Origin of the sequence: Shewanella sp. SP1S2-4, from assembly GCF_031932075.1 — a bacterium.
Lineage (GTDB): Bacteria > Pseudomonadota > Gammaproteobacteria > Enterobacterales > Shewanellaceae > Shewanella > Shewanella baltica.
In genome coordinates, this window is record NZ_JAUOET010000028.1 from 1 (window position 1) to 56,847 (window position 56,847).

General features: G+C 47.0%; 58 protein-coding genes and 1 riboswitch. Of the genes, 25 read left to right on the top strand and 33 right to left on the bottom strand.

Going from position 1 to position 56,847, the window contains the following annotated elements; genetic code table 11:
- Positions 1-55: 55 nt before the first annotated feature.
- Positions 56-223: a YqaE/Pmp3 family membrane protein gene (locus Q4Q52_RS18670; protein ID WP_006079767.1), complete on the bottom strand. Its 168-nt coding sequence runs from the start codon at positions 221-223 to the stop codon at positions 56-58.
- 263 nt (positions 224-486) lie between these two features.
- Between Q4Q52_RS18670 and Q4Q52_RS18675 the strand changes: the two genes are divergently transcribed.
- Positions 487-1,656: a GGDEF domain-containing protein gene (locus Q4Q52_RS18675; protein WP_311991324.1), complete on the top strand. Its 1,170-nt coding sequence runs from the start codon at positions 487-489 to the stop codon at positions 1,654-1,656.
- Positions 1,657-1,704: 48 nt separating this feature from the next.
- Here Q4Q52_RS18675 and Q4Q52_RS18680 read toward each other — a convergent pair whose 3' ends face one another.
- The 11 genes from Q4Q52_RS18680 to moaA all read right to left on the bottom strand — a co-directional run bounded on the left by Q4Q52_RS18680 (position 1,705) and on the right by moaA (position 10,340).
- Positions 1,705-2,397, bottom strand: coding sequence for a TIGR01621 family pseudouridine synthase (locus Q4Q52_RS18680; RefSeq protein WP_311906664.1), 693 nt, complete (start codon positions 2,395-2,397; stop codon positions 1,705-1,707).
- A 33-nt stretch (positions 2,398-2,430) separates the two neighbouring features.
- Complete coding sequence (locus Q4Q52_RS18685) at positions 2,431-3,687, bottom strand: HAMP domain-containing histidine kinase (RefSeq protein WP_006079764.1); 1,257 nt, start codon at positions 3,685-3,687, stop codon at positions 2,431-2,433.
- 49 nt (positions 3,688-3,736) lie between these two features.
- Positions 3,737-4,414, bottom strand: a complete 678-nt coding sequence (locus Q4Q52_RS18690; RefSeq protein ID WP_006079763.1) for a response regulator transcription factor — start codon at positions 4,412-4,414, stop codon at positions 3,737-3,739.
- A 60-nt stretch (positions 4,415-4,474) separates the two neighbouring features.
- Complete coding sequence (locus tag Q4Q52_RS18695; protein ID WP_311991325.1) at positions 4,475-4,996, bottom strand: hypothetical protein; 522 nt, start codon at positions 4,994-4,996, stop codon at positions 4,475-4,477.
- 293 nt (positions 4,997-5,289) lie between these two features.
- On the bottom strand, positions 5,290-6,402 hold the full coding sequence (locus tag Q4Q52_RS18700) for an ABC transporter ATP-binding protein (protein ID WP_311991326.1): 1,113 nt from the start codon (positions 6,400-6,402) through the stop codon (positions 5,290-5,292).
- Positions 6,383-7,063 carry a molybdate ABC transporter permease subunit gene (gene modB, locus Q4Q52_RS18705; RefSeq protein ID WP_300481702.1) on the bottom strand — a complete coding sequence of 227 codons (681 nt, stop codon included), beginning with the start codon at positions 7,061-7,063 and terminating at the stop codon, positions 6,383-6,385. The genes Q4Q52_RS18700 and modB overlap by 20 nt, the downstream gene beginning before the upstream one ends.
- Before the next feature lie 8 nt (positions 7,064-7,071).
- A complete protein-coding gene (gene modA / locus Q4Q52_RS18710; RefSeq protein WP_311991327.1) occupies positions 7,072-7,872 on the bottom strand; it encodes a molybdate ABC transporter substrate-binding protein in 801 nt (266 codons plus the stop codon).
- A gap of 77 nt (positions 7,873-7,949) precedes the next feature.
- The gene (moaE, locus tag Q4Q52_RS18715) at positions 7,950-8,417 is read right to left on the bottom strand and encodes a molybdopterin synthase catalytic subunit MoaE (RefSeq protein WP_259506250.1); all 468 of its coding nucleotides are present in this window, start codon (positions 8,415-8,417) and stop codon (positions 7,950-7,952) included.
- Between the two features lies 1 nt (position 8,418).
- The gene (gene moaD / locus Q4Q52_RS18720; RefSeq protein WP_006079756.1) at positions 8,419-8,670 is read right to left on the bottom strand and encodes a molybdopterin synthase sulfur carrier subunit; all 252 of its coding nucleotides are present in this window, start codon (positions 8,668-8,670) and stop codon (positions 8,419-8,421) included.
- Positions 8,671-8,786: 116 nt separating this feature from the next.
- Positions 8,787-9,263, bottom strand: a complete 477-nt coding sequence (gene moaC, locus Q4Q52_RS18725; RefSeq protein ID WP_006079755.1) for a cyclic pyranopterin monophosphate synthase MoaC — start codon at positions 9,261-9,263, stop codon at positions 8,787-8,789.
- A gap of 96 nt (positions 9,264-9,359) precedes the next feature.
- On the bottom strand, positions 9,360-10,340 hold the full coding sequence (gene moaA, locus Q4Q52_RS18730) for a GTP 3',8-cyclase MoaA (RefSeq protein WP_037392248.1): 981 nt from the start codon (positions 10,338-10,340) through the stop codon (positions 9,360-9,362).
- Positions 10,328-10,461, bottom strand: a riboswitch (molybdenum cofactor riboswitch). It overlaps the preceding gene by 13 nt.
- 247 nt (positions 10,462-10,708) lie before the next feature.
- On the opposite strand from moaA, the gene Q4Q52_RS18735 reads away from it, so the two are divergent.
- Both Q4Q52_RS18735 and Q4Q52_RS18740 read left to right on the top strand, forming a co-directional pair.
- The gene (locus Q4Q52_RS18735) at positions 10,709-12,358 is read left to right on the top strand and encodes an electron transfer flavoprotein-ubiquinone oxidoreductase (RefSeq protein ID WP_311991328.1); all 1,650 of its coding nucleotides are present in this window, start codon (positions 10,709-10,711) and stop codon (positions 12,356-12,358) included.
- 348 nt (positions 12,359-12,706) lie between these two features.
- Positions 12,707-14,623, top strand: a complete 1,917-nt coding sequence (locus Q4Q52_RS18740) for a methyl-accepting chemotaxis protein (RefSeq protein WP_261271728.1) — start codon at positions 12,707-12,709, stop codon at positions 14,621-14,623.
- Between the two features lie 75 nt (positions 14,624-14,698).
- Here Q4Q52_RS18740 and Q4Q52_RS18745 read toward each other — a convergent pair whose 3' ends face one another.
- From Q4Q52_RS18745 to Q4Q52_RS18760, 4 genes are all read right to left on the bottom strand, one after another.
- The gene (locus Q4Q52_RS18745) at positions 14,699-15,055 is read right to left on the bottom strand and encodes a DUF4870 domain-containing protein (protein ID WP_006079751.1); all 357 of its coding nucleotides are present in this window, start codon (positions 15,053-15,055) and stop codon (positions 14,699-14,701) included.
- A 37-nt stretch (positions 15,056-15,092) separates the two neighbouring features.
- Positions 15,093-15,788: an MOSC domain-containing protein gene (locus Q4Q52_RS18750; RefSeq protein ID WP_311900631.1), complete on the bottom strand. Its 696-nt coding sequence runs from the start codon at positions 15,786-15,788 to the stop codon at positions 15,093-15,095.
- Between the two features lie 135 nt (positions 15,789-15,923).
- The gene (locus Q4Q52_RS18755; RefSeq protein WP_311900632.1) at positions 15,924-17,384 is read right to left on the bottom strand and encodes a sensor domain-containing diguanylate cyclase; all 1,461 of its coding nucleotides are present in this window, start codon (positions 17,382-17,384) and stop codon (positions 15,924-15,926) included.
- A 317-nt stretch (positions 17,385-17,701) separates the two neighbouring features.
- Complete coding sequence (locus tag Q4Q52_RS18760) at positions 17,702-18,553, bottom strand: PfkB family carbohydrate kinase (RefSeq protein ID WP_311991329.1); 852 nt, start codon at positions 18,551-18,553, stop codon at positions 17,702-17,704.
- Between the two features lie 360 nt (positions 18,554-18,913).
- Between Q4Q52_RS18760 and Q4Q52_RS18765 the strand changes: the two genes are divergently transcribed.
- The gene (locus Q4Q52_RS18765) at positions 18,914-19,096 is read left to right on the top strand and encodes a hypothetical protein (protein WP_311991354.1); all 183 of its coding nucleotides are present in this window, start codon (positions 18,914-18,916) and stop codon (positions 19,094-19,096) included.
- Between the two features lie 40 nt (positions 19,097-19,136).
- On the opposite strand, the gene Q4Q52_RS18770 is transcribed toward Q4Q52_RS18765, so the two are convergent.
- Positions 19,137-19,532 (bottom strand): hypothetical protein, encoded by a 396-nt coding sequence (locus Q4Q52_RS18770; protein ID WP_311991330.1) that lies wholly within the window; start codon positions 19,530-19,532, stop codon positions 19,137-19,139.
- Between the two features lie 353 nt (positions 19,533-19,885).
- Here Q4Q52_RS18770 and ovoA point away from each other — a divergent pair, with 353 nt between their 5' ends.
- Positions 19,886-22,000 (top strand): 5-histidylcysteine sulfoxide synthase, encoded by a 2,115-nt coding sequence (ovoA, locus tag Q4Q52_RS18775; RefSeq protein WP_311991331.1) that lies wholly within the window; start codon positions 19,886-19,888, stop codon positions 21,998-22,000.
- Between the two features lie 139 nt (positions 22,001-22,139).
- Here the strand turns inward: ovoA and Q4Q52_RS18780 are convergent, their stop codons facing one another.
- The gene (locus tag Q4Q52_RS18780) at positions 22,140-24,095 is read right to left on the bottom strand and encodes a methyl-accepting chemotaxis protein (RefSeq protein ID WP_311991332.1); all 1,956 of its coding nucleotides are present in this window, start codon (positions 24,093-24,095) and stop codon (positions 22,140-22,142) included.
- Between the two features lie 358 nt (positions 24,096-24,453).
- Between Q4Q52_RS18780 and Q4Q52_RS18785 the strand changes: the two genes are divergently transcribed.
- The 8 genes from Q4Q52_RS18785 (at position 24,454) to glnG (ending at position 31,824) form a co-directional block, all read left to right on the top strand.
- Positions 24,454-24,765 carry a pyrimidine/purine nucleoside phosphorylase gene (locus tag Q4Q52_RS18785; protein WP_311991333.1) on the top strand — a complete coding sequence of 104 codons (312 nt, stop codon included), beginning with the start codon at positions 24,454-24,456 and terminating at the stop codon, positions 24,763-24,765.
- Positions 24,766-25,052: 287 nt separating this feature from the next.
- A complete protein-coding gene (locus Q4Q52_RS18790; protein ID WP_311991334.1) occupies positions 25,053-25,649 on the top strand; it encodes a TetR/AcrR family transcriptional regulator in 597 nt (198 codons plus the stop codon).
- A 140-nt stretch (positions 25,650-25,789) separates the two neighbouring features.
- Positions 25,790-26,947 carry an iron-containing alcohol dehydrogenase gene (locus tag Q4Q52_RS18795; protein WP_311991335.1) on the top strand — a complete coding sequence of 386 codons (1,158 nt, stop codon included), beginning with the start codon at positions 25,790-25,792 and terminating at the stop codon, positions 26,945-26,947.
- Positions 26,948-27,018: 71 nt separating this feature from the next.
- Positions 27,019-27,711 (top strand): type 1 glutamine amidotransferase domain-containing protein, encoded by a 693-nt coding sequence (locus Q4Q52_RS18800; protein ID WP_011982143.1) that lies wholly within the window; start codon positions 27,019-27,021, stop codon positions 27,709-27,711.
- 135 nt (positions 27,712-27,846) lie between these two features.
- Entirely contained in the window at positions 27,847-28,473 is a 627-nt protein-coding gene (locus Q4Q52_RS18805) for a glutathione S-transferase family protein (RefSeq protein ID WP_011845526.1), read from the top strand.
- Between the two features lie 193 nt (positions 28,474-28,666).
- On the top strand, positions 28,667-29,173 hold the full coding sequence (locus Q4Q52_RS18810) for a DUF4124 domain-containing protein (RefSeq protein ID WP_011845525.1): 507 nt from the start codon (positions 28,667-28,669) through the stop codon (positions 29,171-29,173).
- A gap of 153 nt (positions 29,174-29,326) precedes the next feature.
- A complete protein-coding gene (gene glnL / locus Q4Q52_RS18815; RefSeq protein WP_011845524.1) occupies positions 29,327-30,373 on the top strand; it encodes a nitrogen regulation protein NR(II) in 1,047 nt (348 codons plus the stop codon).
- Between the two features lie 38 nt (positions 30,374-30,411).
- Positions 30,412-31,824, top strand: coding sequence for a nitrogen regulation protein NR(I) (glnG, locus tag Q4Q52_RS18820; RefSeq protein ID WP_006079736.1), 1,413 nt, complete (start codon positions 30,412-30,414; stop codon positions 31,822-31,824).
- A gap of 137 nt (positions 31,825-31,961) precedes the next feature.
- Here glnG and Q4Q52_RS18825 read toward each other — a convergent pair whose 3' ends face one another.
- From Q4Q52_RS18825 to Q4Q52_RS18840, 4 genes are all read right to left on the bottom strand, one after another.
- Complete coding sequence (locus Q4Q52_RS18825) at positions 31,962-32,519, bottom strand: porin family protein (protein WP_071940491.1); 558 nt, start codon at positions 32,517-32,519, stop codon at positions 31,962-31,964.
- Positions 32,520-32,726: 207 nt separating this feature from the next.
- Complete coding sequence (locus Q4Q52_RS18830; protein ID WP_011845523.1) at positions 32,727-33,179, bottom strand: hypothetical protein; 453 nt, start codon at positions 33,177-33,179, stop codon at positions 32,727-32,729.
- 14 nt (positions 33,180-33,193) lie between these two features.
- Positions 33,194-34,084 (bottom strand): cation diffusion facilitator family transporter, encoded by an 891-nt coding sequence (locus Q4Q52_RS18835; protein ID WP_011845522.1) that lies wholly within the window; start codon positions 34,082-34,084, stop codon positions 33,194-33,196.
- A 51-nt stretch (positions 34,085-34,135) separates the two neighbouring features.
- Positions 34,136-34,660, bottom strand: coding sequence for a Spy/CpxP family protein refolding chaperone (locus Q4Q52_RS18840; RefSeq protein ID WP_311991336.1), 525 nt, complete (start codon positions 34,658-34,660; stop codon positions 34,136-34,138).
- 294 nt (positions 34,661-34,954) lie between these two features.
- Between Q4Q52_RS18840 and Q4Q52_RS18845 the strand changes: the two genes are divergently transcribed.
- A complete protein-coding gene (locus Q4Q52_RS18845; protein ID WP_106648428.1) occupies positions 34,955-35,641 on the top strand; it encodes a response regulator in 687 nt (228 codons plus the stop codon).
- Positions 35,641-37,005, top strand: coding sequence for an ATP-binding protein (locus tag Q4Q52_RS18850; RefSeq protein WP_311991337.1), 1,365 nt, complete (start codon positions 35,641-35,643; stop codon positions 37,003-37,005). The genes Q4Q52_RS18845 and Q4Q52_RS18850 overlap by 1 nt, the downstream gene beginning before the upstream one ends.
- Here the strand turns inward: Q4Q52_RS18850 and Q4Q52_RS18855 are convergent.
- Positions 36,989-37,642, bottom strand: coding sequence for a TetR/AcrR family transcriptional regulator (locus Q4Q52_RS18855; protein ID WP_107949715.1), 654 nt, complete (start codon positions 37,640-37,642; stop codon positions 36,989-36,991). The two genes, Q4Q52_RS18850 and Q4Q52_RS18855, sit on opposite strands and share 17 nt — an antisense overlap.
- Positions 37,643-37,763: 121 nt before the next feature.
- Between Q4Q52_RS18855 and Q4Q52_RS18860 the strand changes: the two genes are divergently transcribed.
- Positions 37,764-38,633 carry a LysR family transcriptional regulator gene (locus Q4Q52_RS18860; RefSeq protein ID WP_107949717.1) on the top strand — a complete coding sequence of 290 codons (870 nt, stop codon included), beginning with the start codon at positions 37,764-37,766 and terminating at the stop codon, positions 38,631-38,633.
- 156 nt (positions 38,634-38,789) lie between these two features.
- Here the strand turns inward: Q4Q52_RS18860 and Q4Q52_RS18865 are convergent, their stop codons facing one another.
- The 6 genes from Q4Q52_RS18865 to Q4Q52_RS18890 all read right to left on the bottom strand — a co-directional run bounded on the left by Q4Q52_RS18865 (position 38,790) and on the right by Q4Q52_RS18890 (position 46,528).
- Positions 38,790-39,143: a cytochrome c3 family protein gene (locus Q4Q52_RS18865; RefSeq protein ID WP_107949719.1), complete on the bottom strand. Its 354-nt coding sequence runs from the start codon at positions 39,141-39,143 to the stop codon at positions 38,790-38,792.
- A 27-nt stretch (positions 39,144-39,170) separates the two neighbouring features.
- On the bottom strand, positions 39,171-40,691 hold the full coding sequence (locus tag Q4Q52_RS18870; protein WP_311991338.1) for a flavocytochrome c: 1,521 nt from the start codon (positions 40,689-40,691) through the stop codon (positions 39,171-39,173).
- A gap of 319 nt (positions 40,692-41,010) precedes the next feature.
- On the bottom strand, positions 41,011-41,991 hold the full coding sequence (locus Q4Q52_RS18875; RefSeq protein WP_311991339.1) for an MDR family oxidoreductase: 981 nt from the start codon (positions 41,989-41,991) through the stop codon (positions 41,011-41,013).
- Between the two features lie 177 nt (positions 41,992-42,168).
- The gene (locus tag Q4Q52_RS18880; RefSeq protein ID WP_311991340.1) at positions 42,169-42,675 is read right to left on the bottom strand and encodes an ankyrin repeat domain-containing protein; all 507 of its coding nucleotides are present in this window, start codon (positions 42,673-42,675) and stop codon (positions 42,169-42,171) included.
- A 169-nt stretch (positions 42,676-42,844) separates the two neighbouring features.
- Positions 42,845-44,365, bottom strand: coding sequence for a catalase (locus Q4Q52_RS18885; protein ID WP_311991341.1), 1,521 nt, complete (start codon positions 44,363-44,365; stop codon positions 42,845-42,847).
- 282 nt (positions 44,366-44,647) lie between these two features.
- On the bottom strand, positions 44,648-46,528 hold the full coding sequence (locus Q4Q52_RS18890; protein WP_311991342.1) for a sigma-54-dependent Fis family transcriptional regulator: 1,881 nt from the start codon (positions 46,526-46,528) through the stop codon (positions 44,648-44,650).
- Positions 46,529-46,788: 260 nt separating this feature from the next.
- On the opposite strand from Q4Q52_RS18890, the gene Q4Q52_RS18895 reads away from it, so the two are divergent.
- Complete coding sequence (locus tag Q4Q52_RS18895) at positions 46,789-48,309, top strand: aldehyde dehydrogenase family protein (protein WP_311991343.1); 1,521 nt, start codon at positions 46,789-46,791, stop codon at positions 48,307-48,309.
- Positions 48,310-48,528: 219 nt separating this feature from the next.
- Here the strand turns inward: Q4Q52_RS18895 and Q4Q52_RS18900 are convergent, their stop codons facing one another.
- The gene (locus Q4Q52_RS18900) at positions 48,529-49,290 is read right to left on the bottom strand and encodes an SDR family oxidoreductase (protein WP_311991344.1); all 762 of its coding nucleotides are present in this window, start codon (positions 49,288-49,290) and stop codon (positions 48,529-48,531) included.
- A 129-nt stretch (positions 49,291-49,419) separates the two neighbouring features.
- Here Q4Q52_RS18900 and Q4Q52_RS18905 point away from each other — a divergent pair, with 129 nt between their 5' ends.
- Positions 49,420-50,343 carry a LysR family transcriptional regulator gene (locus tag Q4Q52_RS18905; protein ID WP_311991345.1) on the top strand — a complete coding sequence of 308 codons (924 nt, stop codon included), beginning with the start codon at positions 49,420-49,422 and terminating at the stop codon, positions 50,341-50,343.
- Here the strand turns inward: Q4Q52_RS18905 and Q4Q52_RS18910 are convergent.
- Both Q4Q52_RS18910 and Q4Q52_RS18915 read right to left on the bottom strand, forming a co-directional pair.
- Positions 50,340-50,843 carry a hypothetical protein gene (locus Q4Q52_RS18910; RefSeq protein WP_311991346.1) on the bottom strand — a complete coding sequence of 168 codons (504 nt, stop codon included), beginning with the start codon at positions 50,841-50,843 and terminating at the stop codon, positions 50,340-50,342. The two genes, Q4Q52_RS18905 and Q4Q52_RS18910, sit on opposite strands and share 4 nt — an antisense overlap.
- 67 nt (positions 50,844-50,910) lie before the next feature.
- The gene (locus tag Q4Q52_RS18915; protein ID WP_006086501.1) at positions 50,911-51,375 is read right to left on the bottom strand and encodes a DUF2809 domain-containing protein; all 465 of its coding nucleotides are present in this window, start codon (positions 51,373-51,375) and stop codon (positions 50,911-50,913) included.
- A 220-nt stretch (positions 51,376-51,595) separates the two neighbouring features.
- Here Q4Q52_RS18915 and Q4Q52_RS18920 point away from each other — a divergent pair, with 220 nt between their 5' ends.
- The 7 genes from Q4Q52_RS18920 (at position 51,596) to Q4Q52_RS18950 (ending at position 56,170) form a co-directional block, all read left to right on the top strand.
- Positions 51,596-52,198 (top strand): cytochrome b/b6 domain-containing protein, encoded by a 603-nt coding sequence (locus Q4Q52_RS18920; protein ID WP_311991347.1) that lies wholly within the window; start codon positions 51,596-51,598, stop codon positions 52,196-52,198.
- A gap of 32 nt (positions 52,199-52,230) precedes the next feature.
- The gene (locus Q4Q52_RS18925) at positions 52,231-52,677 is read left to right on the top strand and encodes a DUF1924 domain-containing protein (RefSeq protein WP_311991348.1); all 447 of its coding nucleotides are present in this window, start codon (positions 52,231-52,233) and stop codon (positions 52,675-52,677) included.
- A gap of 90 nt (positions 52,678-52,767) precedes the next feature.
- Positions 52,768-53,331, top strand: coding sequence for a diheme cytochrome c (locus Q4Q52_RS18930; RefSeq protein ID WP_311991349.1), 564 nt, complete (start codon positions 52,768-52,770; stop codon positions 53,329-53,331).
- Positions 53,324-53,590, top strand: coding sequence for a PepSY domain-containing protein (locus Q4Q52_RS18935; protein WP_311991350.1), 267 nt, complete (start codon positions 53,324-53,326; stop codon positions 53,588-53,590). The genes Q4Q52_RS18930 and Q4Q52_RS18935 overlap by 8 nt, the downstream gene beginning before the upstream one ends.
- Positions 53,590-54,249, top strand: coding sequence for a response regulator transcription factor (locus tag Q4Q52_RS18940; protein ID WP_311991351.1), 660 nt, complete (start codon positions 53,590-53,592; stop codon positions 54,247-54,249). Before Q4Q52_RS18935 ends, Q4Q52_RS18940 begins: the two co-directional genes overlap by 1 nt.
- A gap of 5 nt (positions 54,250-54,254) precedes the next feature.
- Positions 54,255-55,571 (top strand): sensor histidine kinase, encoded by a 1,317-nt coding sequence (locus tag Q4Q52_RS18945; RefSeq protein ID WP_311991352.1) that lies wholly within the window; start codon positions 54,255-54,257, stop codon positions 55,569-55,571.
- A gap of 131 nt (positions 55,572-55,702) precedes the next feature.
- Complete coding sequence (locus Q4Q52_RS18950; RefSeq protein ID WP_311991353.1) at positions 55,703-56,170, top strand: GNAT family N-acetyltransferase; 468 nt, start codon at positions 55,703-55,705, stop codon at positions 56,168-56,170.
- 105 nt (positions 56,171-56,275) lie between these two features.
- Here Q4Q52_RS18950 and Q4Q52_RS18955 read toward each other — a convergent pair whose 3' ends face one another.
- A complete protein-coding gene (locus Q4Q52_RS18955) occupies positions 56,276-56,473 on the bottom strand; it encodes a hypothetical protein (protein WP_006079715.1) in 198 nt (65 codons plus the stop codon).
- Positions 56,474-56,847: the final 374 nt, after the last annotated feature.

Here is a 56,847-nt window from a genome sequence, read left to right on the forward strand (position 1 = left end):
AAGCATAAAAAAAGCGCAATTAAATTGCGCTTTTTATTGTGTGGAAGAAAGCAAATTATGCCTTGGTCACGACCCAGAGTGCATGTAATAAACCGGGGAACCAGAACAGTAAACACAACACTATGTTTATCAGCAGATCTTTACCCGCTCCTGCCTTCAAAAATACGGCAACAGGAGGCAATAGAATCGCAATAATGACTAAGAGTAATTTATTTGTATCCATAACAGGGCATCCTTAAAACGGAGATTGTAGGCGAATCAACAGGGTCTAACTTCGCAGGAAGACTCAGAATTTGCAAACATTTTAGCTTACAAGACAGCAAATAACCCAAGTTATTCTCTAAATAAAGGCACTTAATATCGCCATGAATTCAAAAGAGGATACAGCCCACCTCCTGCCGATAAATACAGATTAAGATATCCTATAAACTTCAACCGAAAATGCCTAAAAGCATCTATAGTTAAAGAAAAATATGAAGTAAAAGAATGATATTTGATCCCCAAGCCCTATTACTCATCAAATTTATTTGCCTACTGGCCAGCACCGCAGCCGTGGCATGGGGACTCATTGCTAAACCCTTACAGATTGCCACTCAGGCCAGTATGCGATTTTCTCTGGCGAACTTGTTCGTCCTCCTTGGCATCATACTCAACAGCCAACGCTCAGAAGCCTCAAGTTACCTTTTTTGGTTCTGCTCCGATATGGCGATTTTGTTTGGATTTATCCTATTACGCTGGGGTACTAAGGCACTTTTCAGGCTGAGTCCCAGCGTTAAATCCGATCTTATTCTCTTGGCAATCACGGCCAGTGTGATGATCTCGGTTCCCCCCAACTTCAGCTCCGAACGCACCTTAGCCGTTGCTTTCTCCGCCTGCGCCGCGCTGATTTTTACCATGCTAACGCGGGATAACTATCAGGCCATTAAACGCGATACGGGGAATCGAGTCGCCATCGCTATGGTCATGCCTTTAGTCGCTATGGTGGGTATTTTTACCATTCGGATCTTTATTGCCCTGCTTTCCCCAGAAGAAAGTCCGATGTTTATCGCCATGCACACGCACGAAGCGATACCTGTGCTGTGGTTTTATGTATTTCTAACCCTATTGATCAATATCGTGATGATAGGTAATGCCATGACACGACTCGTCAGCAAAATCCGTATGTTAGCGGAACGGGATCAACTCACAGGCCTGTGGAATCGGCGGGCTATGCATAAGTTTCTCAACAATATCCATCAACGCTGGCTAAGGGATAGTGTGCCTTACAGTATGATTTTATTGGATCTTGACCATTTTAAAGAGATTAACGATCAATACGGTCACGATGCGGGTGATCTCGCCCTGCTGACGGCGGCGAGACTGTTTGGATCGGTATTACGAGAAAATGATGCCCTATGTCGTCACGGTGGTGAGGAGTTTCTGGTGATTTTGCCCGCGACCGATGCACCCGCCGCCAGAGCCGTTGCCGAGAAATTGCATCAAGTACTTAAGGACAATTCATTTATCTGGCAAGGTGTTACGATAAAAATCCATGCCAGTTTAGGTTACGCCACTATCTATCAAGGATGCCAGCCCGACAAGCTACTCATTCAAGCGGACCAAGCCATGTACCGCGCCAAATCCGAAGGCCGAGACCGTATTTGCCAAGCTTGCTAGGCTTTCGCAAAATCTTGCTAGCCTTACGCAAAAATAACGCGACTAGTATTAATCCCCTTTCGCCGGCCAAGCCAAAGTGTCGGGTTCACGCCATTCAACCAGCGCCTCAATCACACCTTCAGCGGCAAAATGTTCACCTTGAGTCGGCACATCCCTATACGCGTAATCACGCCAGCCAGTCGCTTCATCGCCATAGCGAAAATGCAGACAGTAGGCATGCAGATAACAACGATCCGCCGCCATGCCACCGTATAAATCATCGCCTAAAATCGGCACACCTAAGCTTGCTAAGGCGACTCTTAATTGATGGGTTTTACCCGAATGGGGTTTCAGTAAATATAAACGTAATCCCTCGCTGACACTTAATGAAAAAAACTGCGTAATCGCTGGATTCTCTTTAGTGCGCAGCAGTTTAAACATGCTACGCCGCGACTTTGCCATGTCACCAATCACCCAGCCTTGCTTCTTCTTCGGCTTGCCTTTAGCGAGGGCGAGATAATATTTCTGCACTTTATGGGCGGTAAATAGCTCAGTAAATTGCTTAGCGGCGACGGCGCTCTTGGCCAGAATCAACAGACCGGACGTGGGTGTGTCTAATCTATGCACGGCAAAAAGCTTAATCCCTAAATCTTGCTCAGCCTGCGCCACCACGCCCGCTGTTCCGTCCTGACTGTGGAAATGCACTTTGGCTGATTTGGAGATAACAAGGAAGTCAGCCTCATCGGCTATGATTCGATACATGGAGTTCTCGACGCTGTAATGCGGATCATCGACTTAAAACTTAATAGTGACCACTAAGCCGGGATGATTATCCGTGAGATTAATTTTGGCATTGTGCCGTGAGAGAATCGCTTTGACCATAGATAATCCTAAACCTGTACCCTGTAAATGCCGACTAGGGTCGAGGCGCACTAAGCGTTCGAACACTCTTTCTTTACTGTCGTCGGGAATACCGGGGCCATTATCGCGGATCTGAATTTGAGGGCCTGATTGGATAATTTCAATCCGCGCACCTTGGCCAGAATACTTCATCGCGTTATCGACGAGATTATATAAAGCTTGGAATAATAAGTATTTATCACCAAATACCTTATGGTCAGCCAACAGCGACAAACTCAAGGTTTGCTCATTGGATTCTGCCACGGCATCGGCCATGTCCAACAAATCGGTACACAGTTGCGCTAGGCTTAACTCCTGTAAATCGAGCGTCTGCTGACCTTCTTCGATACGCGTGAGTGACAACATGGCATCAAATGTCGCTAAACAATGGTCGAGCTCCTCGGTCAAAATCGCGCAACCTTCGCTAATCTCATCGCTGGGTTTACTCGCCAGCTCTTCGAGACCAATGCGGATATGTGACAGTGGAGTACGTAAATCATGGGCGATATTATCGGTCGCGCCGCGCACTGCCATCAGATTATTTTCGAGGATATCCAGCACATTATTAAACTGCAGCGCCAACATATCAAACTCATCCTGACGCCAACTCAAGGGCAAGCGGGTGTCATAGTGGCCGCGTTCAATCTGTTCACTCAAGCGGTTGTATTGCACTAATCGACGTAAAATCGCCTTAGAAAACAGATAGCCGAGCGCTAAGGTCAACACTATCGTAAGCATCACGGCAGTCGCCGCAGCGCTGATAAACTTATCGATTAACGTCGCTAAGTTATCGGTACGGGTCGCAATCAACACTGGGCCGTAGCGTGTCATCACCAGACCACCGGTAAGAATATGCAGCTTATCTGGGCCACCGGTTAAGATGGGGAAATCCCGCGTTTGCGGCAGCATGGGCATGCCTTCGGGCATAAAGCTCAAGGCACCGACCATATCGTAGCTATTACGCCAAGCAATCAGGGCGGTTTGTGGATCGGCGGCGCGGATTTGAGCGGCAAAACTACGGCGGTCAACTGTTAGGGCAAGTTGCTGATAACGCTGGGTCTCTGACTCTAAATATTGAGTCACTTGATACTGTTGCTCGATGATCAACTGTCGATAGAGGGCAAATAGCAGCGCCCCAATGATCACCGTCACTAAGGTCGAAAAGACGATTGTGATGCGCCAGGCGCTGCTTTGGTAAGGCTTAATGCCTTTGTCGTAAGCGATAACCCGCTCCCCTCACGGTTTCGATAAGCTCGCCATGGCCTAACTCTTCAAACTTACGGCGTAATTTTGCGATATGCACATCGATAACGTTCGTGCGTGGGTCGAAGTGATAATCCCACACTGCTTCGAACAACAAGGTGCGGCTAATCACTTGATTCGCATGTTCCATTAGATACTTAAGTAACTGGAACTCTTTCGGCTGCAGCATCAACTCTTGCCCGTCTAAGGTCACATTACGGGTCAGTAACTCCATCTTCAAGCCACCGACAACGAGATCTGTGGTGACAGGCACAGATTGGCCACGGTGCATGAGTTTTTCGGCGCGTACTAATAACTCAGAGAAGGCAAACGGCTTAGTCATATAGTCGTCGCCGCCCGCGCGCAAGCCTTTCACTCGCTCATCAACGTGCGCTAAGGCAGATAAAATCAGCACTGGGGTTTGATTGCCCGTTGCCCTTAAGGCGGCCAATAATTTCAAGCCATCGAGCTGGGGTAACATGCGGTCGAGGATCACGAGATCGTACTGACTACTTGTGGCGAGTGACAGTCCTTGGTGGCCATCGCTCGCCGTTTCGATATTGTGGCCCTGCTCAAGAAATCCTTTGACGATGTAATCAATCGTCGTCGCATCATCTTCAACTAAAAGTATTTTCATCTGTATGTTGCGCTCCTCAATCCTAAATACTCGTTTGAGCACTCGATTGACTTAGATGTTTCAATCCCACTTGAGTAAAGGTAACGGGCGTAAATTTTCGACATCAAAAGCCAATTTAAACTTACCCGTATCGTCTAGCAGCTTAAGCTCTAAATAACTGATACCTAAGTCGTGATCTAACTTTGCCTCGGTTAAGAAGGCTTTATGATCTTTAGTGGCCTTAGCGATTAAGCCTGAAAAGGTTTGATCTTTTGCCGCAATCAAACGTGTCGCCTCAACCTCACCGAGATCATCCGAGCTCACTTTGCTCGCCTTTTGTTTCAGCAACTTACCATCACGGGCACGATATTCAAACCGCGTTATAGAATTGGCCAAGGGATTAATCAACTCAAATTGGTAGACTAATTCACCCTCTTGCTCTTCCATATTAAATTCGGCAATCACGCCGGAGAACCCTTTTTCGATCTGCTGCATAACGCTCAGCGGCGGTACATAGTCTCCACCCGCAAACATCGAATACATGCTCTGAGCCGCAGTTGCGACGCCAGATACCAACATGAATCCTAGCAACCATAGTCTCATGGCTCCTCCATATAAATCAGCTAAGTTTGTATCTTATGAGACAATCAGTTAGAAGTCGATGGGACCAATTGTCCCTGGGCACGATTCCAAGCTAATCCCCCATAATCTACCACTGGATACAGCACCACATTGCATTAGCCTTCACTCAGGTTGGGTCATAAATGGATCAAAAAACCTTTGAACATCACCTAAGTTATTAGCTTTTAAGCCAAACACTCAATCATCTTGTGGCTAATCTGTTAAGTCTACCTAATACCAGCTGAAACACCGATGGAAACAAGATTAAGCTTTGATCATCTGGGGGATTCCAAAATATGAATTTGTTCGGATTTGAGTGCCACTGTGGTTTGCATTCCTTTCGTGAGTGCAAGCTTTTGGGCAAAATGCAGCGAGACTTCGGTGTTAAGTTGTAACTGAGTACCTGTGACATAGCAGATAAGCCGGACCGATTCCCCCATCACCAACATAGCGTCGATAGTGACATCTAACTTATTAAAACTGCGGCATAAACGTCCGTTAGATATCGAGTTAAAGCGAATGCCTTGGTTGGGGATCACCCAACGCACTTTGCTGCCAACGGTGCGGTCTTTGCCATAGTCGCAGGCAATTAACTGTTCGCCAAACTTAAGCCAAGTGAGGTCTTTTGTGCTGTCTTGAAACACCACTTCACCGTCGAAAATATTCCTTAGCCCCATCTGCCGCGCCACCGCTTCATTGCGGGGCCGCGACAACACTTCAAAAGGTGCGCCCTGCTGTAGCATCTTCCCTTGGCTGATCAAAATCATCGAATCAGCCAGCAACAAAGCTTCATTTAAGTCGTGAGTAACCATAATTACTGGGCAGAGTAACTGCTCTTTGAGGCGCGCCAGTTCGAGATATAAACGCTCGCGGGTTTCCCGATCAACTGCCGAGAAAGGCTCATCGAGTAATAACACTGAAGGTTCGCGGGCAAGTGCACGGGCAAGCGCAACACGCTGACGCTGACCGCCAGATAAATGCGCCGGCAATCTATCAGGTAAACCTTGTAGGTTGACTCGCTCAAGCCAATCTTTAGCGCGCACAATACGCTCAGATTTGGGGATATGATCAAGCCCAGCGACTACATTCTCTAAGGCAGTGAGATTCGGAAATAAGCCAAAATGCTGCGGCATATAACCGATATGGCGTTGCTGCGGGCTTAAGGCGATGCGCGCTTTATCATCAAACCAAGGCTGATCGCCAAAATAAATTTGGCCCGCATCGGGGTGATTTAACCCTGCGATCATCCGTAGCAAGGTCGTTTTGCCACCGCCAGATGGCCCTACCACAGCAAGCACTTCACCCGCCTTGCAGCGAAAATCAGCATTGAGTTTAATGTGTTTGTGGTTTTGGATCTGACACTGCAGATCAGCGATGATTTGCGCCACGCTGACCTCCTAAACGCCGTGATAAACTGGTGGTGAGTGCTAACGCAGTCACGGCAAACAGCAATAAGACTAATGACATAGTGCCAGCGGCATTAAAATCAAAGGCTTGCACGCTATCGTAGATAGAAATCGAAATTGTTTTAGTCTCACCAGCGATATTGCCGCCCATCATCAGCACGACACCAAACTCGCCGAGCACATGGGAGAAACACAACACCAGCGCGGTTAGCACACCCGGCCACACCATAGGTAATTCAATCTTAAGCAGAATTTTAAGTCGACTCATGCCGCAACACGCCGCGGCGTCGCGGACATCATTCGGTATAGCTTCAAAGGCCCGCTGGATAGGCTGCACCGCAAAGGGAATATTCACTAACACAGAAGCGATAACCAGACCTGAAAAATGAAACACCAGTTGCTGGCCCGTCAGTTGTTCTATCCATTGCCCGAGCCAACTCTGACTACCCAGCCCCACCAGCAAGTAATAACCAATCACAGTCGGTGGTAACACTAAGGGCACCATAATCAATGCCTCGACCCAAGATTTACCAACAAATTGGCGGTATGCCAAAGCTCTCCCCGCGAGTATTGCAAGGGGGATAAGCACCAAGACTGTAATGCTACTGAGTTTGACCGATAACCAAAGCGCCTGCCAATCCATTGAAATCCTTAATTTACTGGCAAACCAAAACCGTATTGAGTAAATACGGCACGGGCAGCATCTGACTGTAAATATTGGTAGAAACGCTCTGCGGTTGGACTCGCCTTAGGCATTAACGCCATACGTTGATTCAGCGGACCGTGGAGATCTGAGGGCAGAGCTAAATAATGACCTAGGGCTTGAAACTGCGGCGCAATTGCCAGTGATAAAGGAATAATCCCGCCTTGAGTCGAGCCGCTGATCGCAAACTGTGCCGCTTGGGAGGCGTTTTCACCTAAAATCAGCTTAGTTTGTAGCTCATCCCATAAACCGAGTTCTTTCAATAACTCACGGGCACGTTCGCCGTAGGGCGCATGGTCAGGATTGGCAATCGCAAAACGTTCTAATTGGCCCGCAGCCAGTAATGCTTTTAGGCCATTGAGTTCGATATCTAGTGCGAGCGGTGAATTTTTAGGGGCGACTAAGGCTAAACGGCCAACGGCATACTGCACACCCTCACCTTGGGTAAAACCGACTTTGTTCAGCTCGGTAATATAACGCTCATCGGCGCTCAGCAGCATTTCAAACGGCGCACCATGTTGAATTTGCGCGACAAAATTCCCCGATGAACCATAGGAAACCCGTACTTTGAGACCAGTTTCTGCGGTGAAATTTTTAACAATGCCATCTAAGGCAAACTTGATATTAGCCGCCGCGGCGATGGCAGGAATCGGCGCATTATCCGCTGCGCGACTGGTCGATGGTACGACGGCTAAGCAAAACAGTAATGCAAAACCTAGGGAGTGGAAGAAACGGGTCAAACTCTGCATTGGGTCACCTCAGTGCCGTGTTCGCGTTTATCTTGAGCTAGCAAGCTGCGTTGCCACTGCGCGTATTTTTGCTGCAACTAGTCTTTGTGTTGCCACAATTTGGCAGCTTGTTCATCGGCATCTTTCGCCTCAACCCAGCTTTTACCTTGCTCACCCGCTTCTAATTTCCAGAATGGCGCCTTGGTTTTTAAAAAGTCGATTAAGAATTCACAGGCAGCGAAGGCGGCTTTGCGATGGGCGCTGGTTACCCCGATAAACACAATTTGCTCACCTAAGGCCATAGTGCCCACGCGGTGAATCACAGTGACCTTGTTCAGTGGCCAGCGACTGCGCGCCTCGACAACGATTTGTTCTAGCACGGCTTCTGTCATGCCCGGATAGTGCTCTAAGGTTAAGTCAGTCACCGCGGCGCCATCATTAAAATCACGCACTTTACCGACGAAAGTGACTACGGCACCATCGCTATCATCTTGAGCTAACTGCCGATATTCGTCGGCCACACTAAAATCGACTTCTTGCACTCGAACTGCGGGTAATAAGCGCATATTAACCTCCGGTAACGGGTGGGAAAAAGGCGACTTCATCACCATCGTTTACAGGCGTATCCCATTGACTGATGGTCTGATTTACCGCTACCAGCAATTTGTCTGAGGTTAATACTTTGGCCCATTTATCATCGGTGGCGGCCAGCGTCGCACGTAACGCTTCGGCGGTTTGTGTCTGCTCGCTCGCCTCTAGGCTTAATTTAGCAGTGCCCAATAATTCTCGAACTTGAGCAAAAAACAACACGTTAATCATAATCTTCTCTCGTTTTTGATCCGCTTAACTGACTCACCAATAGCGCGTCAGACTTAAGCTTGGACAGCTTCGCTCACTTGCTAATCTGCCGAGTGGCTAAAGCCTATTCTGTCAGGCTAAACCTTAAAATGTCCCGACTTGCCGCCGCGTTTTTCTAGCAAACGAACTTGGGAGATCACCATATCTTTTTGCACGGCTTTGCACATATCGTAGATAGTTAATGCTGCCACTGAGGCCGCAGTTAAGGCTTCCATCTCTACGCCTGTTTTGCCGGACAATTTGCACAGGCTAGTGATACGCACGCGGTTATGTTCGGGCTGCGCCTCTAAATCGACTTCAACCTTAGTCAACATCAGTGGATGGCATAAAGGGATAAGATCTGAGGTTTTTTTCGCGGCTTGAATGCCCGCAATACGTGCAGTGGCAAACACATCACCCTTGTGGTGGCTGCCGCTCATGATCATCTCAAGTGTCGTGCTCGCCATCTCGATAAACGCTTCGGCACGAGCTTCGCGCTCGGTAACGGCTTTTTCGGTGACATCGACCATATGGGCGTTGCCATCGGCATTAATATGGGTAAATACATTGCTCATTGGAGCGATCCTTTCGTTTGAGGACAAAACAAAGTGCAAGGGAAATTGGGCTTATACTCGCGCTAAAGCGGCGGCGGTGAAGAACCTAAATACGGGCTAGCCACCAATAGAAGCGAGATGCTGAGTGACACCAGTAATGCCTTGATGCAAGTAATGGGTGGCTTTCTTCTGGGCTAGTTGACCGTGCAAACGCTCAATTAATTCCGCTTGTTGGCTAGAATGCTGCAGCAGATCACGCAAATCGACACCGGATTCGGTGAAGAGGCACAAGTGCAACTTACCCTTCGCCGATACGCGCAAGCGATTACAGCTGGCACAGAAGTTAGTCGCATAGGGCATGATCAAACCAATACGACCTTGATAATCACTGCGGCTAAAGTTTTGCGCTGGACCATCATCGGCGCTCGGCGTATCTAATTGCCAACCATCCGCCAGTAACTGCGCTTTAATGTCAGCGCCCGCTAAATGATGTGCTTCAAAATACTCACGGCCTAAACCCGTTTCCATTAACTCGATGAAACGTAAATCGATTGGCGTGTTTTTAATCCAATGCAAAAAGCGCGGTAAATCTTTATCGTTTAAGCCTTTAAGCAGGACGGCATTGATTTTTACGCGCTCAAAACCCGCCGACAAGGCAGCATCGATCCCCCGCATCACTTCGTCGAATTTATTCTCGCCGGTGATTTGGTAAAACATTTTGGGATCTAAACTATCCACAGACACATTGATACGGCGCAAGCCCGCATCGAACCATTCTTTGGCATGCTTTTCGAGTCTATAGCCATTAGTGGTTGTCGCTATGGTGTGAATGCGCGGGTTATCGGCGACGACACGGATGATGTCGGTAAAGTCTTTACGCAGGGTGGGTTCGCCGCCTGTTATGCGGATTTTTTGGGTGCCGACCTGGCTAAATGCAGAGACTAAGTTTTCTATCTCATTGAGAGATAAAAATTTTGGCTTGCCGTCAGGATGATAACCGTCGGGGAGGCAATAACTGCATTTGAAGTTACAAACGTCAGTGACTGACATCCGCAAATAGTGAAATTTTCGACCAAAGCTGTCTTGTAATTGAGACATGATCACCTTTCCAAGTGTGGGAGGTGAGAGCATTTCTTATCCCACCCCGGTGGCATTATTACCACGGCTACACCTCCATATCTTTCGACTTAGGTAGGCAAGCTCGGAGAACCGTCACCGGTGATTATAGGCCGAAAGTACTCACTAGCTATACCCCTAAACAGGTATTTATTAACCTAGATCACGCTAGCGTGAATAATCTGTGACAGTCCTCACCTAAAGATTTGTACTGAATTAGACTAAACAGCCGCTTAATCCACTGTGACCTTATCTTATTTTCAGGTAAGGTGGTACAAGCAATAAAACGCCCGTTTACAAACTACAACACTCGATAAAAATCGGGGAAACGTGAAGGAAGAGGTGAACTGATGGAACGCGAATCAATGGAATTCGATGTTGTTATCGTCGGCGCAGGTCCAGCAGGCTTGGCCACCGCGTGTCGATTAATGCAAATATCACAGGATTCAGGTAAAGAAATTACCGTCTGTGTGGTCGAAAAAGGCTCAGAAGTGGGCGCGCATATTCTGTCAGGCGCAGTGTTCGAGCCAAAAGTGCTAGACGAACTGTTCAGCGACTGGCGTGAAAAAGACGCCCCAGTGAAAACCGCTGTCACCCACGACGAAATCTACCTGCTCAGCTCCGCCACCGACGGCCGAGTGATGCCTAATGCCTTTGTGCCAAAAACCATGCACAACGACGGCAATTTTATTATCAGTGTCGGTAATCTATCCCGCTGGCTTGCCAATCGCGCCGAAGAACTGGGTGTCGAAATATTCCCCGGCTTTGCCGCCAGTGAATTGCTATTTAACGTCGATAACAGCGTTAAAGGTATTTTGATTGGCGATATGGGAGTAGGCGCCGATGGTGAGCCTAAAGACAGCTTTATGCCCGGCATGGAACTGCACGCTAAATATACTGTTTTCTCCGAGGGTTGCCGCGGCCACTTAGGCAAGCAACTGATCGAAAAATACCATTTAGATAATGGTAAAACACCCCAGCATTACGGCTTAGGTTTCAAAGAAATTTGGAAAGTCCCCGCCGAGCAACACGAGCAAGGCAAAGTGGTGCACACAGGTGGCTGGCCATTAACTGAGGGCGCATCGGGCGGCGGCTTCCTTTATCACATGGAAGACAACCAGATTGCTGTCGGCCTCATTATCGATTTGAACTACAAGAATCCGCATCTGAGTCCATTTGACGAATTCCAGCGCTATAAAACTCATCCTGTGATTGCAAAGTATTTAACCGGTGGCGAACGCCTCAGTTACGGCGCCCGTGCGATTACTAAAGGCGGCTTGAACTCGCTTCCTAAGATGAGCTTCCCCGGCGGCCTGATCATAGGCTGTAACGCTGGGACTCTGAATTTCGCGAAAATCAAAGGCACTCACACTGCGATGAAGAGCGGTATCGTTGCGGCAGAAACCTTAGGCAAAGCCATGATGGCGGGTGTTGAAGGCGGTAAAGATCTCGACTGTTACCAGACTCATATCGAAGAAAGTTGGCTGCATGAAGAACTGCATAAATCGCGCAACTTTGGCCCAGCGATGCATAAATTTGGCACCTATTTAGGCGGCGCATTTAATTACATAGATCAAAACTGGTTTGGTGGAAAGTTCCCGATCACGCTACGTGATGAATACCCAGACTATGCACAAATGGCCTCAGTGAGCGCTTACAGCAAGATTGATTACCCAAAACCCGATGGCAAGCTTAGCTTCGATAAACTGTCCTCAGTGTATCTGTCGAGCACTTATCATGAAGAAGACCAGCCTTGCCATTTACGTCTTAAAGACAGCAGCATTCCACTGGGCATCAACCTGACTCAGTTTAATGAGCCAGCACAACGTTACTGTCCAGCTGGTGTGTATGAAATTGTCGAAGAGGCGGGTCAGCCTAAATTTGTAATCAATGCGCAAAACTGCATTCACTGCAAAACCTGCGATATTAAAGATCCTAGCCAAAACATCACTTGGGTTACGCCGGAAGGCGGTGGTGGTCCTAACTATCCCAACATGTAATTAGTTGCCAACAAATGTTAATAACGGCGCTCAATAGAGCGCCTTTTTTTCATCTTTGACACAAATATCTCACTTTTTTTGCTTGCCCTTAGCTACGACATTGGCCACAATTGCCACACATAAAAGCGTTCGTTTTCAATCACCATCTCATTTCCATCTATACTCTACATAATTAGATCTACTGCAAGACCAACGGGTTAAGCCAAATAAGTTTTTTATACGCTGTTTTATTCGGCATTCGGCCTAGACTAAGGTTAATTTTTCACATTCCTGTCCGATAATCTTTTACCGTACAAGAGTGCGTTGACCGATAACGCAAAACAGTCCAACACAGGCATATTGATATTTATGATATTTAATAACCTCACCATTAAGCAGAAAATTCTGCTAACAGTGACATTTGCAGTACTGCTGTCGACCATACTCGTCGGCGTATTAAGCCAACGTAGCGCTAAAAATGTCGTACAACAACGGATGTTAGGTTCGGAACTGCCGAGTTTGATGATGCAGATCCGCAATAAGATCGATCTCGACATCTCCACTTTAATGAATGCTGCAGAGCAATTGGCCAGCAGCCGCATGTTACTGCAATGGCTCGAAGATGGCAGACCGCAGGCCCAAGAAACCCAAGTGGTTGCTCAACTGAAAGACATCACGCGTCAATATAAGCTAGCGCAAGCCTCCTACGCCGACAGACAAACTGCCGCCTATTACACTCAGGATGGATTTTTGCGCGTGCTCACCCCCGCGCAGGATGGCTGGTTTTTTGGTTACCGCGACAGTGGCCAAGAACGTATGTTGAACGTATTCACTGAGGCCAACGGCGAAGTCAAACTCTTCATCAACTACCAACAACCCAATGGTCGTGGCTTAGTTGGGCTCGCTAAATCACTCGATGATATGGTGCGCTTACTAAGCTCGTTTAAGATTGAGGAAACGGGATTTGTTTACTTAGTTGATGCTAAAGGTGAAGTGAAACTCCACCCAGATACGGGTCAAATTGGTAAGAGCAACTTAGGTAACTTATATCAAGATGCAAACTCAAGCGCCTTACTCAACCGTGGCGATTTCAATCTTATCGAAACCAAGATCAATGGCGAAAACATGCTGGTTGCCAGTAGCTATATCGCATCTATGGATTGGTATTTAGTGGCACAAGTGCCAGAAGCCGAAGTGTTTGCGCTATTAACCGAAGCCGCTTATCAGATCTTAATCTGGACGCTGATTATTGCTGCGGGCTTTATCGTCCTCGCTATCGCTGTTGCGGGCTCTGTGAGCCGCCCCATAGCCCAAGTTGCCGCTATGTTCCGCGACATAGGCGAAGGTGAAGGTGACTTACGCCAACGCTTACCCGTCAATGGTGAAGATGAAATTGCGCAGCTCGCTAAAGGATTTAACAGCTTTATCAGCAAGATCCAAGATTCGGTCATCGAAGTGGCGCAAACCAGCGAACAGCTCGGTTTCTCCGCTAAGGATGTGTCGAATCAGGCACAGCAAACCTTAGAAGACAGCCACGAGCAGAAAGATCGCACTATGATGGTGGTAACAGCCATTAATGAAATGGGCGCGACGGTTAACGAAATTGCCAGTAATGCCGCCCAAGCTGCGGTTGCTGCAAGAGATGCTGATACTGAAGCCAGCAGCGGCCAAGTTGTGGTAACCCGTGCCCGCGATACCATTAACCAATTGTCGAAGGACGTTGGCCAAGTAGGTGAAGTGATTGAGTCCCTCGCGACTCACACTAAATCCATTGGTGGGATTTTAGATGTGATCCGCGCTATCTCTGAACAGACAAACTTGTTAGCCCTCAACGCGGCAATTGAAGCGGCACGTGCCGGTGAAGCTGGACGCGGTTTTGCTGTCGTCGCCGATGAAGTACGTAACTTAGCATCACGCACCGCAGCATCGACCAATGAAGTGCAAGGCATGATCGACAAGTTGCAATCGGAAGCCAGCCGCGCGGTTAATGCGATGGCCCAGAGTCGTACCCGCTCCCACGAGGGTGTTGTGGCCGTCGATGAAGCCAGCAAATCGTTGATTGGTATTAGCGATCGCATTGGTCTTATCAGCGACATGAACATCCAAGTTGCTGCGGCAACGGAAGAACAATCCACAGTTGTGGAGGACATCAACCGTAACGTCACAGAAATCAACGATATTACTCAGCGTACAGCCAATACTGCACAAGCGGCAGCACAGGCGAGTTTAGCCTTGAATCAACTGTCACACCGCTTAGATACCTTAGTGGCCAAGTTTAAGGTGTAAAACCTTAAACTTACACCATAAAAAACGCCTTAGATGGAAACATCTAAGGCGTTTTTCTTTAATTCAAAGAGGCGATTAATCCATAGCAATAAATTTAATCGTTAATGGATATTTATATACCTTACCCTCACTGGCCTTAATAATCGCCAGCACAGTGCACACCAAATCGAATATGCCGAGTATGGCTAAAAAGATAAAACCTATCCCGACCAAAGCGAGTACGCCGCTGATGATTACATAAATCAGCAGGCTCAATTTAAAGTTCAAACAACTGCGGCCACATTGATCGACAAATGCGGACTCTTCACGCTTCATTAGCCAGATAATCAAAGGACCAAGAATCGAGCCCAGCGGCACTAGGTATCCAACAAAGCTTGAGGCGTATACCAGTAAGCCAAAATCTTTATCACTTTTTGTAACGGGTTCAATCATAAGGTCATCCCTGTTTTATCATTATGAATATAAATACTTATTTACCGCTCGGCCCATATAAACGCATTTGCCAATCTTCTACTGTCTGTAATGCTAAACGGCGTTGTAGGCTATTAACCCAACTCAGCGCTAATCCCTCGCAGGAAGCTAAACGATCATAGGCACTGGCATTAAACGTTGGCGAGAAATAGAGTGACATGGCCTCAGCAACACTGATGTCCGTGCGGCGCTCAACCAACTCAATCTTATCGTTTAACTGAATAATCCCTGGGGTTAAGATTCTATAAAACCAACCACATAATTGGCTCTGCTGCATGGCGAGGGCAAATTCTTTGTGCCCAAATTGCAGATTCAACTTAAAGCAAGGTGAACGTGGCTGAGTAATCTGCACTGTTACGGCGCCAATTTGTAAGATATCACCAATATTAACTTGGGTTTCGTTCAGCCCAACGGTACTGATGTTCTCTCCCATACTGGGCGCATCTTCGAGTTGAGTGATTAAATCCCAACGACGATATTGGCCGTAATGCTCGCGGGGAAAATGATGTAACACGCGATCGAGTCCGCCATGGTGTTTAGGATCGGCCTGTGCGTCCCCGTCTACATGGCTAACATGTACTAGCAGTTGTTGAGCCGCTTGCTTGCCATCAATCCCAGTAGCAACACCGGACATGTCTTGAAGATGGGTTCCTAAGTACAATCCTGATAACTTATTGATCAACAACTTTGACATCTGCAACTCCCAATCCATAACCCATCTCGCATTACCGCCAGAGTGTAAACTGCGATACGCCAGTAACACAATCAACTCGCTCAATAACTCATAAAAGTAGGCGCAATCTTGCCGCCAGTAAGCACGAGGCTAAATCTATGAATGATTTAACACCACTTGATTTCGACCGGCTTCTTTAGCCTGATACAAGGCCAGATCGGCACGCTTGATCAGATCTTCCGCAGGCTCTTGCGCCTGATGCTCAGCAACGCCAATACTAACGGTAATAGAAATGTGTAAGCCATTCACTTTAATTTCCCGCTGAAAAATAAGCTCACGGATCTGTTCAGCCAGTTCTGCCGCTCGGGTTAAATCCATCCCCGGAAGTAAAATCAAGAACTCCTCACCGCCCCAACGACATAAGATATCCTGTTGCTGCAGCGCGCCACGCAGCATATTCGTCATGGTTTTTAATACTAAATCACCAATCCCATGCCCATAGCTGTCGTTCACTTTTTTAAAATGGTCGATGTCCAGCAAGAGTATTGAAATCGGCGATTGTGTCAGCTTAGCTTTATCTAATGCCTGCCTAAAGTACCCATCAAACACCTGACGGTTAGCGGCGCCAGTGAGCTTATCGGTAGACGCCATCACTTCTAATTTGCGTTGATAACGACCTAAGGTCATGTTAGAGATGAATAAAATCCCAAGAGTCACCATTAGGCTTAACGCCAAGTTGCCCCAAAAAGTATTCAGTAACTCGCGTTCCTGTGGCGCATCTTCCTGCTCAACAATCAAATACCACTTAAATTCGGGGACTAGACGGCTATTGAGATAAACGGTTTTGCCATTTCTCTGGTAGCTAAAAGCCGCACTTGGACTCGTTAAAATACGCGTCGATAAATTTTCAAGCCCTAAGCTGGTTTGCAGCGAATCTGCTCCATCATATTCATCGCCATGCAAGGTGACATTGCCCTGCCTATCGGTAAAGAACACTCGGCGGTTATAACGTTTTTGATAAAGTTCGATGAGGGACTTAACCTTTTCAACCGCCAAACCCACACCGGTAACGCCTATAAATTTGCCTTCAAAATCAAAAACTTTATAGTTCACGAAAACGGTTGTTTTACTGCGGTCCGCCGTATCGGCATCGATATTAACCTCATAATGCTCAGATTCGGGTAAAGATCGCACTCGAAAGTACCAAGCATCATCAGGCTCAACATCTTGGATTTGTTTTAAAATCCCCGTGGAGTGGTAATAATTTCGGCTCTTTTCTGACACAAAAAAACTGGTGACAGTATCGTATTTTTCTTGGATTTCCTTAAGGTAACGGATCAGCTTTTCTGGCTCTTGCTCGTGACTTAATGTCCAATCGCGAACAAAGGTATCCTGCGCCATCAAGGATGAAATAAAGATAGGTCGCAGCAGATCCTGCTGAATTTCAGAGTAAATATTGTCACTTGTGAGTGGTAGGGTATTACTCTCGATTTGTTGACTCAGTGAGTCATGGGCCACCTTGTAACTGATACCACTGGTCACTAAAAAGGCGACCAAAAGCAGAACAGAGAGCAACCAAATAAATTTATTCTTATCATTCCAAGCGTTATTGCCCATTCTCAACTCCAAAGACTACAGAACACCTTGAGTGGCTTATTATTTTAATGTCACGATAACTATTTTAGTTGAATAAATGTTAACGCAATTGCGCCATGGCCGCACAACATTTCAACCTGATGAATGTTCTGCGATGGAATAACTTTATTTTGAGCAAAAAAATGCCTCGTTGGGGAAACGAGGCAAAAAACATACTAACCAATAAATGGGAGAAAAGCACAAGAAAACGTTAAGGGACAAGAGCTATGCGCCACAAGACATACTCTAGCAAGGGCGTATGACAGAAAGATGACTCAAACGGCTCGCCCACAGATTTTTCATGCGATTTGCTTCGCCTCTAAATACTGTTTTAGTGCCTCACCAGGAATAGAACTATCGGTTGCCACTGCAAACGCCGCCCACACTGCGCCTTCTGCCATTGCCTCAGTAATCGACTGGCCTGTGCATAGACTATGAATAAGCCCTGCGGCATAGGCATCGCCAGCGCCTGTAGTATCAACTACAGTGGCAGGGATAGCCGCAACATGCTGCACTTGATCGTGCGTGTAAACCTTAGCCCCATTGATGCCATCGGTGACAATAAAATAACCTAATGAATTGCCAGCAATACTCACACCATACTCCCAGAATGCCGCTTCACACCTCCCCTGCATATCGCTCATAGAGGCCAGCAAAATATGACAAGGTCTCTGCCTATCATCCTTGGCTAATTGCGCGACCACAAGGCAATGCTCCAAGGCTGTCTTTGCCCAACTGACCGAACCCTCAGCGGAAGTATTAAAATATAGCGCGTCCCATGGCTGCCATTTCGGCGGCACTGATAACTCAAATATGGGTCTTTGTGGCCGAATAATCGTCCGTTCACCGTCTGGCGTCATCACGAGTAGCATTTCGCAAGTGTTGCCGGCTCGGCGCTGCACTAAACGGCAATCGAGTCCTTGAGTGCTGGCTTCTGCAATGAGCCAATCTCCCATGTCATCACGGCCAACTTGACTCACCAATGCGACGCTATGCCCTGCCCAAACTAAACCTAATCCGGTATTTGCCCCGCCACCACCGAGCCTTTGTCCACCATCTTGATAATGGAAACGCCCACCTGTTTTTAAAGGTTTATCAAGCAGTAAAATCCGATCACAGTTGAGATTGGCAACTAACAGAATATTCGCCATTACGCGGCTCCAAAGGGCAAAAAAGACTCAAGGCCAGAAGATGAAAACAAAGAAATATCAATCTAGAGCAAAATGCTCACTGGTACAATCCAATCATCAAGATAGCAGCACCATCAGGCTATGACTGACGCCTGTGTAAGCATTTGTCCCGAATAAGATAAGGAGAAAAGTCCATCACCATACGGTAAAACTGACTGTTTCAGCTCAACCCTCTGTTTAAAATAGATTTCTATATTGCATGACGCCCAACGGCATAAATGCATACAACAAACTTCAAACCAGCTCAGTTAAATAGCAATAACTGTCGTTAAAATATGTGAAGTGAATAAGGAATTAAATTTATGAATGGAATCAAACGCTATGCTAATGGAAAGATGGGATACCGCTGAAGAAAAAACAGAGCAGCTACGCCGTTATCAGCTCTGCCTAGATGAGTTTAATGAGTTAGATTTTCACGATGTGTATGTGGCAGAAATAAAACAAGAATACCAACAACTTGCAGAGCTAGTAAAAGTGCAGTCAACGTCAGCTCCCGAACGTTAACTGCACTTACCTATTTAGTCACTTAACGATAAATCTTCAATTACTTTATTGGCGTCAATGGTGATAAAGACGCAAATTGTACTGCCAACGTCCAATCTGTGATGACCATATCTGACGGCTGCCAACTGTCATCAACCCACTCATAAATCAATCCTGGATTTTCCTCAGCATTGACTAATAAACGCCGTCCATCTTGCAATACCAGCGTATAATCTAGCCCCTGTGCATCGACACTTTCAATGTCCCCCAAGACATTATGTTTAATGGTCGAAATGGTTCCCGTAGCCTTGACGGCATCACTCCCCTTTGCACCGCTGTAAAATGTTAACGCCTCGTTTGCGACAGTCTTATGAAAGACAAACTCCTCAGTCACACCCACTACGATCGATTGATCAAGTTCGTACCAGGCGGGTATCCATAATGCGTTAATTGTCATCCCGTTATATCCTGCATAATAATTTTACGGACGGGATCATTCTGCCTTAACCCCGACAGAGAAAATACTCTTCAGGGATAAAATAATTTTAATCCTAAAAAGGCTGGCATCACAAAACGCAGTGCTCACTTCCTTTGTAAGATAATCTTAACTCTAAAGGTCATATCCGAGATGTTTTAGCGCCAGTGGCTGATGTTGGACTCAATTCGTGTTTCTGTTAGTTTGTAAATCAAATCGACACATTAAGCTGACAAAGTGATCCTGAGCCCAGTAATCGCGTATAGAGTCACACACGATAGATTCATATTCCCATGCTTGCACCGCAGGCCGATAAATACGGAGTTTACTTGCCTATGGATAAGCCCATAACGCAACCCCCTCAAACCCTTAAGCTAATTGGTGAAACTGAGGCAGGAAAGCGTCTAGAGCTTAAGCAGTACTTTAACAAGACATGGGCTCTGTACGAGTCACTGTTTGATTTGATCCAAGAAGATAGCGCCTATTACCTCAAAGCCGAGCCACTGCGCCATCCGTTGATCTTTTATTTTGGCCATACGGCCACTTTCTATATCAACAAACTCAAACTCGGCAAATTTCTCGACGAACGGGTAAACGATAACTTCGAATCCATGTTTGCCATTGGTGTCGATGAGATGTCTTGGGACGATCTGAACGAGCAACATTATCCATGGCCGAACGTGACAGAAGTGCGCAGCTATCGCCAACAAGTTAACGCTGTCGTCAATCGCGTGATTGATGAAATGCCGCTGGCGCTGCCGATCACTCAAGACAGCCCAGCTTGGATCATTTTAATGGGCATTGAACATGAGCGTATTCACTTAGAAACCTCATCGGTGATCATCCGCCAACTGCCGCTGGAACTTGTCGCACCTAACAGCCTCTGGGCTGCGTGCCAAGACACCGCCCCTGCCGAGGCCAACAGTTTACTAGCTGTAAAAGGGCAAAAAGTGACCTTAGGTAAAACTGAACAAGATCAAACCTACGGCTGGGACAACGAATACGGCCATAAAATCTTTAATGTTGCCGACTTTAATGCCTCTAAATTCTTAGTCTCGAATCAAGAGTATCTCGCATTCGTCGAGGCTGGCGGTTATCGCTCACCCCAATTTTGGAATGAAGAAGGCCAAGCTTGGCTCGCTTATACCCAAGCTCAAATGCCGCGTTTTTGGCGCTTAAAACAAGACAAATGGTGGCAACGTAACTTAACCGAAGAAATCCCGCTGCCATTAAACTGGCCGGTAGAAGTGAATCAACTCGAAGCTAAAGCCTTCTGCAATTGGAAAGCCGAGCAAAAGCAAAGCAATATTCGCCTACTGACGGAAGCCGAATGGTACATATTACGTGAGAGTGTACCTGCCGATGCGCCAGACTGGCATGAAGTGCCGGGCAATATTAGTTTGGCTTATTACGCCTCTTCCTGCCCAGTCAATCGCTTCGAACATAATGGCTTTTTCGATATTGTCGGTAATGTTTGGCAATGGACAGAAACCGCAATCGACGGCTTTAACGGTTTTGCCGTACATCCACTCTACGATGATTTTTCGACCCCAACCTTCGATGGTAAACATAATCTCATCAAAGGTGGCTCGTGGATCTCCACGGGTAATGAAGCTATTGCTTCGTCTCGCTATGCGTTTCGTCGACATTTTTATCAACACGCTGGCTTCCGCTATGTGGAATCCACGCAAAATCCTGCCCAAATGGCCGAGGTCAATGTGTACGAAACCGATGAACTGATTTCCCAATACCTTGAGTTTCACTATGGTGCCGAATATTTCGGGGTGGCCAACTTCTGCGTCAATGGCGTGCAACAAGCGCTCAGTGAAATTCAGCTTAGCCATACCGCCAAAGCCCTCGACATCGGCTGCTCCGTAGGTCGCGCGAGTTTTGAACTGGCAAAAGTGTTTGATCATGTTGATGGTATCGACTTTTCGGCACGCTTTATTCAACAGGCCTATGCGCTGACCGAACAAGGTGAAAAACGTTACACCATACGTACCGAAGGCGACTTACAAGAATTTAAGAGTGCGAGTCTCGCGAAACTGGGATATGAGCTTGAGGCGAAAAAGGTCAACTTTATGCAGGGTGATGCCTGTAATTTAAAGCCAATGTACACAGGTTATGACTTGGTTTATGCCTCTAATCTTATCGACAGACTGAACGATCCTAAGCACTTTTTAACCAGTATTGCCCAGCGGATTAATCAAGGTGGATACCTTGTGATTGCTTCGCCGTATACTTGGCTGGAGGATTATACGCCGAAGGATAAATGGCTCGGTGGCGTTAAAGTCAAAGGGGAGAACTTCACCACCTTAGATGGCCTGACCGAAACCTTGATCGGCCAGTTTGAGCTAGTCGCAGTGAAGGAGATTCCCTTCGTGATCCGCGAGACTAAACGTAAATTCCAACATTCCATCTCAGAAATGACAATTTGGCGTAAGCGTTAATGCTCACTCATTGGATAAACAACTGAAGTCTCAATAAAAATATCCGCCAGAAATCCATTTCTGGCGGATGTGTAACATCCAGCTCAGTCATCTTTGCAGCATCAACTAAAGTTGAACACGGCAAATACAGCGCAAATACCTACACCTTAAACTGTGCCGTTGTTAAACCAAGCTGATTAGCTAACCCTAGCAAACTACGCGTACTCGCTGCCACTTGGCTGATCGCCGCGCTATTTTCTTCCGCCGCCACGCTCAAGCCCGCAATCCCCTGCGCAATCGTTGCCGAAACCGTTGTTTGCTCCTCCGCGGCGGTGGCGGTTTGGATCATTAATGCCTTTAAGGTTTCCAAACGTAAAGCGATGTCATCCACTGCGGCTTGCATGCCATCGGCATCTTCTGCTGTTTTAGAGGCTTCAGTAGTACAAGTCACACTATGCAGCGCCAACACGCCAGATTGCTGTTGAATGCCTTTTAACACTTGGCCAATATCCTGAGTCGCCAACTGAACCTTAACCGCTAACTGGCGCACCTCATCGGCAACTACGGCAAAGCCGCGGCCATGCTCACCAGCTCTTGCCGCTTCAATCGCCGCATTAAGTGACAGCAAATTCGTTTGTTCGGCAATCGCATTAATCACAGCCAATACCGAGCCGATTTTCTGACTGTCGGCCTCAAGACTGCCGACTTGTTGATGAATGGTCGCAAAACTGCTCAGGGTCACCTTCAAGCTTTTACGTGTACTGGCCAAATTTTGCGACAGAATTTCACTCGAATGGGTACAAGCAGACACTTCATCGGAGGATTTCATTGTATTAGTGCTGATTTCCGCGGCGGCATAACTCATTTCTTCAACCGCAGTAGCCAGCATATCAGTCTCTTTCGCCTGCATCTGAATACTGCAATCGGCTTGGGTCATGGCGGCGGAATTTTGTTCGGCGGCAGATTCAAGTTCATGTCCAACACCCACCAGCTGACTGATGATTTCTTTGAGCTTTGTTTGCATCCGCGCCAACCAGCTCATCAGATGATTATCCGTTTGAACATGGGGCAGATTATGGGTGAGATCGCCAGAGGCGATCATGCTGGTCAAATTGCACATGTCCTCAGGCTCACCGCCGAGTGGCTTCAATACAAAGCCTGTCACTAACTTGGCGGCAGCGAATGCCAGCACTAAGGCCGCCACACAAACAAATAAGCCAATAAACAACATTCGATAAGCCGGCGCCGCGATTTCGCTCACATCAATTTCAGCCATCAAACCCCAACGTAAACCGAGCTCAACGACAGGAGAATAAGCGGATAAAACGGGATTATTTTTATAGTCATTCACTTGCATCACACCTGTCTTACCCGCCAACGCCTCTTTCACCGCAAGTGTGTCGACGCCATTCTGGGCAACCGTTCCAGCGAAGGAAGCGGTCACAGTGCGATTGTTCGGATCAAGAAAAGAATCGGAACGCATGCGATTATTGGGGCCAATTAAATAGGTCTCGCCACTTTGTCCCATCCCTTCGCGGATCTGCATAACTCGGTTGATGCGGTCAATTGATACTTGGGCCGCCACCACCAATCTTTGCTGATTGAATTGAATCGACTGACCAATAAATGCTGCCGGTTGACCATTAGAAGGTGCGTATGCGGAGAAGTCTTGCAGTAATACAGTACCAGTAGACCCCAAAGCCTTATTGAATAATTGCGCTAATCCCGAATCATGGTAGGGCCCAGTGCGAAGATTTGTGCCGAAATCCGACTCCTTCGCGGCGGTGTAAAACACAGTGCCGTCATCCCGAATGATGAACAGATCATAGAAACCTAAAGACTTATTTAACGACTTTAAGGTCTCATCAAGATCGGAGATAGTATCGAGGCTTTTTTGGCTGGCGATCACCGCACTGACGGCCTGCAGGTTATCTGAAAAGTCCTGAAACATACCGACAATCTGTCGCTGCTTGATCTCGCGCACCGCCACTAAACGAGACTGAGCCTCGGCAAATAACTCATCCCGAGCAATGTAAGTCACTATCGCGGTAGCAAATATGAGGGGTAATAGGACAATCAATAAACTGATCAGCTGAATTTTACGAGTAAAACCCATGGTGAGACTCCTTGTCGCGCTTCTAATTCCATTCATTCACTTTTTGCAAAATTAAATCTGCCCTAAAACTATAGGAGAAGAATCTCAGCTAAACAAAGCGACGCAGACTATTTTCATCAAAAGTTCACCGAAATGCTGCCAACCAATTATTTTTAAATAGAAAAATGATTAATAACTTTAAATGACAGCCAAGCCATACCGACCATTTCAAACAAAATGATATAGTGGAAAACACGTTATAAACCGAACGTTAGCATCAACTTATATTGAATGCGCACATCCACACGACAAACAATGCATTGAAAATTATTAAATATGCATATAAATTCACCTCAAGCCAATTTAAAGAGGATTAATAATGAGTTTACTCGAGCAAGTGTCAGTATCTAAAAAAGCCAATATTTACTTTGATGGTAAAGTTGCCAGTCATAGCGTATTTTTTGCCGATGGTAGTAAGCAAACCTTAGGCGTTGTATTACCAGGGGAATATGAGTTCTCAACTTCTCAAGGCGAAATCATGGAAGTGACTAGCGGCCGTTTTGAGGTGTTACTGCCAGAAACAACAACTTGGCAAGAATTTAGCGAAGGAACTCAGTTTGAATTGGCTGCAAATGTCAGCTTTAAAATTCGTAATACAGCCATTGCAGAGTACTGTTGCAGCTACCTGTAATCATCTTGATTGAGTAAAAGTTTCAATATCAATTATGAATCTAATGCTCACAGTGACGGTTTATCTCAGCACTGTGGGTATTTTGTCCTACCGAACCATTTTTCCTTGCCACAATTTCACCCTCTGCATGCTTTATCCGTCCGGTTTTTTATCAATCTGGCCGTTTTGTTAAGCAGACTCAGGACAGCTTAAACCTCGCGACTTAAAGAAGACTAAATCGGGCGTGTAGATATCGCCGATAGAAACAACACTAGACGACCGGTCTATTTTGATTTATCCTAGACCACATGAAAATTGAAACTCAATCCACTCGCCAGCACATTCTCGACATCGGCTATAAGCTGATCGTACGAAAAGGCTTCTCCAGCGTCGGCTTATCGCTACTGCTGCAGGCCGCCGAAGTGCCTAAAGGCTCGTTTTATCATTACTTCAAATCCAAAGAACAATTTGGCGAAGCGCTCATAACTGATTATTTCGAAAAATATCAGTTAGATTTAGACGCATTATTCAATAACTCAACACTGACGGGCTATCAACGCTTGATGCAGTACTGGCAACAATGGTTGCACGTACAAGCTGATGGCTGCGTAGATCAAAAATGCCTCGTCGTGAAACTCAGTGCCGAAGTGGCCGATTTATCCGAAGCCATGCGAGTTGCCTTACTTAAAGGTTCCGCCGGCATCATAGACAGGTTAACCACCTGTGTTCAAGTTGGTATAAACGACAGTTCAATCGCCGAGCAAGATCCGCAATCGACCGCAGAAATGTTGTATCACATGTGGTTAGGCGCCAGCTTAATGAATAAATTAGGCCACAGCCCTGCGGCACTCGAACGCGCTCTCGTGACGACTAAAGCCATTTTAACGCCTAAAACGGCCCCTTAATCTAAACCGACTCAAAACTAATATTGGCTGATATCAGTCAGCCCAGATTTTTAAAGAATACATTTTTACGCCCTCAAATTAGACGACTGGTCTACTAATTTAAGAGCCACTTATTAATGAAATCGTAGGATAAATTGTCCATGCTAAATTTTAACTATTACAACCCAACCCGTATCCGTTTTGGTAAAGACACTATCGCCGAAATTGATGCTTTAGTACCGAGCGATGCTAAAGTCATGATCCTATTTGGCGGCAGCAGCGCCAGAAAAACAGGCACGCTAGATGAAGTTAAACAATCATTGGGCAATCGTTTCGTTGTCGAGTTCGATGGTATTGAGCCAAACCCAACCTATGAAACCTTAATGAAAGCCGTCGCCCAAGTGCGCGAACAGAAGATCGACTTCCTCCTTGCAGTGGGTGGTGGTTCGGTTATCGATGGCACTAAATTTGTTGCCGCGGCTGCGGTATTCGAAGGCGAACCTTGGGACATTCTCACTAGTTGGGGCGCAAAAGTGACTCAAGCTATGCCTTTTGGCTCAGTATTAACCTTGCCTGCGACGGGTTCAGAAATGAACAACGCCAGCGTAGTGACCAGAAAATCACTGCAAGCTAAGCTGCCATTCCGTAATGACTTGGTTTATCCACAATTCTCAATACTCGACCCGACGAAAACCTTCACCCTGCCAGAACGCCAAGTGGCCAACGGTGTAGTCGATGCTTTTGTACATATCACAGAGCAATACCTCACTTACCCAGTCAACGCCGCCGTACAGGACAGATTTGCCGAAGGTCTGTTACAAACCTTGATTGAGCTTGGTCCACAGGTGCTAGTTCAACCCGAAGACTACGACATTCGCGCTAACTTAATGTGGGTCGCCACTATGGCACTCAACGGCACGATTGGCGTAGGCGTTCCGCACGACTGGGCAACCCACATGATAGGCCATGAACTCACTGCACTTTACGACATAGACCATGCGCGTACATTGGCAATCGTACTGCCTGCTCTGCTGCAATGTACCAAAGAGGCTAAGCGCGAAAAGTTACTCCAGTACGCCGACCGTGTGTGGCACATCAACACAGGTACAGATGACGAGCGCATCGATGCCGCTATTGCAAAAACCAAGGATTTCTTCGAAGCCATGGGCATAGCGACACATTTATCTGCCTATGATCTCGATGCCAGCCACGTTGATATCCTAGTAAAACAGCTTGAACTGCACGGCATGGTGGCACTCGGCGAACATGGCAACATTAACCCAGCAATGAGCCGTGACATTTTGACCTTAGCCCTATAACGTCAAATGGTATCCTGATTGAACTAAACCCAAAGCTCACACGTATTGATGTGAGCAACTTAGGTAAAGGTATGAAAATGAATATATTAATGGTACTAACTTCACACGATAAACTCGGCGACACAGGTTTAAAAACCGGCTTTTGGCTCGAAGAATTCGCCTCACCTTTTTATGAGTTTAAAGATAAAGGTTTTGACATTACCTTAGCCTCGCCATTGGGCGGTCAACCACCGCTCGATCCAAAAAGTGATGAGCCAGACTTTCAAACCGAAGCCACTGCGCGCTTTAGCAAAGATCCAGAGGCACAAGCACTGCTAGCAAATACCACTCGCTTAAGTGAAATTAACGCAGCTGATTATGATGCGGTTTTCTATCCAGGCGGCCACGGCCCACTATGGGATCTTGCCGAAGATAAACATTCTATTGCCTTGATTGAACAGTTCTATCAAGCGAATAAACCCCTAGGGCTAGTATGTCATGCGCCTGCAGCACTGCTGCACCCTAAAGCCAGTGATGGTAAGCCATTGGTCAGCGGCAAGCGCGTTACCGGTTTCAGTAATTCTGAAGAAGAAGCCGTGCAACTTACTCATATCGTGCCATTTTTAGTCGAAGACATGCTACAGAAAAACGGCGGCACTTATGTCAAAGGTGATGATTGGACAAGCTTTGTTGTCGCAGATGGCCATTTGATCACAGGTCAAAACCCAGGATCATCCGAAGCCGTTGCGCAGGCCATCGTCGCGCAACTGAACGCCAGAGGCTAAGCGATAAATGACGCGACACACTCAGCTTGAAGTGAACAATGACAAGCGCGAGTGTGCTAAATGCGCTAGAAATAGCTATCGCACCATAATGGTGCGATGGCTAAAAATGTACTCTCACAGTCGAAAGGGAAGCCAATGATCACCTTGCACCATCTCAATAAATCACGCTCTAAACGTATCATCTGGTTGCTAGAAGAACTCGGTCAACCTTATCAAATTAAGAGTTATCAGCGTGATAGTCAGACTTTTCTCGCGCCACCCGAACTCAAGCAAATTCATCCGTTAGGCAAATCACCCGTTATCGAAATGGACGGTCAAGTGATTGCCGAGTCAGGCGCGATCACTGAGTATCTGATTGAAAAATATGCGGCAGACACCTTAGCGCCAGCAAGAGACAGCGCTGACTACGTCGATTATCTGCAATGGTTACACTTTGCCGAAAGCTCAGCCATGCTACCTTTGTTACTGCGCATGTTCGTGCAAAAGGATGGCTGTAAAACCAACTTCCTTGAAGGTTATGCCGCGATAGAAGTCAGTAAGATAAGCCACTACTTCAATGATATGTTGGCTGGTAAAACCTACTTGGTTACAGACAAGCTCACAGGTGCGGATATCATGATGTCCTTCGTGGTGGAGCTACTGGCTAATAGTGGCGACCTCGAAAAATTTGAACACATTCAACGCTATGCTACTCAATTATCCCAGCATGCCGCTTGGGTTAAAGCGAGTGAGATCGAGAAACAACTCGACGCAAGCGTGTAATTTACAACTCGAGTTCGGGTACATGAGTGTGCCCGAACTTCAGTTCGTTCAACCCAGTCCGATTTCTAGCTCCCCCTTTCCTGTCGCGTTTTACGCCTTCCATGTAGCGACGCCGCATAACAAACACCATGATTTTTGATGTAAAAGAGACTAATCTTGATTAACTCTCTCTCAAGGCTACAGGGACTTTAGCATGCGTTCACTCACACTCATCGGCTTAGTGCTATTTAGCATGTTAGCGCAAGCGACGGTTTATAAATGGGTCGATAAAGATGGTAAAGTCCATTACTCAGATGAGCCGCAGCCAAATGCCCAAGTCGTTGAGCTAAAAGAGAAGACCTTAAATCAAATTGCCCTTCCCCTACCTAAAACAGACTCAAATAACGCAAACCAAGCAATTGAATCTATTCAATATCAAGTTAATATCACCTCCCCAGCAGAAGAAGAAACCGTCAGAGATAACAATGGCGATTTCGACGTCGTTGCGACTATCACCCCTGAGCTAAAAAGCCAGTATTTAATGGCCCTCAAACTCGATGGCAACCCCGTCGGGCAGCCGCAAATTGGCGGTACGTTCAAACTCAAAAACATCGACCGAGGTGAACATACCTTAGTTGTTGACGCTTTGACTCAAAACGGCAAAGTCTTTGCATCAAGTTCACCAAGAAAGATATTTCTTCATCAAGCAGCTAAGCGTTAATGCCACTCATTGCATAGATAAAGTTAGTATAAAAACTTTAAATACATAGAGTTAGATTAAACGCCCCAGACTAAACCGTTTGATGAAGACAAGTTGCAGCTTGCACCAGATTGGTGCACCATAGTGGTGCAACCCTATTTCTAGGAACGGTCGATGGATAAAGAGACACTGCTCAATCATTTAGTTACCGCGGTACTTGTCATAGATAAGGATCTTAAGCCTTGTTATGCCAACGCAGCAGCAGAGCAATTATTAGGTGTTGGCAGCCATAGACTCGTAGAACAAGCTTTGCCTGAGCATTATCAAATCCTCGGTGTCGAAGCCCAGTTATTGAGGGATGCGGTAGCAGCTGGCCAAGGTTTAACGGTCAATACGGCGGCCCTAGTTACGCTCGATGGTCAGCACCATACCGTTGATTTAACCCTTATTCCCCTCGATGACGAGGCTGAACTCAGCCTGCTCGAACTGCGCCAAGTCGATCAACAAAGACGCATTCATCAGCAGCTGAGTCAAGATGCCCAGCAGCAAGCGGCGCAGTTTCTGGTGCGCAACTTAGCCCATGAAATCAAAAATCCTTTAGGCGGCCTGCGCGGTGCGGCACAATTGTTATCGCGGGAGCTGGATGATCCGGCGCTGAAGGAATTCACTACCCTCATCATAGAGCAAGCCGATCGGCTGCGTAATTTAGTGGATCGCCTGCTCGGCCCCCAAAGGCCAACACAGCACAGTCTGCACAACATCCATCAAGTGGTGCAAAAGGTCTATAAATTAGTTGAAATGGCACTGCCCGCTAACATCCAGCTCAAACGAGATTACGATCCATCCATTCCCGATATCGAGATGGACCCAGACCAAATGCAGCAAGCCGTGCTAAACATTTTACAAAATGCGGTGCAGGCGCTTGAGCATACGGGCGGCGAGATTTTGCTCCGCACTCGCACTCAACACCAAGTCACCATAGGTTCACAGCGTCACAAGCTAGTGTTAACCCTATCGATTATCGACAACGGCCCCGGCATACCGCCTGAGCTGATGGACACATTATTTTATCCAATGGTGACAGGCCGTGAGCAAGGTTCAGGTTTAGGCCTCTCAATTGCCCATAATATTGCCCGTTTACACTCGGGCAGAATCGATTGCCTCTCAAGCGCTGGGCACACCGAATTCATCATTTCATTACCGATTTTAGGTGCTAAATAATTTCGACAGTACCTACCCATACCGTATGAGGAAGCAAGATGCGAATTAGTGAACAAGTGTGGATCCTCGACGATGACAGCTCGATACGTTGGGTACTCGAAAAGGCACTACAAGGTGCCAAGCTCAGTACCGCCAGCTTTGCCGCCGCCGAATCCCTGTGGCAGGCCTTAGAAATATCGCAACCGCACGTGATAGTGTCGGACATCCGTATGCCAGGCACAGACGGGTTAAGCCTGCTCGAACGATTGCAAGTACATTACCCCCATATTCCTGTGATCATTATGACGGCGCACTCGGACTTAGACAGCGCAGTCAGTGCCTATCAAGCGGGCGCATTTGAGTATCTGCCTAAACCCTTCGACATCGATGAGGCGATCTCTCTGGTCGAGCGCGCACTCACCCATGCCACTGAACAGAGCCCCGCACCCGCGCAGGAAGCCCAAGTCAAAACACCCGAAATAATAGGTGAAGCGCCAGCGATGCAGGAAGTGTTTCGCGCCATAGGCAGGCTTTCACGCTCGTCGATCAGCGTGCTGATTAATGGTCAATCGGGGACAGGTAAAGAATTAGTGGCGGGTGCATTACACAAACACAGCCCACGTAAAGATAAGCCATTTATCGCGCTGAACATGGCTGCGATCCCTAAGGATTTGATCGAATCTGAGCTATTCGGCCACGAAAAAGGTGCCTTCACTGGCGCAGCCAATGTCCGCCAAGGTCGGTTCGAACAAGCAAACGGTGGCACGCTCTTTTTAGATGAAATCGGCGACATGCCGCTAGATGTACAAACACGATTACTCAGAGTGCTTGCCGATGGTCAGTTCTACCGTGTCGGTGGTCATAATGCAGTGCAAGTGGATGTGCGTATCATAGCGGCGACCCACCAAGATCTTGAATTATTAGTGCAAAAAGGCGGCTTTAGAGAAGACTTATTCCATCGCCTCAACGTGATCCGCGTGCATTTGCCGCCACTGTCACAAAGACGGGAAGACATTCCCCAACTCGCCACCCATTTCCTCGCCTCGGCAGCGAAGGAAATTGGTGTAGAAACTAAAATCATGACCAAGGAAACCGCGGTAAAACTCTCCCAATTACCTTGGCCCGGTAATGTCAGACAACTCGAAAACACCTGCCGCTGGTTAACCGTTATGGCATCGGGGCAAGAAATTTTACCCCAAGATTTACCGCCAGAATTACTGAAAGATCCTGTGAGTGTCACCCACACGGCGAAAGGCAGCCAAGATTGGCAATCGGCACTGACTGAGTGGATAGATCAAAAACTCTCGGAAGGAAACAGCGATCTATTAACTGAGGTACAACCCGCTTTCGAACGCATACTACTAGAAACTGCGCTGCGCCATACTCAAGGCCATAAACAGGAAGCGGCGAAACGTTTGGGCTGGGGACGAAATACCTTAACGCGAAAACTCAAAGAGCTGTCGATGGATTGAGTAAATAAAATAACGTTATTACTCGCTATAGCGATACAAGCTTATTAATCATCAAAAAGTAAAAGGGATATATTCATATCCCTTTTTATTTGAAATTCATTTTCATTGGCATTAATTAAATATGCCAAATCAAAAAATTAGAATTGATAATGCACACCTACAGCGAATTGCTTAATATCGGTGTCTATATCTTTTAATCCTAAATAGCTACGGTCTGCATCTAAATCACCCGTAGTGACATCATAGCTTACACGGATATTTAAGTGTTCTGTTACGGCGGCATTCACACCTACACCGTAAGTCCAACCAAAACCAGTAAAGTCTTCATCGTAACCATAGCCATCAACATTCACAGCCATAGATGCGATACCCACTTTGGCATAGGCAGAAAAAATATCATTGATTTGTGCAGTAAATTTAGGCGTGAAGCTTAATGCGCCAGCACTAATATCAACATCCTTATCGCCTAAGTCGCCAGTAGCGAACAGGTTAGCTTCTAAACCAAACCACTCATTGAAGTTATAGCCACCGTATACGCCCACACCAGTACCGGTTTCTGAACCATCAAAAGCATCAGCTGTGACTCTATTTAATGCGCCACCCACATAAAATCCAGTAGTGTCGGTTGCAGCAGATACTTGAGTAGCCGCGAATGCTGATAGTAAAGAGATAGCAACAATTGATAACTTGTTCATCATATTTCCCTAATGATTTAACGTAAGTATTAGACAGCGCGGATATTACAATAAGCAATTAAGAAGTGTCATGGTTTAAATTATCAAAATACAAACCATACAGCATTGATTCAGCTTGAGTCGAAAAATGGAAATCTTAGTTATTCGTTATGTAGCAAAACCATATTTACTGTAAGTATACTGTTTAAATTGAAACAATTAACGATGTTAACTTAGCACCCGCAACAATCCTATAAAACTGGCATATAGCCAACGGATGAGGGAACGACGCCTTCTCACATCCAAACATTCGGATACGACAACTCTGCCAGTCACCACGCAAGTAATACGGGTGCGCCAAAGGAATAATGGCCAGATATGGACTCGATAAGTTTGGTTAGATATTTCGAAATCAATTTTCTGCGGTAGGTAATAAAGATGTTTACGCAGGACTAACTGACTCCAAGCCCCCACTATCACAGGAGTGACTGTACTATCTGCTTGATTCACTCTCGAGGACTGCGCTTGAGTTGAAACCGTAATTTCCGCATCTGCTGGAACGCTAACATCACGAATCTCAGATTCGACTATCAACTCAAAGCGAGTCGATAGCCTCTGATAGCGACATATCAATCGAGTGGAATGATTCCATCTGTGACCTTGCTTCTGCATCCATGCCATCGCTTGCCCTTACTTTATGTTTCGTTGACTTCAGATTTGACAGGGTCTTGGTGAATAATCACCTCGGCATCTTCAAAGGCGGCCTTGACCTTTATCCCTGTGGTATCGGCAATACTGTGGGCTTCATTCAAACTCAGATTGCCATCAAGCTCTAAATGGAATTGGATAAAAACGGTTTTGCCAGCCTGACGAGTACGCAAATCATGCAGACCTTGTACCCGTGGATCTTCCATTGCGATTTGCGTGATTTGCTGGCGAGTTTCTTCGTCTAACTCCCTATCTAGCAAGGCTTGAATTGAGCGATAGCCCAAGCCAAAGGCTTGATGACCAATATAGAATGCAATCATTACTGCAAACAAACCGTCAGCCCACCACCAACCATATTGGGATAGGACGAGTGCTAACAGTACCGCACCATTGAGGAATAAGTCTGACTTGTAATGCAGTGAATCGGCTTCGACCACAGTGCTTTTTGTCGCTGCTAATGCGCGTTTTTGCAACGTCACTAAGGCTAACGTCATAATAATCGCGATAACAGAAACCACCACACCTATGGTGGCATTTTCGACGGGAACGGGCGTTAATAACCGCTCGCCACCATAGAAAAGTAACAGGAACGCGGAGCCCATAATAAAAGCGGATTGCGCTAAAGACGCTAACGGCTCAGCCTTACCATGGCCATATCTGTGGTCATGATCCGGCGGCACAAGCGCGTAACGAATCGCAATAAAGTTGATGATGGAAGCGAGTGCGTCGGCAAAGGAATCCGTCAAAGATGCCAACATACTGGCAGAGCCGGAATAAAGCCAAGCGAACATCTTGATAAGAATAAGGATCAAAGCGGTAGCCACGGAAGCGCGGCTAGCCAGTTTGACCCAAAAATCGTATTGGGAAGTTTGAGTCATAAGGGATCTATCTTGAGAAGCTATGACCCTATTGTATATCAGCTAAGACGCTTAACCGCGAGGTTCTTTACCAGCTTGTGCTTCAAATCGCGCTTTAAACTTAGCTTGCTGCTCTGGTGTCAACAGATTGTAGATTTGATTATGTAACTTCATGCGCTCAATGGCTTGAGCTTGACGCTGTTCTTGCTGCACGCTCATCAGAGCCTTGGCTTGCACTTCATCAAAATTAGGGGCCGTCATCAAGGCCTGCATCTCAGTGCGATGTGCCAAGCGTTCCTCTTTCGTTGGACGATTATCAGCGCGCGTGGCTTTCTGATCGGCAAACAACTTCTTGACGTCAGCTTTCTGGGCATCCGTTAAATCGAGCCCTTCAAACATACGATGCATGCCACCGTGGTCCATATGTCGGCCGCCATGTTCCATGCGGTCGCCCATCATGCGGTCGCCTTTATGGAATTCAGAACGGGAGAAATCACAGCCACCGTCCATAGGTTCAGCATTGACTGTCGTCGCGAAAACCGCAGAACTCGCTAGAATTGCAAACAGGCTCGCTTTCAAAGGTGATAATGTTTTCATAGTGTTAACCTCAGTGGTTCAACTTTAATATTGCAAGTAATAAGACACAGTGACGACCCTTTTAAGCCGAGTCACTTTCGACCCTTCCAGTCTAAACCCCTATATGTAAGTGAGGACGTTGCCTGAGTAAATCACTGTAAAGTTGCAACAGCAAACGACTGATTCTCTATTCTTTACTTTGGCTTACATTGCTACACAGCAATTGACATCAAAACAGGTATACTCAGCCAAAGCGCTAAAAGTGCCAGTATTACATGGGCGCATAAGGCCATATTACAGAGATTAAGGAACAGTATGAGTCGGATATTATTAATCGATGACGATCTGGGTTTATCTGAGCTGCTAGGGCAACTGCTCGAGTTAGAAGGGTTTCAGTTAACCTTGGCTTACGATGGTAAACAGGGTTTAGATCTGGCACTAAATGCGGATTACGATCTAATCTTACTCGATGTCATGCTACCTAAATTGAACGGTTTTGAAGTACTGCGTGCACTGCGTCAGCACAAGCAAACGCCAGTATTAATGCTGACCGCTCGCGGCGATGAAATCGATCGCGTTGTTGGGCTTGAAATTGGCGCCGATGATTATCTGCCAAAGCCGTTTAATGACAGAGAGTTAATCGCCCGTATCCGCGCCATTATTCGTCGTTCGAACTTAACAACCCAAGAAATCCATGCCGCACCAGCCCAAGAGTTTGGCGATCTGCGCTTAGATCCATCGCGCCAAGAAGCTTACTGTAATGAGCAATTAATCATACTCACAGGCACAGAATTCACTCTGCTGCACACCCTTGCGCTGCACGCGGGAGAGTTGATGAATAAGGAAGAGTTAAACGAGAAAGTACTCGGCAAAAAACTCATGCCCTTCGATCGCAGCTTAGACATGCATTTATCGAATCTACGTAAAAAACTCCCCGAGCGTAGCGATGGTCGGCCAAGGGTGAAAACCATCCGTGGCAAAGGTTATATTTGGCTCCCTTAATGGCGGTATCGACTGTGCCTAATCGTTTATTTATCAAATTATTGCTCGGATTCTGGCTCTGCAGCTCGCTGATCATTGCCTTGGTCGGTCTGTTGCCATTGCTGCAACAGAGCCACGATCGTGCACCACTGCCACCTCACCTTGAAAAAGTCCTATCGACTATAGCTAAGCGCATTCAAGAAAACCCCGCCTTACTGGAGTCTGATTTTCTTCGCCGCTGGGAAAGACACAGAGACATGGAAGGCAAACCTCTGCGGGTTTATCTCGTCAACAGCCAAGGCCAAGTGATCAACACCCACAGGGTGAGTCGCGGTGTGCGCAGCTTTATGCTGATGGCAGATGAAGAAAAACAACCGATTAGCCATCAATTTAAAGATGAGTTGGTGTTTGGCCCCTTTCAATTCAATCTGGGCGCCGAGACGTATTCACTCTACGGCCGGCTGCCGGATAACCATCCGCGGCCTTGGTTTTTCTTCTTCGCCGAAAATAAGTTATTAACTTTAAGCCTAGCAATTTTCCTGTCGGGACTATTATGTGGCCTGCTTGCTTGGCATCTAGGTAAGGCATTAAATTCACTTAAAAAAAGTGCCAATGCCCTCGCAGAGGGTGACTTAAGTCATCGTGTCGATAAGTCCACTACACAGCGTAAAGATGAAATAGGCCAATTAGCTAAGGCCTTCAATAGCATGGCCGACTCCATCGAATCTATGATGAACAATCAACAGAGATTGATGGGCGATATTTCCCATGAACTGCGTACCCCATTGACGCGACTGCAATTATCCCTCGCCCTCGCCCGTAAAAAAGGTCAACAGACCGCCGAAACGGAACGCATAGGTTATGAAACCGAGCAACTCGAAAAGCTTATCAGTGAATTGTTAGAACTCTCGCGGGTCAAGCTCAGCACTAACGAAACCAAAGTACATTTAGGCTTGGCAGAATCCCTGAGCCAAGTTTTAGACGATGCAGAATTTGAAGCAGAACAGCAAGGTAAAAGCATTACTATCGATATCGATGAAGAAATTGAGTTAGCGCATTTTCCTAAATCACTTTCCCGCGCGATTGAAAATCTGCTGCGTAATGCAATTCGCTATGCCGCAAGCGACATTCAGTTACAGGCAAGTGCAACAGCTGATCAAGTAAAAATCACGATAAAAGACGATGGACCAGGCATAGATGCCGCCGAACTCGATGCCATTTTCAAACCCTTCTATCGCCCTGACTCTGCACGGCAAAGAGAAAGCGGTGGCTGGGGACTTGGGCTGGCAATCACTGAAGCGGCGATTACCGCCCACAAGGGTAAGATTAAAGCCGAGAACCGTATCCCAACTGGACTTGAAGTGACGATCACGCTGCCGAGGTAGCAGCTTGACCATGTAGCTGTAATAGCCAATCGGTAAATTTTTGTTTGGTGGGAATTCGCTTATCCGAATGTCCCATCAGCTGACCCATCGCATAGCTAAATTGATAATAGGTCTGCACATCGCCGCACTGTTTGCTGCCATCATCGCTGTTGATCATCGTACCGCGAATATAATTTTTGAGTAATTCATAACGATCAAACCCGGGGCGTTCACCAACGGATAAAATTATGTTTTTATTCCATTTTTTATATTGATCCAGCAAATCATTAAATCGATGACGATAAACCTCCGAGGCTTGCTGCAACAACTCTTGATTAGGCATTACGCGTTCTATCACGAAACGCTTATGGGCTAAAACATCATGTAAGCGCTGGCAATGATGAAACAGATAACACTCAAAAGGATCACTATATTGTTGCCGATCCTGCGCTGCCGAAATCAACCAATCCTGATATTGAGCACAAGCAACAGCGACCACTAGATCAGCCTCTGTTGTAAAATGATTATAGATGGTTCCTTTGGAAATTTGACTCGCAGCAACAAGATGAGAACGGTACAAATCAAAACTTTGATGCCCCCTAAGGCATCGCTGCGCAACCTCAACAAGATAATCCGTTCTTTGTTCCCAGCTACTCATAGCGACCCCGTCACATTTCAATAAACAAAAACATTGCAACCTCACAATCAAACGATAACAGGGTTTGTGACCAGTCGATATTGAGTAATACTGATACCACTATGAGCAAACTCAATACCCCATGTTAAAAATCGAATTACTCGAAAGTTTTATCGCTGTTGCAGAATGCGGCAATTTATCTAAAGCTGCCGATCAGATCTGTCGAACGCAATCGACATTAAGCTTGCAGATAAAAAAACTGGAAGAGAGTGTCGGACAGCCTCTATTGCTGCGCGACAATAAAGGCGTAACGCTCACCGATTCGGGTAAAACGCTACTTAACTACGCATACAAAATGATGCAGCTCAACTCCCAAGCGCTAGACGATCTTAAAGATTGCCAAAACCGAGAGATAATCCGCCTTGGGGTGCCGACCGATTATATTAAGCGCTACCTCAGTAGCTGCTTATTGGAATTTATACGAGAGTTCACCTGTATAGAGTTGGTAATAGATACCGATGTCAGTGGTAATCTATTTAAACGCCTCCACCAAGGGGAATTTGACTTAATTGTAGCCACTCACTGGCTGCCACCTGCCCATGGTGAACTGCTGTTTGAGCGTAAGTTTCACTGGGTCGCAGCTAAAGCGGGCAATGCCCACAAGCGCGAAACGATTCCGATGGCACTGTACCCAGAGAATTGCCCCATTCGTGCGCAAGTATTTGCGAATCATCAGCTCACGATGCGGCCGATAAATGTATTGTTATCGACACCATCGCCACAGGCCTTATGTATGGCGGTAGAAAACGATCTCGCAATTGCGCCCATTGCCGAGTTTCGCATTGATAACAATATGCAGATCTTAGATCCTGTCGAGCACCACCTGCCTGTGCTACCAGTGTTTAACGAAGCCCTGTATCTCAATCCCAACACGCAAACTAACGCTACCCAGCAGTTAATTACACTAATCAAAGCCAACGTCGAAAATCTAGCAGAAGCCAACGACAACTAGCCCTTGCGTAAGAGACGATGAAGTGCCGCTATCGGGCACTTCGGCTTACTTAAACGACTGTTGCGGAAGGCGTTGCATTTTATAGTAAACCCCATTCCTGAGGTGGAGGAGAAAATCGAAGATAGGCCCATTTCTCAATGGGCCTAGAGGTGGAGATTACTCTTGGTGCTTATCAAACTTAAACGTGTGACAGTTGCTGCATAAAGGCTTTTTAGCTTTATGCTCACCATGACACTCTTGGCAAGGTAAGTCTTTGCCATAGTGAAGGTTATTATGGGGATTCTGCCACTTATCCTCTTCACTACGAGCCGTTTTCTTGGCTAAATCGTCCACATCATGGCACTGTAAACAGGCTTGATCCGACGGGAACTGTTTGATGCCATTGTCGTGACATACCTTACAATCTTTGCCAATGACTTCTTTATGCCAAGGGCGTTGCTCAACGGCTTGAGCTGACAGACTCACCAAGCCACCTAAGACCAGCGCGAGTACAATATTTAGCATTTTCATTATTGATTTCTCTTATTTACTGGCCACTTAGGCTTGCATCATGCTACGGGCGGCAGTCATACCCATCACCATACATTCTGGAATTGAGCAGCTACCCAAACGGCTAACGCCGTGAATACCGCCGCAGACTTCGCCAGCAGCATACAAACCTGGGATAGGCTGACCTGTAAGGCTATCTTTCACTTCCGCCTTAGTATTGACCTGCACACCACCTTGGCAGTAATGCACTTTTGGCCATAGACGAACTACGGTAAATGGCGCTTCAATATATTTATCCTTGGCTTTTGTCATATTCTTGCTAAATTGCTTATCAACACCCGTTTTGACATAGCTGTTGTATTCTTCAATCTGCGCTTTTAATGGCTCGAGTGGTACGCCAAAGTGTTTCGCTAATTCCTCAAGAGTGTCGAACTTCCAACCCACGTTATATTTAAGTACTTTGGCAGTATTAGGATGCTGCTTAGAGTCTTTAAAGCTCGTAATTAAAATGGGCGGTAGCGGTTCACCTTTAGCATCACGACATGCCAACTCAGCATCCGCACGCGTTTTCCGGTCCGCAATCTCATCCATAAAGCGTTTACCTGTCATACAGTTAATGGCAATTGAATGAGGAAAGTTAAAAATTGAATAATTAGATACATAGCCAAAGCCGCCTTCATCAGGCGAAGCCCATGGTCCAGATTGGATATGGGCAAGATGGACAGGTACAGCCCCTAAACGGAACATTTCCAACATGCCCTCACCGGTAGCGCCAGGCGCATTGGTACAACCTACTTCAGAGGTCAGTGTCGGATCTTGTGCCATACGAAAATCGATATTTTGAGCAAACCCTCCAGTCGCCATAATCACGCCACGTTTTGTGCGAATATTTAGCACTTTTCCAGGCTGATCCTCACCAAAATGATAGTTTTCACGCATTTTCACGCCGACAACATTACCCTTATCACCCAATAAAAAGCCTTCGAACTTAGCGCGGTTATGGGTCTTTACACCCAATCGGCGGCACTCTTTTAAGAGTGGTTGCGTAATACCGGCACCACAACTCACGCTCGTTTGGTAAGTTCGAGCAACAGAATGACCACCTAATTGCTGCAAATATGGATGAAATTCAGCTCCAGCATCCAACGTCATTTGCAGCGCCTCTACGGCATGTGAAGCCACATGCCGTAATAAGCTCTCGTCAGCAATACCGCGGCCAGAGGCAATTTGATCCGCAACCATTTTTTCAACTGAATCTTCCACTCCTTCTTTTTTCTGCATTGGTGTGCCTGGGGCTGCGAATAAACCCCCATTGATTGCAGAATTACCACCGAAATAAGACATTTTCTCGAAAATGTGTACATCTTTTGCGCCCTTGCGCGTCGCTTCAATTGCAGCCGCTAATCCAGAAAAACCTGAACCCACGATTAGAATTTCAATCTCTTTATCCCACTTAATACCGTCAGCTTTCTCAGAAACTGCCATCACAGGCGATACCATTGCTACGCCAGTAGCGGCACCTAAACCTTTGATGAAATTACGGCGTCCTAGCAGATTTGCATTACTCATCTGTCATCACCTTTGTTGTTTTAATAGACATAAACATCATAACGATGGAATGCATTCCAAAACGTGAGTGCATCAAGAGTTGCCTCCGCTACAAATAAACAACATGGCAGAAACATTAACCAACTTCAGTTTTGTCTAAAAAAATGACTTAAACTGCATTATGGAAACCATTCCAAATGGTGAATTCAAAACAGAGTGAAAACTAAATAGACATAAATCCGCTTTATGATTGGAATACGAAAATGGCAACACATTAGTGTTGCCATTTATTTAAAGTAGAGAGATTCGTTAAATCTAACTTTAACGAAATAGTATTAGATTACAGCTTGACTAATACACGTCCTGTGACTTGACCTTGGATAATTTTATTCGCGAAATCAGGCACCTCTGCCAATGAAATCTGCTGGCAAGCTTGCTGATAGAAATGTGCAGGCAGTGCTTTAATCACAGCTTCCCACGCCGCTTTTCGTTTCTCAAATGGACAAGAAACAGAATCGATTCCCAGCAAACTCACTCCTCGTAAAATAAATGGCATTACGGTTGTGGGTAATGCAAAACCGCCCGCTAAACCGCAAATAGCGGCGGCGCCACCGTATTGCATTTGCGCTAATGCTTTGGCGAGGATCTTGTTGCCAACGGTATCGACCACACCCGCCCAGCGCTGCGCCTCAAGCGGCTTAGCATCTTGTTCAAGTTCACTGCGATCAATCACTTCTGTGGCGCCAAGCTCCTTCAATAAAGGCGCATTCTGTTCAACTCGACCACTGCAGGCAACCACACGATAGCCAGCATTGGCGAGCAAAGTCACCGCCACAGAACCCACACCACCACTGGCACCTGTGACAAGAATATCCCCACTTTGCGGTGTTACCCCAGCCTGCTGCAGCGCTTGCATGCACAACATCGCCGTAAGCCCAGCCGTGCCTATCATCATAGCTTTTGCGGCATCACAACCTTGCGGCATGGGCACCAGCCAGTCGGCTTTAACTCGCGCTTTTTGCGCCATACCACCCCAGTGATTTTCGCCCACGCCCCAGCCGGTCAAAATCACCTGATCACCGACTTGGTATCTCGCATCAGTCGATTCGCGCACTACGCCCGCAAAATCAATGCCTGGCACCATAGGAAACTGGCGAATGATTTTGCCAGCACCTGTCACAGCTAAACCATCTTTATAATTCAGCGAGGAATAGGCAATCTCAACTAAGACTTCCCCTTCTGGTAAATCAGCTTCTGTGATCTGTGAAACTTGAGCAAACGTGTGTTTATCTTCTTGCGTCAGTAGTAAGGCATCAAACATAAATTGCTCTCCGAAGGCCATGAAAATCGTATTAAACGATATTCAAAAAGTTACCATAAAAGGCATAGACGCTATTAACAAGCAGACTTATGGCTAATAGTAAACGCTGAGATCTAAACAGATTAAAGAGAATGACCCAGAGTGATCGAGCGCAAAAGATGGCAAAAAATGATGTCTTTATGGCTTCAAACTCGCCTGCTGCAAAGCGCCACTTTGACCCCAGTAGCGGGCAAACTCAGCCAAAGTCATTCCAGCATTATTCGTTAGGTTCGCATCACATTCTTTCGCGTATAGCCGCTTTACGATATTGAATTCGGCCTTAATCACAGCGCCCATGATTGCCGTATTACCACGCTTATCTTGCAAACAAGCGTTAGCACCATGCTCAAGTAATACATCTGTTGCAGCCTCTTGGCCGTTATAAGCCGCCACCATTAGCGCGGTATAGGATTGACTATTTCTCTGGTCAATAGGGAAGCCCGCATCGAGAAAATGCTCAAGCACTGTGATATCGCCAGTACGCGCGGCAGCAAAATAATAGTCCACCAGCAATTGCAATTGTGCAGTATCGGGCTCGTCCGCTTGGCTGACAGTTGCGGATGCCTGAGCCGAACCTGCGCCCATTACTACCGACATACTCAGTGCCGCAATCATCAATAATAAGATAGTAATATTGTGTTTCATCAATAACTCCCGCGCAGCTAAAATAGAGATTTAAACAATGAGACGTGACGAAATGCCCGCAAGACGCCCTCTTAAACTGGGCAGAAAAGAGCTTGATTACGCCTTGCGGGACTTACTGGGTTTGAGCGGTTTAACGCGAATCTGCACCAAATCGCTCTAAAATGATGCGTTAAATTGAACGCTGTTTAACGTCGGCCAAATCACCTTTTACAGCCTTGGTTAAGCGCTCACCAAACTCTGGGTCTGCACGATAAAAGTGACTCAGCATTTGATGTTTCACCTTAGCATCGTTCACTTTGCCTAAGTCACCGGCCAAGTTAGTGATCAGATCTGCTCTATCTTGCTTGCTCAAGCTGCGGTAAAAAACACCCGCTTGGCTAAAGTTATCCTGCTTGCTAATAGCCGTTTGTTGCACTGTGCCACTGAGCGCAGTCGTTACCGCACGATAACGATTATCTTCGGCCAAGGCTAAATGTACGCTCGGTTGATAATTCACATCGGACTGGGTATGCCCCATATTGCCCGCGCCTTCTTGGTTGTGGTTTGCCACCGCCACTAAGGGTTTATTAATCGGCAATTGCGACAAATTCGCGCCGAGTCGATACAGCTGAGTATCGGCGTAGGAAAACATGCGGCCTTGCAGTAATCTGTCTTCCGACGGCTCAATCCCTGGGATCAAATTCGATGGCGCAAATGCCGCTTGCTCCGTCTCTTGGAAGAAGTTTGCAGGCATGCGGTTCAGCGTCATAGTGCCCACTTTTTGTTCTGGCACATCTAGCCACACCTTAGTGGCGTCTAACGGGTTGTAATCAAACTTATTAAGCTCAGTCGGGTCGAGTAATTGAACGTACAGATCCCACTTAGGATAGTTACCCTTGTTGATCTCACTAAAAAGATCATCAGTTAAATGGTTAAAGTTTTGCCCTTGGACTTTAACCACTTCATCGGGACGTAAGCCTTTAACACCTTGCAGACTCTTCCAGTTAAATTTCACGTATTTAACTTGGTTATCTCGATTCACAAATTTGTACGCATGCACACCGAAACCGTCCATTTCACGATAACTGGCAGGTACACCTAAGTTACTGTAAACCTGAGTCAACATATGGGTTGAACCCGCTTCGTGACTGAAAAAATCGAAGAAACGATTCGGATCTTGCATATTGGTCACTGGCGATGGTTTGAGTGAATGCACCATGTCAGGAAACTTGATCGCATCGCGAATGAAGAATACGGGTAAGTTATTACCCACTAAGTCCCAGTTACCTTGGTCCGAATAAAATTTGGTCGCAAACCCTCGGGGATCACGCAGCGTTTCTGGCGAACCTTTCGAGTGGATAACAGTAGAAAAACGCACAAACACAGGCGTGACTTTGCCTTTCTGTGCAAAGGGTGCCGCTTGAGTCAGATAACTAAAATCACCACTCGATACAAACTCACCGTGCACACCTGTGCCTCTGGCGTGAACAACCCGCTCAGGAATACGTTCACGGGCAAAGCGTTGTAGCTTCTGAATAAGCTGCACATCTTGCAATAACACGCTGCCATTACTGCCCGCTGTGGTCGAGTTTTGGTTATCACCCACAGGGGCGCCATTGTCACGTGTCAGGGTATTTGTTGGTAAAGTTTGAGCCTGTACATTTAATGCCAGACCCATACAAATAATTAAAAGGCTTTTAGTCAGATGCATAACAGTTCCTCTCTATGCATAACGCCAAGCTCTTTTCTGCCTGCCCGCAGTATAGTTCTGAATTTATAATTAAAAGAAAGGATCTTTATCGATTATATGAATCAATAAAACCTATTAGGCATGAATAAGCTACAACAAGACCTCATTTTACCTGACTCCGAAATCTGAGTTTATGGACTAAAATCTCACAGTTTTAGTCCATTGCGAATTGGTTCGTCATGGGCGTGATAAGCGAGCTTAGCGTTGTTTATTACACTTAATAATAAGCGTCGCGAGCTAACATTAACCCTTAAGTCCCATCTGTTTTAATCGACGATACAAGGCATTACGGCTAATTCCTAAGCGCTTGGCACATTGGCTCACATTGCCATTACAGGCCTGAAATGCCTGCAGTACATTGCTATAAATCGCCCCATGGAGAGAATTGATATCTGCAGTCTCTGCGGCTAAAAATAGAGCATTGGGCTGGGGTGCTATACCGCTACTTAGCGGGTGTGATGCAGCGTCTTGGCAGGTTTTAGCCTCTTCACATAACGGCTCGCACATTAGCTTGGCCGCAAGATAATCGGGTAAATGCTGCCAAGTTAGGGTGTCATCCCCTTCAGCCATCAAGCAAGCGACTTGCATAAGATTATCCAGCTCGCGCAAATTGCCGGGCCAGTCGTGTTGCATCAGCAGCCCTAACAACTCAGGGCAGATCGCCTGCGGCGCAATGCGATGTTTACGATGCAATTTATGGATAATGCGCTCGATATCCTGCCGCTCACGCAGCGCAGGTAAACGTACTTGCAGACCATTCAATCGATAGAATAAATCCTGCCGAAACAGCCCCTGCGCCACTTGTTGCTCCAAATCCATATGGGTCGCGGCAATGATTTGAATATCAACTTTAAAACTTTGATTACTGCCAACGGGCACCACTTCGCGCTCTTGCAATACCCTAAGTAAACGACTCTGGGCTGCCAGCGGCATTTCGCCAATTTCATCTAAAAACAAAAAACCGCCGTGGGCTTGGCGAATTTTGCCGATAAATCCTGTGCGATTCGCTCCAGTAAAAGCGCCCGCCTGATAACCAAAGAGTTCAGATTCGACTAACTCGGCAGGCAATGCCGCGCAGTTCACCGCCACTAAAGGCTCGGTGCGACGCGCGCTCTGGGCGTGGAGTTTTTTAACAAACTGCTCTTTACCGACGCCGGTTTCACCGAGCACTAACAGCGGAATTTGCTTGGTGATCACCTTATTGGCATGTTGCCATGCGCGCTCAAGTTGAGGATCGCGAAACCGCACGCCCAGTTGAGTGAGCGATTTATTGCTCATCGCAACTCGCCCCTTAGCGCTGGGAATGTTTAAGGGCTGAGTCTGTAGATGCAAGTCTAAATGCTGATTAAAACCACCCGCACGGCTCCAATTATCGCCTAAATACTGCTCAACGCTATCACCCACCTTGGCATGACTAAGCAATTGTTTCGCCATGGGATTGCACCCCACAATGCGACCATCACTATCGGCAATCACTATGCCCTGCCAACCCGAATTCAGTAAATTTGGCTGCGCCGCTAAATCGATTCGATAACGGCTATCGGGCAAGTGACACAAGAGCGCGGTCTCGACCTGCTGCGCCAAACTCGACACTAACATCAGCGTCTGCTGGGTGTGCCTTTGCTGCTCGCTGGTGATATCTATCACCCCGAGCATCTCACCTTGGGGGGAAAATATTGGGCAAGCAGTGCAACTCATAAAACGATTCTGACGAATAAAATGCTGCTCACCCACCACAGATACCGCTTGTTTGGCGGTAAGTGCCGTCCCTATCGCATTGGTGCCTTTGTGCTGCTCAAGCCAATTCACCCCGATATCCAGAGCCACATCCGCCAATTTTGTGGAGTAACGGCTCACGCCCCAGTGCCTGAGCACATAACCCTCAGCATCACTGAGCAAGAGTCGGCTATTAGAATGCGCCATCAACTGATTGAACAAAGGCAAGGCATGGGATTGCACTAATGCTATGAGCATTTGATATTGCTCATGTTTCTGTTTTAGTTCGCTAGCATCGAGCCTAAGTTCTTGGGGTAACTGAAACTCGGACAAGCCAGCGCCAATGCTTCGCTGCCACGAATCGGCCAACCACGCCTGTGTCGATGGTAAATGCGGTTTAACTGTCATAGCCGTGCTCCCCCGAGCTGTGTTCCGTTTCAGCACACTTGAGTGTGCCGTTCGATGACAAAGTGACCACAGGACACACCTCACTCCCTGAGTGCCCATACTGTTTCAAATCTGCAAAATTAGCTTTTCATCATACTGTTAGCACAACAAGTGTACAACTCTTGCCAGTTTGGCACCCTCCTTGCGATGCACCTTAGGTATGCAAGTCTCAAGTGTTACGTTAGAGAACACTAAGCTAATCAACAAGAAGGAATGATTCTATGATTTATGCCCAACCCGGAACCGCAGGCGCAATCGTTAACTTCAAAGAAAAATATGCCAACTTTATCGGTGGTAAATGGGTCGCCCCGGTCAATGGTAAATACTTCGACAATCGCTCACCCGTAAATGGCCAAAACTTTTGCCAAATCCCGCGGTCCGATGCCCAAGATATTGAATTAGCGTTAGATGCCGCCCACGCAGCTAAAGAAGCATGGGGTAAAACCTCAGTCACCGAACGCTCAAACCTGTTACTGCGCATTGCCGATCGGGTCGAACAAAACCTCGAATATTTAGCCGTCGCCGAAACCTGGGAAAACGGTAAAGCGGTGCGTGAAACCTTAAACGCCGACTTACCCTTATTTGTCGATCACTTCCGCTACTTTGCCGGTTGTATCCGCGCACAGGAAGGCAGCGCCGCCGATATCGACGGCAACACAGTCAGCTATCACTTCCCAGAACCGCTGGGCGTGGTCGGCCAGATCATTCCTTGGAACTTCCCACTCTTGATGGCGGCATGGAAAATCGCCCCAGCGCTAGCGGCGGGGAACTGTGTGGTACTCAAGCCTGCAGAGCAAACGCCAGTCTCGATTCTGGTATTACTCGAGCTGATTGAAGACCTATTACCCGCGGGTATTCTTAACGTAGTCAACGGCTTTGGCGCGGAGGCGGGACAAGCTCTGGCCACCAGCAAACGCATTGCTAAGCTTGCGTTTACGGGCTCCACCGAAATTGGTTATCACATTTTAAAATGCGCCGCCGAATCCTTAATTCCATCGACCGTTGAGCTTGGCGGTAAGTCGCCTAACGTGTTTTTTGCCGATGTGATGAACCATGAAGACGAATATTTAAATAAAGCCGTCGAAGGTATGTTACTCGCCTTCTTTAACCAAGGAGAAGTCTGTACTTGCCCATCACGGGTGCTAGTCCAAGAGTCGATTTTCGATCGCTTTATCGAAAAAGTGCTCGCCCGCGCGCAAACCATTAAGCAAGGCGATCCCTTAGATACCGACACTCAAGTAGGTGCTCAAGCCTCTAAAGAACAGTTCGATAAAATCTTAAGCTACTTAGCCATAGGTAAGGCTGAAGGTGCAGAAGTGCTACTGGGCGGCACACTTTGCCAACTCGATGGCGGCCAAAGCGAAGGTTATTACATCAGCCCGACGATTATGAAAGGCCACAATAAGATGCGTATCTTCCAAGAGGAGATCTTCGGCCCTGTGATTTCGGTCACCACCTTCAAAGATGAAGCCGAAGCCTTAGCGATCGCGAACGATACTGAGTACGGCTTAGGCGCTGGTGTGTGGACGCGAGACATGAACACGGCTCAACGTATGGGACGCGGCATTCAAGCGGGCCGCGTGTGGATTAACTGTTACCATGCCTATCCTGCCCATGCTGCTTTTGGTGGTTACAAAAAATCCGGTATTGGCCGCGAAACCCATAAGATGATGCTCAACCATTATCAAAATACCAAGAATCTCTTGGTAAGTTACGATGTGAATCCACTTGGTTTCTTCTAAGAAGCTTTGTGAAGAATGGTTTTATCTAAGAGGCTTGCTATAAAGGACATCTCTAACCAGCTACAGCAGTTGTTCTTAGCGGTTGCAGCTAAGCGTTGTTGAAGATGGTGCATTCGCAGTGATTGCTGTGTAAAAATCACATAAATAAGAAAGGGCGATTCGCCCTTTCTTTGTTTCTGCCTCATATATTAATAAATCAAATTTCTACACAAAAAATACTTACAAAAACATACCGCCAGAAGCTTCGATACGCTGGGCATTAATCCAAGCGGCCGCAGGCGATAACAAGGCACTAATCGCGCCGCCGATATCGTCCGGCAAGCCCACACGTCCTAACGCAGTTTGCTGCGCTAAAAACTGATTCATCTGTTCATTATCCCGTACAGCACCGCCGCCAAAATCTGTTTCAATCGCCCCAGGGGCAAGCACATTGACCCGAATACCCCGTGGGCCTAACTCCTTCGCCCAATACTTAGTCATAGTTTCGACCGCGCCCTTCATAGTGGCATACGCGCCAAATCCGGGAATCGCAAAACGCGTCAAGCCGGTGGAAATATTGACAATGCTTGCCCCATCCATCAGCTGCGGCAATAAGGTTTGAGTCAAAAAGAACGGTCCTTTGACGTGGATGTTCATCAAGGTATCGAACTGTTCGATACTGGTTTCCGCCATAGGCACATGAATCCCGATACCAGCATTGTTAATCAAATAGTTAAACGACTCCCGCTGCCAAGTATGATCTAATACAGTGCTCACTTGGGTGGCAAACTCGGCAAATGAGCCGCTATCGCTCACATCCAGCGGCAGTGCTACCGCTTTGCGTCCCAGCCATTCAATCTCGGCGACCACTTCAGCAGCCGCTGCAGCATTCGTTTGATAGGTCAGGATAATATCTATCCCCTGCGCCGCTAATTTCAGGGCAGTGTTTTTACCTAAACCGCGGCTAGCGCCAGTGATAACTGCAATTGGAGTCGTGTTCATGGTCAGTCCTTATAATCGTCGCTGGAAGTGAAACCTAAGCCTTGAGGCCTAACACAGCTTATTACTTGCAATTAACGAGATAAACACACTATAAATGCTAAGACTGTTAGCCAATAAAGGACAATCGCCGTGCAAGATCGACTGCAAGCCATGCAAATTTTTATGCGGGTCGCTGAATTACAAAGCTTTACCCAAGCGAGCGTCAGCTTAGGTCTATCGAAAACCCATGTGTCGAATGTGGTGGCGCAGTTCGAAACATTTCTAGGCGCGCGCTTGTTGCAACGCACCACGCGGACGGTACGCTTAACCCAAGATGGCCAGAGTTGTTATGAGCGCTGTAAAAGTTTACTGGCGGAATTTCAAGAATTAGAAAGCCTGTTCCAACTGCAAGCCGAGCAAGTATCTGGGCGGCTCAGAGTCGATATGTCGACAGGCATTGCCCGCAACTTAGTGCTCCCTAAACTGGCTGAGTTTATTGAGCAATATCCGCATATCGAGCTTGAACTGAGCAGCACAGATCGTAAGGTGGATGTCATTGCCGAAGGGTTCGACTGTGTGATTAGGGTCGGCAGTGTGCAGCAAGAAGGATTAATAGCGAAAAAACTGGGGCATTTTAAGATGCTGAACTGTGTCAGCCCAGCTTATATTGCCCAATACGGTAAACCCGAAAGCCTTGAAGATTTGACCCAACACAACCACAAACTCGTCCACTACGTAAGCCAATTAGGTGGCACTGACTCAGGCTTTGAATATCAAGCTCCCCACACTCATCAAGGGAACCTTACTATCCAACTGCCTAAATTGATTACGGTAAATAATGCCGATGCCTATAGCTCAGCCTGCTTGGCGGGGCTGGGGATAATTCAAGTTCCCAACATAGGGGTGGCTAAGTATTTACACACTGGAGAGTTGGTCGAGATCCTGCCAAATTACCCTGCGCCGCCAATGCCAGTAAGCTTGCTCTACCCACACAGGCGGCACTTATCCAAACGCCTGCAAGTCTTTATGGCATGGTTAAATCAGCAGATGACGCCGTTTTTAATCCCACATTAAAGGGACTTTTCGATGGCTGCTAAACGCTGATCCAATTCGGCCATAGCGGCGGCCGTTTGCGGATCGCTTTGGGGATCAACAACTTCAATCAGCTTAAGTTTCGGCCGCGCCGTTAACCAAGAGCTGCCCGCAGTAATGACTAAATCCAGCACAATCTGACCGTAATAGTGCAGTCGCAAGCGGTTATCGGCTATGGGCCAGTGTGAGTGCAGTAAAAATGAATCATACATTTGCGCCAAAGATGTCGTCGCAATGAGCTTAAACGCTTCATCAAGCAGACTAAACTCGGTTGATTCTTCGAAGGGACAATCAAAAGAAGTAATGACCAAATACCCCGAGGTTTTATTGGGTAAAACGCAGCGGTATTGGCCTTCAATCACTCGACCTGCAATAAAGGTATGAGTATGTTGGCCATTGAAATACAAAGGCATTTTCAGTGGATTAAGCTCAAGTCCATTAGTACGTGCTGTTAGCAGTGAAAATGCCGTTATCGGTTGCATCCCTTACCCCACTTATCTCGCCTGTCCGCGAACACACATGTCGCGTGACTCTTGCGGATTCAAATCACTAGGACTGGCGGCTTTTCCAATAACAGCCCAATAAGATCAAGTAACCGACAAAATATGCCACGAGATCGAGTGGATCAAAATGGCTACCTATCACTATCCGCGCCAAGCGATTTCCGCCCAAGCCTAGCTTGTCGACTAAACCCCAATACTGACCAAACTCGATAGCAAAGGCAAACAGCAATACCGCAAACGCCAGCCAAGGAGTTTGAAATAAGCGCTTAATGCCATCGCCGGTGTTTTTTGCTGCGGTATTTTCTACCGGATGGGTGACAGGAACGACAACGCGCGCCATGCAAAACAGCAAGATCACCACCAATACATCGCCCACAAAACCACGGATAAAACCCGCAGGCGCATATAAAGCGATTAAGACTTCAGTCAAAAATAATAAAACGGCATAAATAAAAAAGGATTTACGACTCGGATTGCGGCTGATGAAAGCGCGAATAACGGCGGTAGACATAGATACGTTAGTCCCTAACTTCACTCGGTTGAGGTGGCAGAATCTACCGTAATACCAAGAGGTTAACAAGCGAGTTTTCGTTGGCATTTAAGACTCGTCACCCAGGCAAGCGCGTCACTCAACTCCATCAACTCAATGAATGTTCGCGCCTCAAAATTTAAGCGAGGTTTAAGTTTGGGTTAAGTAGCCTACACCTAAACCAACTTAGGAGCGTCACACCATGTCATCAAACACACTGCAAACCATCAAAGTCTGGGACCTGTTGATCCGCATATTCCATTGGTCTCTCGTCGGTTTTTTTGCCTTAGCCTACCTCACTGAAGGCGAAGACGAGTGGATGACCATCCACAGTTACGCAGGTTACAGCATCTTAATTTTACTGGTGTTTCGTCTACTGTGGGGCGTGATTGGTACCCACAATGCGCGCTTTAGCAACTTTATCACTCGCCCTAAAGAAGTGCTGGTGTACCTCAAAGGGCTCATCACAGGCAAAGCCAAAGACTACATAGGCCATAACCCCGCTGGAGCAATGATGATAGTGGCCTTGATTGCCAGCATCGCCATCACGGGATTCTCAGGCATGGCACTGTACGCCACCGACGGACACGGCCCATTAGCCACAAGCTTTTTCGCCACTTGGCCCGAAGGCGCCATAAAAGAAGTCCATGAATTCTTTGCCAACTTCACCGTGTTCCTTGTGGTCATCCATGTTGGCGGCGTCATCGTCAGCAGCCTGCTACACAAAGAAAACTTAGTCAGAGCCATGGTCACGGGCAAGAAACAACGCCCTGTGGAACAAGAAGATTATAACCATTTTGCTTAGCAACAAGACATCCAGCACAAAAGGAATGCCCTATGAACAGATTAACCAGACACTCGAATACAAGTCGCCTTGCTATCGTCACAATTTCAACCTTGCTGCTGAGTAGCCTTAGCGTTAGCGCCGCCAACAGTAAAGTGCAAAGCCTGCCACTTAGCGCTGAGCGCATCGGCACGCAATTGCAAAGCTATCAAGCTCAAGGCGCTGGACCCTTTACCGCAGCCGCAGGACAAAAGCTTTGGCTACAGGACATGGACGGTCGTAGCTGCGCCAGTTGCCATACCGCTAAAGTCACCGACATGGGGATGCACCAAAACACCCGTAAACCCATTGACCCTATGGCGCCGTCGATTACCGCAGATCGGTTAACCGACTCAGCCAAAATCGAGAAATGGTTTACCCGTAACTGTAACTGGACCTTTAAACGCGACTGCACTCTGCAGGAAAAAGGCGATGCCTTACTCTGGTTAAGCCTGCAATAACCGCCAAATTTAGACCTTATAACTCATTCAATTAGATCAATTAATTTCAATACCTTCCACAGAAGGTAACGGCACAAAAAGGAAGATGTCATGACTAAACAAGCACACCCTATTAGCTGGTTCTTAGGTTCATCACTCACAGCTGCGGCATTAGCCATTGGCGTTATCGGTATCAGCCTAACCTTAACCGGCACAGGCTATGCGGACGATGGCCGCGGGCTTAACCGCGCCATTCCACAAAATGCGGAATATACGGCAGAATGTGGCAGCTGCCACATGGCTTACCCCGCGAACTTACTCCCCGCCGACAAGTGGCGCGCCATTATCGCAAATCTTGAGAATCACTTTGGTGACAACGCCAGCCTAGATCCTCAAGTCACTGCTAGAATTGAGGAATATCTGGTTCAACATGCGGCGCAAAATGGTAAGGTGATGAAAAACAGCACGCCACTGCTTGCAGGCGCTGGGCCGCAGAAGATCACAGAACAGGCATTTTTTATTCGCAAACACGATGAGATCCCAAGACGTATGGTGCAAGATAACCCCAAAGTCGGCTCATTCAGTCAATGCAGCAATTGTCACAACCTCGCAGAAAAGGGCATATTCGATGAAGATACCGTTAATATTCCTGGCTTTGGCCGTTGGGATGATTAGCAGCCCCAGCTGCAATGCCCACGACGATGATCTTTCAAACAAGGTGGTCGAGTGGGTTAAGGAGGGCAAAGTTTTGCCCTTCGACACCATAATGCAACGCTATGAATCACGGCTAAAGGGACGGTTGCTCGATCTCGAAGTCGAGCAAAAACATGGAAGGATCATCTACGAGCTCGAAATCCTTCGTGACGATGGCATAGTGTATGAAATCAAGGTTGACGCCAAAACTGGTGAGTGGCTAAAGGAAAAGGTCGACTGATGCGTTTGCTATTGATTGAAGATGATACCGATCTGGTCGCGCGCCTCATTCCCGCCCTTAACAAGGCGGGTTATACCGTCGAGCACACCGATAACGGTATTGATGGCGCCTTTTTAGGCGAAGAAGAAAACTTCGAAGCCGTGATCCTCGATCTCGGTTTACCCGGCAAACCCGGTCTACAAGTCCTCGGCCAATGGCGACAAAAAGGCTTAGCCATGCCAGTGCTGATCCTCACCGCTCGCGATGCGTGGCACGAGCGGGTCGATGGCCTCAAGGCGGGTGCCGATGATTACCTTGGCAAGCCTTTTCATATTGAAGAACTACTCGCAAGGCTCGAAGTGTTGATCCGCCGCCACTTTGGCCGCGCCGACAATGTGTTGCAACATGCGGGCGTTTCCCTCGATGTCGACAAACAAGCCGTCACCAATGTCGACGGTGAAGTGATAGAGCTGACTAAGATTGAATATCGCCTACTGCATTATTTAATGGTCAATCCCAGTAAAATCGTCTCTAAGTCAAAGCTCAGTGAACGCATTTACGAAGAAGATCAAATCAAAGACAGCAATGTCATCGAAGTGTACGTCAACCGCCTGCGCCAACGCTTAGGCAAGGATTATATCGAAACCCGTCGCGGCCAAGGTTATCGACTCAAGGAGTAAAAGGCGTGTATTCACTCAAGGGTTATCTGACGCGCAATCTGCTGATCACGCTCACCTTTGCCATGGTGCTGCTACTGTATTTTCTGTACCAAGGTATTCAAATATTAACCCAAGATTTTGTTGCCTCGCGATTGCAACACGATGCCGACAGCCTGATCTCCGCCCTGAATAACCATCCCGACGGCACCTGGGCGCTCACCACCGACCGCTTGCCCAATGTGTACCACAGGGTTAATTCTGGGCATTATTTTGCGATTCAAATCGGCGAGCAAACCCTGCGCTCACGCTCCCTATTCGACCATAACGTGAACATGCCAAAACTGATCGCCGGTGAGCACCACCAAGCCACTGAGTTTGTCGGCAAAGAACATTGGCTGATGTTCAGTCAGGCCGTAATCAAAGATGATCAGTTAGTGACACTGTGGGTGACAGAAGACATCAGCGAGCTCGAACAGACCCAAGTACAGTTTTTAGCCTTTGCCAGCGCGGCGGTGTTGCTCACGATTGTTATTCTATTAATGGCACAGTATCAATTACTTAAACGCGGCTTTAAACCCTTAGAGCAGATGCCTGAAGCCATACGGCAGATGCGCACCCAAGGGCAAGAAATCAATCCAGACCAAATGCCGAGTGAAATCATCCCGCTGATTGAGGAGATAGATCGTTTAGTCAATCAATTGGGCCAACGAGTACAACGCTCCCGCAATGCCTTGGGTAACTTAGCCCACGAAATGAAACGTCCGCTACAAGGGCTGCAGTCCTACCTAGAAAGCCTTCCACCAGAACAGAGGAGTGAGGGCAGCAAGGTGCTCGCAAACCTGCACCACATCATTGAGAGAGAGCTTAAGCGCACTAAGATTGTCGGCCTTTCCACTCCGGGGCGTTATACCGTACTCGATGACGACCTCGCGCCGCTGATTCAAGTGATGCAGCGTATCTACCCAGACCGCATTATTCATAGCCATTACGCGAGTGGCTTAGTGATGCCATTTGACCGCGATGACTTACTCGAACTCTTAGGCAATTTACTGGATAACGCCTGCAAACATAGCCGCAAGAACATTGAGATCCGTATAGTGCATCAAACGGCTCCCACCGCAGGTTATGGGATCATCGTCAGCGATGATGGCGAAGGCGTCTCCGATGCCGCATTGTCGATTATCATCGAGCGCGGCATTCGACTAGATGAAAGCATCCAAGGCCATGGCTTAGGATTATCTATCTGCAAAGATATCGTCGACAGTTATCAGGGCGAACTTAGCTTTAGCCACGCGAAACAAGGTGGACTCGAAGCCAGCGTATTTCTGCCGATCCCGAGTTAAGCGGTATACTCAGCCAAACCATGCTCAATCAAACCTGCCACCACATAATGTAGACCAGCGAACGGACTTAAGTATTCGTGCCACTATGTCGCACCATTAAGCCCTTTACATAACACACGTCAGAGATTTATATGAAAGTTATCGACCTAAAATCGGCCCCGCAGCACATTCCACAGCTGGCACAATGGCATCATCAAGAATGGGCACATTTAAGTTCTGCGGACGCCACAGTCACCACACTCATTGAGCAAATGAGCGAGTACCTCTCTGACGCCGCCATTCCTAAGATGTTTATCTGTGAAGAAGCTAACCAAGTCATGGGCTCATCCTCATTAACCGCAGCAGATATGGATACCCGAACCGACCTAAGCCCTTGGCTGGCCAATGTGTATGTTAATCCACACTATCGAAATAAAGGCTTGGGGAAATTATTAGTCAATGCCGTCGTTGATTATGCCAAAGCACTCGGATTACAAAAAATCTATTTGTTTACCGCAGACAAAGCAGACTTTTATCAAACGCTTGGTTGGTCAACGATTTCACGGGAAGATTATATGGGCGAGATGGTCACGATAATGGAATATGAATTTAAGAAGTGAATGTTTAAGGAGGGTGAGCAAGCCCCACGACGGGCGTCGTGAAGCTGTACATGCTGGCTAAATATCTAGATGTGATATCCAATACTTAGCGACAAGCCAAAGGCTTTAGTCAATTTCTATATCCACGCCGAAACGATTGGATAGTTGGCGTTGCTCGTGCAGAATTTCAATTCGGCGGCGAGTGTCTTGGGTCAACTTGTCTTTGAGGCGCAAACCACTAGTAATGGCGGCTTTTTTTGCTTTCTTGCTCTTAGTTGTCGTTGCATCCGTTGGACTCTCGACGGCTTGAGATTCGATAGACATAGCTAACTCCTTTAATTAGAACCTTAAATAGGCTCTTCCAGTAAATCCCTGCTTAAAACGAACAAACAGGTCATCTTTAATAATGAGTCAATTCGCCATTCACTATTTAAGTAATAGATAATTTGGCGACTCATAAACTTACGGCCCATATCATTTACCTAAGCCAACAAAATTAAATCACATGCTAACAGGATAAAAATAATCGAGACGTAAGGTCGAAATGAAAAACTGAGTATTGATTGACTTCATCGGCGTAACAGAACCCTAACGAGCCCAAAATTTCCAGCGACAAAGCGGCATAACATAGGTAGAGAAAGAACAGGTGGTAATGCAGAAAGGTTGGTAAGCTCAAGCGGCAAAGCGCTGCTGCGCAA

Coding starts and splice junctions, on each gene's coding strand:
- Q4Q52_RS18900 (WP_311991344.1), bottom strand. CDS start 49,290: ATGAACACGACTCCAATTGCAGTTATCACTGGCGCTAGCCGCGGTTTA.
- Q4Q52_RS18855 (WP_107949715.1), bottom strand. CDS start 37,642: ATGAGTAGCTGGGAACAAAGAACGGATTATCTTGTTGAGGTTGCGCAG.
- Q4Q52_RS18830 (WP_011845523.1), bottom strand. CDS start 33,179: ATGGCATGGATGCAGAAGCAAGGTCACAGATGGAATCATTCCACTCGA.
- Q4Q52_RS18800 (WP_011982143.1), top strand. CDS start 27,019: ATGAAAATGAATATATTAATGGTACTAACTTCACACGATAAACTCGGC.
- Q4Q52_RS18880 (WP_311991340.1), bottom strand. CDS start 42,675: ATGAAACACAATATTACTATCTTATTATTGATGATTGCGGCACTGAGT.
- moaD (WP_006079756.1), bottom strand. CDS start 8,670: ATGATTAACGTGTTGTTTTTTGCTCAAGTTCGAGAATTATTGGGCACT.
- Q4Q52_RS18870 (WP_311991338.1), bottom strand. CDS start 40,691: ATGAGTAATGCAAATCTGCTAGGACGCCGTAATTTCATCAAAGGTTTA.
- glnL (WP_011845524.1), top strand. CDS start 29,327: ATGGATAAAGAGACACTGCTCAATCATTTAGTTACCGCGGTACTTGTC.
- Q4Q52_RS18935 (WP_311991350.1), top strand. CDS start 53,324: ATGATTAGCAGCCCCAGCTGCAATGCCCACGACGATGATCTTTCAAAC.
- moaC (WP_006079755.1), bottom strand. CDS start 9,263: ATGAGCAATGTATTTACCCATATTAATGCCGATGGCAACGCCCATATG.
- Q4Q52_RS18785 (WP_311991333.1), top strand. CDS start 24,454: ATGAGTTTACTCGAGCAAGTGTCAGTATCTAAAAAAGCCAATATTTAC.
- Q4Q52_RS18765 (WP_311991354.1), top strand. CDS start 18,914: ATGCTAATGGAAAGATGGGATACCGCTGAAGAAAAAACAGAGCAGCTA.
- modB (WP_300481702.1), bottom strand. CDS start 7,063: ATGGATTGGCAGGCGCTTTGGTTATCGGTCAAACTCAGTAGCATTACA.
- Q4Q52_RS18840 (WP_311991336.1), bottom strand. CDS start 34,660: ATGAAAACATTATCACCTTTGAAAGCGAGCCTGTTTGCAATTCTAGCG.
- Q4Q52_RS18760 (WP_311991329.1), bottom strand. CDS start 18,553: ATGGCGAATATTCTGTTAGTTGCCAATCTCAACTGTGATCGGATTTTA.
- modA (WP_311991327.1), bottom strand. CDS start 7,872: ATGCAGAGTTTGACCCGTTTCTTCCACTCCCTAGGTTTTGCATTACTG.
- Q4Q52_RS18695 (WP_311991325.1), bottom strand. CDS start 4,996: ATGAGACTATGGTTGCTAGGATTCATGTTGGTATCTGGCGTCGCAACT.
- Q4Q52_RS18805 (WP_011845526.1), top strand. CDS start 27,847: ATGATCACCTTGCACCATCTCAATAAATCACGCTCTAAACGTATCATC.
- Q4Q52_RS18850 (WP_311991337.1), top strand. CDS start 35,641: ATGGCGGTATCGACTGTGCCTAATCGTTTATTTATCAAATTATTGCTC.
- Q4Q52_RS18885 (WP_311991341.1), bottom strand. CDS start 44,365: ATGCATCTGACTAAAAGCCTTTTAATTATTTGTATGGGTCTGGCATTA.
- Q4Q52_RS18875 (WP_311991339.1), bottom strand. CDS start 41,991: ATGTTTGATGCCTTACTACTGACGCAAGAAGATAAACACACGTTTGCT.
- Q4Q52_RS18895 (WP_311991343.1), top strand. CDS start 46,789: ATGATTTATGCCCAACCCGGAACCGCAGGCGCAATCGTTAACTTCAAA.
- Q4Q52_RS18690 (WP_006079763.1), bottom strand. CDS start 4,414: ATGAAAATACTTTTAGTTGAAGATGATGCGACGACGATTGATTACATC.
- Q4Q52_RS18670 (WP_006079767.1), bottom strand. CDS start 223: ATGGATACAAATAAATTACTCTTAGTCATTATTGCGATTCTATTGCCT.
- Q4Q52_RS18750 (WP_311900631.1), bottom strand. CDS start 15,788: ATGTCAAAGTTGTTGATCAATAAGTTATCAGGATTGTACTTAGGAACC.
- Q4Q52_RS18790 (WP_311991334.1), top strand. CDS start 25,053: ATGAAAATTGAAACTCAATCCACTCGCCAGCACATTCTCGACATCGGC.
- Q4Q52_RS18825 (WP_071940491.1), bottom strand. CDS start 32,519: ATGAACAAGTTATCAATTGTTGCTATCTCTTTACTATCAGCATTCGCG.
- Q4Q52_RS18740 (WP_261271728.1), top strand. CDS start 12,707: ATGATATTTAATAACCTCACCATTAAGCAGAAAATTCTGCTAACAGTG.
- Q4Q52_RS18835 (WP_011845522.1), bottom strand. CDS start 34,084: ATGACTCAAACTTCCCAATACGATTTTTGGGTCAAACTGGCTAGCCGC.
- Q4Q52_RS18680 (WP_311906664.1), bottom strand. CDS start 2,397: ATGTATCGAATCATAGCCGATGAGGCTGACTTCCTTGTTATCTCCAAA.
- Q4Q52_RS18950 (WP_311991353.1), top strand. CDS start 55,703: ATGAAAGTTATCGACCTAAAATCGGCCCCGCAGCACATTCCACAGCTG.
- Q4Q52_RS18860 (WP_107949717.1), top strand. CDS start 37,764: ATGTTAAAAATCGAATTACTCGAAAGTTTTATCGCTGTTGCAGAATGC.
- glnG (WP_006079736.1), top strand. CDS start 30,412: ATGCGAATTAGTGAACAAGTGTGGATCCTCGACGATGACAGCTCGATA.
- Q4Q52_RS18955 (WP_006079715.1), bottom strand. CDS start 56,473: ATGTCTATCGAATCTCAAGCCGTCGAGAGTCCAACGGATGCAACGACA.
- Q4Q52_RS18810 (WP_011845525.1), top strand. CDS start 28,667: ATGCGTTCACTCACACTCATCGGCTTAGTGCTATTTAGCATGTTAGCG.
- Q4Q52_RS18940 (WP_311991351.1), top strand. CDS start 53,590: ATGCGTTTGCTATTGATTGAAGATGATACCGATCTGGTCGCGCGCCTC.
- Q4Q52_RS18920 (WP_311991347.1), top strand. CDS start 51,596: ATGTCATCAAACACACTGCAAACCATCAAAGTCTGGGACCTGTTGATC.
- moaE (WP_259506250.1), bottom strand. CDS start 8,417: ATGCGCTTATTACCCGCAGTTCGAGTGCAAGAAGTCGATTTTAGTGTG.
- Q4Q52_RS18745 (WP_006079751.1), bottom strand. CDS start 15,055: ATGATTGAACCCGTTACAAAAAGTGATAAAGATTTTGGCTTACTGGTA.
- Q4Q52_RS18735 (WP_311991328.1), top strand. CDS start 10,709: ATGGAACGCGAATCAATGGAATTCGATGTTGTTATCGTCGGCGCAGGT.
- Q4Q52_RS18925 (WP_311991348.1), top strand. CDS start 52,231: ATGAACAGATTAACCAGACACTCGAATACAAGTCGCCTTGCTATCGTC.
- Q4Q52_RS18795 (WP_311991335.1), top strand. CDS start 25,790: ATGCTAAATTTTAACTATTACAACCCAACCCGTATCCGTTTTGGTAAA.
- Q4Q52_RS18755 (WP_311900632.1), bottom strand. CDS start 17,384: ATGGGCAATAACGCTTGGAATGATAAGAATAAATTTATTTGGTTGCTC.
- Q4Q52_RS18930 (WP_311991349.1), top strand. CDS start 52,768: ATGACTAAACAAGCACACCCTATTAGCTGGTTCTTAGGTTCATCACTC.
- Q4Q52_RS18780 (WP_311991332.1), bottom strand. CDS start 24,095: ATGGGTTTTACTCGTAAAATTCAGCTGATCAGTTTATTGATTGTCCTA.
- Q4Q52_RS18915 (WP_006086501.1), bottom strand. CDS start 51,375: ATGTCTACCGCCGTTATTCGCGCTTTCATCAGCCGCAATCCGAGTCGT.
- Q4Q52_RS18890 (WP_311991342.1), bottom strand. CDS start 46,528: ATGACAGTTAAACCGCATTTACCATCGACACAGGCGTGGTTGGCCGAT.
- Q4Q52_RS18865 (WP_107949719.1), bottom strand. CDS start 39,143: ATGAAAATGCTAAATATTGTACTCGCGCTGGTCTTAGGTGGCTTGGTG.
- Q4Q52_RS18770 (WP_311991330.1), bottom strand. CDS start 19,532: ATGACAATTAACGCATTATGGATACCCGCCTGGTACGAACTTGATCAA.
- Q4Q52_RS18910 (WP_311991346.1), bottom strand. CDS start 50,843: ATGCAACCGATAACGGCATTTTCACTGCTAACAGCACGTACTAATGGA.
- moaA (WP_037392248.1), bottom strand. CDS start 10,340: ATGTCTCAATTACAAGACAGCTTTGGTCGAAAATTTCACTATTTGCGG.
- ovoA (WP_311991331.1), top strand. CDS start 19,886: ATGGATAAGCCCATAACGCAACCCCCTCAAACCCTTAAGCTAATTGGT.
- Q4Q52_RS18675 (WP_311991324.1), top strand. CDS start 487: ATGATATTTGATCCCCAAGCCCTATTACTCATCAAATTTATTTGCCTA.
- Q4Q52_RS18845 (WP_106648428.1), top strand. CDS start 34,955: ATGAGTCGGATATTATTAATCGATGACGATCTGGGTTTATCTGAGCTG.